The 57,671-nt window shown below is 44.1% G+C and carries 40 protein-coding genes (1 of these 40 running past the window's edge); 19 read left to right on the forward strand and 21 right to left on the reverse strand.

Annotated elements, in window-relative coordinates:
• Positions 1-322, forward strand: partial view of a hypothetical protein gene (locus HYN49_RS01080; protein ID WP_108902393.1) — the 3' portion only. 44 nt of this gene lie to the left of the window's left edge; only the last 322 of its 366 coding nucleotides appear in the window; its start codon lies off the left edge, out of view; its stop codon occupies positions 320-322.
• 76 nt (positions 323-398) lie between these two features.
• Here HYN49_RS01080 and HYN49_RS01085 read toward each other — a convergent pair whose 3' ends face one another.
• Positions 399-857: a hypothetical protein gene (locus HYN49_RS01085; RefSeq protein WP_245892233.1), complete on the reverse strand. Its 459-nt coding sequence runs from the start codon at positions 855-857 to the stop codon at positions 399-401.
• Positions 858-1,818: 961 nt separating this feature from the next.
• The gene (locus HYN49_RS01090) at positions 1,819-18,138 is read right to left on the reverse strand and encodes an Ig-like domain-containing protein (RefSeq protein WP_108902394.1); all 16,320 of its coding nucleotides are present in this window, start codon (positions 18,136-18,138) and stop codon (positions 1,819-1,821) included.
• A 332-nt stretch (positions 18,139-18,470) separates the two neighbouring features.
• Between HYN49_RS01090 and HYN49_RS01095 the strand changes: the two genes are divergently transcribed.
• Together HYN49_RS01095 and HYN49_RS01100 are read left to right on the forward strand one after the other, a co-directional pair.
• Positions 18,471-18,992: a DUF1761 domain-containing protein gene (locus HYN49_RS01095; protein ID WP_108902395.1), complete on the forward strand. Its 522-nt coding sequence runs from the start codon at positions 18,471-18,473 to the stop codon at positions 18,990-18,992.
• Between the two features lie 97 nt (positions 18,993-19,089).
• A complete protein-coding gene (locus HYN49_RS01100; protein WP_108904904.1) occupies positions 19,090-20,232 on the forward strand; it encodes an 8-amino-7-oxononanoate synthase in 1,143 nt (380 codons plus the stop codon).
• Positions 20,233-20,234: 2 nt separating this feature from the next.
• On the opposite strand, the gene HYN49_RS01105 is transcribed toward HYN49_RS01100, so the two are convergent.
• On the reverse strand, positions 20,235-21,125 hold the full coding sequence (locus tag HYN49_RS01105) for a diacylglycerol/lipid kinase family protein (RefSeq protein ID WP_108902396.1): 891 nt from the start codon (positions 21,123-21,125) through the stop codon (positions 20,235-20,237).
• Positions 21,126-21,185: 60 nt separating this feature from the next.
• On the opposite strand from HYN49_RS01105, the gene HYN49_RS01110 reads away from it, so the two are divergent.
• Entirely contained in the window at positions 21,186-22,154 is a 969-nt protein-coding gene (locus tag HYN49_RS01110; protein ID WP_108902397.1) for an App1 family protein, read from the forward strand.
• 98 nt (positions 22,155-22,252) lie between these two features.
• Here HYN49_RS01110 and HYN49_RS01115 read toward each other — a convergent pair whose 3' ends face one another.
• Complete coding sequence (locus tag HYN49_RS01115) at positions 22,253-24,160, reverse strand: ABC-F family ATP-binding cassette domain-containing protein (protein WP_108902398.1); 1,908 nt, start codon at positions 24,158-24,160, stop codon at positions 22,253-22,255.
• Positions 24,161-24,311: 151 nt separating this feature from the next.
• Between HYN49_RS01115 and HYN49_RS01120 the strand changes: the two genes are divergently transcribed.
• Complete coding sequence (locus tag HYN49_RS01120) at positions 24,312-24,620, forward strand: DUF983 domain-containing protein (protein WP_317045857.1); 309 nt, start codon at positions 24,312-24,314, stop codon at positions 24,618-24,620.
• On the opposite strand, the gene HYN49_RS01125 is transcribed toward HYN49_RS01120, so the two are convergent.
• The 7 genes from HYN49_RS01125 to topA form a co-directional block, all read right to left on the reverse strand.
• Entirely contained in the window at positions 24,617-25,666 is a 1,050-nt protein-coding gene (locus tag HYN49_RS01125; RefSeq protein ID WP_108902400.1) for an NAD(P)/FAD-dependent oxidoreductase, read from the reverse strand. The genes HYN49_RS01120 and HYN49_RS01125 overlap by 4 nt on opposite strands.
• A 64-nt stretch (positions 25,667-25,730) precedes the next feature.
• Positions 25,731-26,726 carry a type IX secretion system ring subunit PorN/GldN gene (gene porN, locus HYN49_RS01130; RefSeq protein WP_108902401.1) on the reverse strand — a complete coding sequence of 332 codons (996 nt, stop codon included), beginning with the start codon at positions 26,724-26,726 and terminating at the stop codon, positions 25,731-25,733.
• A 48-nt stretch (positions 26,727-26,774) separates the two neighbouring features.
• A complete protein-coding gene (porM, locus tag HYN49_RS01135) occupies positions 26,775-28,307 on the reverse strand; it encodes a type IX secretion system motor protein PorM/GldM (protein WP_108902402.1) in 1,533 nt (510 codons plus the stop codon).
• A gap of 54 nt (positions 28,308-28,361) precedes the next feature.
• On the reverse strand, positions 28,362-29,006 hold the full coding sequence (porL, locus tag HYN49_RS01140) for a type IX secretion system motor protein PorL/GldL (protein WP_108902403.1): 645 nt from the start codon (positions 29,004-29,006) through the stop codon (positions 28,362-28,364).
• Positions 29,007-29,057: 51 nt separating this feature from the next.
• Entirely contained in the window at positions 29,058-30,473 is a 1,416-nt protein-coding gene (gene porK, locus HYN49_RS01145; protein ID WP_108902404.1) for a T9SS ring complex lipoprotein PorK/GldK, read from the reverse strand.
• 146 nt (positions 30,474-30,619) lie between these two features.
• Positions 30,620-31,771 carry a formimidoylglutamase gene (locus HYN49_RS01150; protein WP_108902405.1) on the reverse strand — a complete coding sequence of 384 codons (1,152 nt, stop codon included), beginning with the start codon at positions 31,769-31,771 and terminating at the stop codon, positions 30,620-30,622.
• Between the two features lie 3 nt (positions 31,772-31,774).
• Complete coding sequence (gene topA / locus HYN49_RS01155; RefSeq protein ID WP_108902406.1) at positions 31,775-34,297, reverse strand: type I DNA topoisomerase; 2,523 nt, start codon at positions 34,295-34,297, stop codon at positions 31,775-31,777.
• Positions 34,298-34,516: 219 nt separating this feature from the next.
• On the opposite strand from topA, the gene HYN49_RS01160 reads away from it, so the two are divergent.
• The 9 genes from HYN49_RS01160 (at position 34,517) to HYN49_RS01200 (ending at position 44,079) form a co-directional block, all read left to right on the forward strand.
• The gene (locus tag HYN49_RS01160; protein ID WP_108902407.1) at positions 34,517-34,822 is read left to right on the forward strand and encodes a hypothetical protein; all 306 of its coding nucleotides are present in this window, start codon (positions 34,517-34,519) and stop codon (positions 34,820-34,822) included.
• Positions 34,823-34,944: 122 nt separating this feature from the next.
• On the forward strand, positions 34,945-36,408 hold the full coding sequence (miaB, locus tag HYN49_RS01165) for a tRNA (N6-isopentenyl adenosine(37)-C2)-methylthiotransferase MiaB (protein WP_108902408.1): 1,464 nt from the start codon (positions 34,945-34,947) through the stop codon (positions 36,406-36,408).
• Positions 36,409-36,479: 71 nt separating this feature from the next.
• The gene (locus HYN49_RS01170) at positions 36,480-37,751 is read left to right on the forward strand and encodes a sigma-54 interaction domain-containing protein (protein WP_108902409.1); all 1,272 of its coding nucleotides are present in this window, start codon (positions 36,480-36,482) and stop codon (positions 37,749-37,751) included.
• A 41-nt stretch (positions 37,752-37,792) separates the two neighbouring features.
• Positions 37,793-38,299: an LptE family protein gene (locus tag HYN49_RS01175; protein ID WP_108904905.1), complete on the forward strand. Its 507-nt coding sequence runs from the start codon at positions 37,793-37,795 to the stop codon at positions 38,297-38,299.
• Positions 38,300-38,311: 12 nt separating this feature from the next.
• The gene (locus tag HYN49_RS01180; protein WP_108902410.1) at positions 38,312-39,151 is read left to right on the forward strand and encodes a tetratricopeptide repeat protein; all 840 of its coding nucleotides are present in this window, start codon (positions 38,312-38,314) and stop codon (positions 39,149-39,151) included.
• An 11-nt stretch (positions 39,152-39,162) separates the two neighbouring features.
• Positions 39,163-39,534: a preprotein translocase subunit SecG gene (secG, locus tag HYN49_RS01185; RefSeq protein ID WP_108902411.1), complete on the forward strand. Its 372-nt coding sequence runs from the start codon at positions 39,163-39,165 to the stop codon at positions 39,532-39,534.
• Positions 39,535-39,672: 138 nt separating this feature from the next.
• The gene (locus tag HYN49_RS01190; protein ID WP_108369400.1) at positions 39,673-39,948 is read left to right on the forward strand and encodes a co-chaperone GroES; all 276 of its coding nucleotides are present in this window, start codon (positions 39,673-39,675) and stop codon (positions 39,946-39,948) included.
• Between the two features lie 21 nt (positions 39,949-39,969).
• Complete coding sequence (groL, locus tag HYN49_RS01195) at positions 39,970-41,601, forward strand: chaperonin GroEL (protein WP_108902412.1); 1,632 nt, start codon at positions 39,970-39,972, stop codon at positions 41,599-41,601.
• Positions 41,602-41,721: 120 nt separating this feature from the next.
• Positions 41,722-44,079, forward strand: a complete 2,358-nt coding sequence (locus HYN49_RS01200; protein ID WP_108902413.1) for a hypothetical protein — start codon at positions 41,722-41,724, stop codon at positions 44,077-44,079.
• A 28-nt stretch (positions 44,080-44,107) separates the two neighbouring features.
• Here the strand turns inward: HYN49_RS01200 and HYN49_RS01205 are convergent, their stop codons facing one another.
• The 6 genes from HYN49_RS01205 to xrtF form a co-directional block, all read right to left on the reverse strand.
• Positions 44,108-44,824: a DedA family protein gene (locus HYN49_RS01205; protein WP_108902414.1), complete on the reverse strand. Its 717-nt coding sequence runs from the start codon at positions 44,822-44,824 to the stop codon at positions 44,108-44,110.
• 109 nt (positions 44,825-44,933) lie between these two features.
• Positions 44,934-45,272, reverse strand: a complete 339-nt coding sequence (locus HYN49_RS01210) for a heavy-metal-associated domain-containing protein (RefSeq protein ID WP_108902415.1) — start codon at positions 45,270-45,272, stop codon at positions 44,934-44,936.
• A gap of 11 nt (positions 45,273-45,283) precedes the next feature.
• Positions 45,284-47,257: a TonB-dependent receptor plug domain-containing protein gene (locus HYN49_RS01215; RefSeq protein WP_394336410.1), complete on the reverse strand. Its 1,974-nt coding sequence runs from the start codon at positions 47,255-47,257 to the stop codon at positions 45,284-45,286.
• A 106-nt stretch (positions 47,258-47,363) separates the two neighbouring features.
• Positions 47,364-47,822, reverse strand: coding sequence for an HYC_CC_PP family protein (locus HYN49_RS01220; RefSeq protein ID WP_449404173.1), 459 nt, complete (start codon positions 47,820-47,822; stop codon positions 47,364-47,366).
• 15 nt (positions 47,823-47,837) lie between these two features.
• Complete coding sequence (locus tag HYN49_RS01225; RefSeq protein ID WP_108902418.1) at positions 47,838-48,287, reverse strand: exosortase F system-associated membrane protein; 450 nt, start codon at positions 48,285-48,287, stop codon at positions 47,838-47,840.
• Entirely contained in the window at positions 48,262-48,819 is a 558-nt protein-coding gene (gene xrtF / locus HYN49_RS01230; protein ID WP_108902419.1) for an exosortase family protein XrtF, read from the reverse strand. Before xrtF ends, HYN49_RS01225 begins: the two co-directional genes overlap by 26 nt.
• A 67-nt stretch (positions 48,820-48,886) precedes the next feature.
• Here xrtF and HYN49_RS01235 point away from each other — a divergent pair, with 67 nt between their 5' ends.
• From HYN49_RS01235 to HYN49_RS01245, 3 genes are all read left to right on the forward strand, one after another.
• On the forward strand, positions 48,887-49,348 hold the full coding sequence (locus HYN49_RS01235; RefSeq protein WP_108902420.1) for a GAF domain-containing protein: 462 nt from the start codon (positions 48,887-48,889) through the stop codon (positions 49,346-49,348).
• Between the two features lie 185 nt (positions 49,349-49,533).
• Positions 49,534-49,803, forward strand: coding sequence for a 30S ribosomal protein S15 (rpsO, locus tag HYN49_RS01240; RefSeq protein ID WP_108902421.1), 270 nt, complete (start codon positions 49,534-49,536; stop codon positions 49,801-49,803).
• A 186-nt stretch (positions 49,804-49,989) separates the two neighbouring features.
• A complete protein-coding gene (locus HYN49_RS01245; protein ID WP_108902422.1) occupies positions 49,990-52,293 on the forward strand; it encodes a polyribonucleotide nucleotidyltransferase in 2,304 nt (767 codons plus the stop codon).
• Positions 52,294-52,390: 97 nt separating this feature from the next.
• On the opposite strand, the gene HYN49_RS01250 is transcribed toward HYN49_RS01245, so the two are convergent.
• From HYN49_RS01250 to HYN49_RS01270, 4 genes are all read right to left on the reverse strand, one after another.
• Positions 52,391-52,996 (reverse strand): HAD family hydrolase, encoded by a 606-nt coding sequence (locus HYN49_RS01250; RefSeq protein WP_108902423.1) that lies wholly within the window; start codon positions 52,994-52,996, stop codon positions 52,391-52,393.
• 67 nt (positions 52,997-53,063) lie between these two features.
• On the reverse strand, positions 53,064-53,558 hold the full coding sequence (locus HYN49_RS01255) for a hypothetical protein (protein ID WP_108902424.1): 495 nt from the start codon (positions 53,556-53,558) through the stop codon (positions 53,064-53,066).
• A gap of 196 nt (positions 53,559-53,754) precedes the next feature.
• Positions 53,755-54,801 (reverse strand): AAA family ATPase, encoded by a 1,047-nt coding sequence (locus tag HYN49_RS01260; RefSeq protein WP_108902425.1) that lies wholly within the window; start codon positions 54,799-54,801, stop codon positions 53,755-53,757.
• Positions 54,802-55,218: 417 nt separating this feature from the next.
• On the reverse strand, positions 55,219-55,590 hold the full coding sequence (locus HYN49_RS01270; RefSeq protein WP_108902427.1) for a helix-turn-helix domain-containing protein: 372 nt from the start codon (positions 55,588-55,590) through the stop codon (positions 55,219-55,221).
• A gap of 472 nt (positions 55,591-56,062) precedes the next feature.
• On the opposite strand from HYN49_RS01270, the gene HYN49_RS01275 reads away from it, so the two are divergent.
• Positions 56,063-56,998 carry a hypothetical protein gene (locus tag HYN49_RS01275; RefSeq protein WP_108902428.1) on the forward strand — a complete coding sequence of 312 codons (936 nt, stop codon included), beginning with the start codon at positions 56,063-56,065 and terminating at the stop codon, positions 56,996-56,998.
• Between the two features lie 37 nt (positions 56,999-57,035).
• On the forward strand, positions 57,036-57,635 hold the full coding sequence (locus HYN49_RS01280; protein ID WP_108902429.1) for a hypothetical protein: 600 nt from the start codon (positions 57,036-57,038) through the stop codon (positions 57,633-57,635).
• Positions 57,636-57,671: the final 36 nt, after the last annotated feature.

Below are 57,671 nucleotides of genomic sequence, written 5' to 3' on the forward strand. Positions count from 1 at the left end.
ACAAAAAAATCAGTCACATCAATACGATGAAAATGATGATTTCAAATACACCTCACCCGACAAATACCTTGCTATGGAACAGCCAGGTGTAAGTTATACAAATGAAAAATCCCATACGAGCAATTCTGATTATCTTGAATTTGATAATGATGAGCAACGGTCGGATAAATTCAGGACGCACCATCAAAACAGCCGCAATTCAGATGCTTTTAGCCAGGATGATTATATTTTGCGGGATAATATCGATTTGGATGAAGATCAGTCCAATTCGGTTTCATCAGATGACGCACCGGATACAAATACTACCGATGAAACCTTATGAAAACTTTGTGCTGATTTAAGAAGCCCTTTTTAAGGGCTTTTTTACGAAAAAACCGGCTGTTACGCCGGTTTATTTTTTAAGTGTTTTTTTCAAAAGTTAGGTAATCAATGCTTCCATCGCCGCCGCTGACATGCTTCATCCTTATTTTCGTGGAAGTCCTTTCCAGGATTTCCCAATCTTCTGTCAGGTCTACAAAATTATCCGGCGAATTGAAAATAATATCAAAGTCGATATCCTCAAGATTCGGGTGGTCATCGCCGGGATTTTCTGTACTTACCATCCATACGCCGGTATAAGTATTGGTACCATTCGTTGCGGTGAGTACGTTGTTTGAGCCAAACGTAAAATTATAACCCGCAAAATGATTTGTTTCATCATTGTCATCATCCATAAAATACGTTACACGCCAAGCACCGGAACTTACGGTATTTGAAATTTCTGTTGTTGATGTTGCAGCACTGTCATCGTCAGAACTGCAGGACATGTTGCCGAGCATCATTGCTGCCGTTACCATGGAATACATTACTTTTTTCATAAATAAATTTTTAGGTATTGTTTACCTTAATAAAACGGCTTAAAAATGGCTGTCGTATCAAAAGAACGAGAGCAACAATGCCTTTAACATGTTTTAAATTTTTAAGAAACTGGATATTAGCGCTTTAAATTTAAGCCTATGATTGTATTTTAACATACTTCATAAAACCAAAATAATCTTAGCCTGAGAATTTTCTTCTTAAAGCAGCGGAAGAATCAACAAAAATTGGAGACACTGGTAATTGTGGCGAAAGGAAGTTCACCTTAACGCAATAAAAAAACAGGTATAAACCGAAGTTAAATACCTGTCTTGATGAGGCCCAAAAACATCAGGAATTTCCCGACATTGGTTTCTTTAAAAATGAATTCTTTAAACATTGGCGTTGTATTTACAGATTAGGGGAATTTATAATAACGCAAATCAAGTAGTTTGATATTTATAATAACGCAAAATAACTACTACTATTATACAATAATACGAAGTATAACTCTTAAAAGTTACAGTTTAAAAATTTATCACAAAAACCATCCTAATTGTAATAAAACTAAAAAACATCCGGGGAAAGGATGTTTTTCGTTGGAAAATATGGATCAATCGTTTTTGGAGAATCTTTCCATTCCAATTATAAAAAAGTCTAAAATCTCAACGTTATTTTCGAAAAGAGGGTTTTCTTTTCTTTTGTACAAATCCGAAAACTGCAACGAGTTTCATGATATTTGTTTCTTTAAAAATAAATTCTTTTAGCATGGTGTTGTTTATTTACATGACAAATGTAGGTTGCCAATCCGTCGCAAAAAAAAAATAAAGGTAAATGGGAAAATTCCTGCGGTAAAAATTTTAGCAGCCCCAATTTGCTGCGGTGTAATGTTTTTTTTCTGCGGTAAATGGAAATTCGAAGCGCTATAAACAAAAAACCTCCTGATTGCTCAGGAGGTTTCTTTTATTGATGTTTCAGTGAAACTTAGTAAGCGACCTTCCTGGTCACCACCTCATTGTCAACCGAAGTGATCTGAACAAGCAATACCTGCTCCTCTGCCCTAAGGTCGTTCAACACGGCCTCTGAAGCATTGATCGCACCACGCTCATAAATCAGCCTGCCGCGGATGTCGAAGATCTTAACCCCTGACATCACGACTTTACCGGAATTGATGTGAAGCATGCCCTGGTCTTTGTAAACCACTACGCTGTTCGCATCAAATGTTGGCGTGTCAACCCCAAGCGGTGAAGACTGGTACACCACTTCGAACCTGTTGGCGAATGAGCCTTCAGCTGAAGCGAAGCTGTAAGCCCCCTGCTTGATGTTGTGTGTTACCCCGAGAAGGTTATCCTTCAGGTAAACATTCTGGTCTCCTGAGAACAAGCCGTCCATGTGATCCAGCTCGATGATGTAAGTTCCGGCCGTAGCCGCATTGAAGCCTAATGGCACCACGTCGGTATCCACGAATGGAAGCGGACGGGCCTGGATGACATAATTGTCATTACCGATCAAACTCGAGATCGACGAACCGCCTTCGATAGACCTACCGTCCATAGCGACATCCTCACCCATCGTAGCGCCTTCGGCGTAACCTACAAGGATCTGGTTCATCGCGTGTGCCGGTGTGTTCAGGTTGAACCACATACGGTGTTTCTCAGCCGTTTGTGCACTTCTGTAGAAAGCACCACCTTCAGCAGTCCTCATCGCATTGGTGAACCTGGCCGTACTTGCTGAAGATTTCAGCAGGATGAAACCTTGTCCTCCGCGGATGGCGCCTGTAGGCGCAGTACCTCCTGATTGTGCAGCAGTTCCTCCCAAAGTGTTGTAGGTAGCATAGTTCGCTCCTGAAGCAGCAGCCTGGCTGATGTGCGTCCAGAAGTAAAGCGTACCTGCGTTTCCTGGCTCGGCAAGGAAAAGGTCAGCATCAACAGTAGACGGGTAAGGGTTACCGATCATGTTGTAGCCCTGGCCACTCACCGTTACCGGGATCGTGTACTCACCGTTGCGGGGCACTCCGGTGAACGTTCCTGTCCATGGGGTAAGTGTCGTTGGATGGTTGTTCGCAGAACGGATCATGTAACCTTTGGCAGCATCAAACGAAGTGGTTGATGGCGAAGCGATCTGAACAAAAGCGTTCGTTGGCTCGTCAAGGTTGTAGAAACGCGTGTTAAGCGTGTTCGGTGAGAACGGTTGCAACAACTGTCCTGATACAGGTGAAGACCAGTAAACATAATCCTGACGGATCAGGTTCGCCGTCCTCTTGTATTTGATGTTACCTGTGTTGGCGATGTCCTGCGACTGCACCAGGTCAGAACCGTCCTCGAAAGTAAGGCTTCCGCCGCTGACGGTCACTTTACCGTTTACGTAGAAATCAAAACCACCTGAAACCGTTACGGTTCCGCTCTGGATCGTCAGTGTACAGGCGTTAAGATCGGCTACAGCGGTGAAGTTACCGTTGATGATTGCAGCGCTTAGAGAGTTAGGCGTACCATTGCTCCATGCTCCTGCACTCCATGTTGTTGTATTACCTCCTACCGTAACAATTGTTTCAGAAGAAGTGGCCGAAGCACATGGACCGCTTTGTACAACCGCACGGAAATGCGTCTCTACAGTAATTGGCCCTGTCATATATGTCGTGCCTGTATGGGCAATCGGGCTCCAAGTCGTGAATGGGGAAACTGAACTTTCCCATCTTACTACAGCACCCGTGTGACCTGACAATGTCAATACGCTGCTTGAACCATTACATGTAGTTGAACCGCCGCTTACCGAACCGCCGACAGAAGCAGGCGAAACAGTTACGGTAGCCGCTGCAGCGTTAGCCTCGCCGCAAGCACCGTTCTGTACCACAGCCCTGAATTGGGTAGTCTGGGTAAGTGCGCCTGAAGTGTAAGTATTGGTAGTATTTGCAATCGGGCTCCAGGTTGTAAATGGAGAAACCGAGCTTTCCCATCTTACGACAGTGCCAGTGTTTCCTGTCAATGTCAATTGTCCGCTCATCGAACCTGAACAGATTGTTGTACCGCCTGAGACAGTTCCTCCATTAGATGCAGGATCAACCGTTACGGTAGTTGACGTCGAATTTGCTTCTGCGCAAGCGCCGCTTTGAACCACAGCCCTGAATTGGGTGGTTTGTGTAAGCGCACCTGAAGTGTAAGTACTCGTAGTATTAGCAATCGGGCTCCAGGTTGTGAATGGAGAAACTGAGCTTTCCCATCTTACGATAGTGCCAGTGTTTCCAGTCAATGTCAATTGTCCGCTCATCGAACCTGAACAGATGGTCGTGCCACCTGTTACACTTCCGCCGTTAGATACAGGATCAACTGTCACTGTCGTTGAAGCCGAATTCGCTTCTGGACAGGTACCGCTTTGTACCACCGCCCTGAATTGGGTAGTTTGTGTAAGCGTACCTGAAGTGTAAGTACTCGTAGTATTAGCAATCGGGCTCCATGTTGTGAATGGAGAAACCGAGCTTTCCCATCTTACGATAGTACCTGTATGAGTTCCTAAAGTCAATAATCCACTGGCAGAACCTGAACAGATCGTTGTGCCGCCTGTTACGCTTCCGCCATTAGATACAGGATCAACAGTCACCGCAACACTTGTAGAAGTTGCAGCAGTACAAAGCCCGCTGGTCACTACGGCCCTGTAATAAGTCGTAGCAGTTAGGTTTTGCGCAGTGTAAGTAGATCCTGTAGCACCGCTGATGTTTGCAAAAGTAGTGTTATCAGAAGATGACTGCCACTGGATTGTTCCTGTATTGCCATTTAATGTAAGTGTAGTGCTGTTAGTTCCTGAGCAAACTGTAGCGGCTCCACTAATGGTTCCGGCAACACTTGGCGGGTTAACAGTCACAGTCACACCGTTAGACACAACCGGACAGCTATTCACTGTTGTTGTGAGGGTATAAGTTGTAGTTGTAGTAGGGTTTACTGTCAAAGATTTCGTAGTGCCTACTACAGTTGAGCCGTCAGACCAGGAATAGGCGACGCTTGGCTGCAGGTTAACCATATATTCTTCGTATTCGCCCCATCCTACTGTCATTGTTGGGCCGGTAATTCCTCCAGCACCTTCAGTGACAATAATCCTCATCCTGGCATTACCAGGGCTTACACCGGCAGGAACGACGAACGATCCTGTTTCAGTGTGTGCACCCAAAGTAGTTGCCGCTGAAGTATAAACCGCTTCTCCTGCATCACCGAATGATCCATTTCTGTTGTAATCAATATAAATGGCCATCGAGTGTGCAAACGCAGAAGCATCCTGTACGCTCGTCATAGAGAAATTATAAGATCCACCACCGTTCAGTACATAAGGACCGAATGCAGTATAGTTTGCATAGCTTCCCGCAGTACCTGTAGCTGTTCCTATCGTTCCAACCAGAGAGTTTCTTGCTGAAGCATTGTTAAGGATTGTAGTAGCACCCTGCGTGATGGTTACATTGCCCATATCTTCATCAGTTGTAGGGTTTGTAACTGCAGGTGGTGCAGTATACGTCGGTGCAATACCATTAAACGAAGCGTTTAAGATAGTTCCGGTGCCGCTGCATACGGTAGTCAATGATGCCGAAGCAACCAGGCTAACACCCGTATTCAAAGCGTCCTGGTATGAAGTACCAGTATATCCGGTGCTCAGCGACGAAGAATTCGTAGCCGTAACGCTCCAGGTCACTACACTATTTGCAGGTGAAGCCGCAGGGATAGTATAAGACCATGTATTGCCAGATGTATTTGTCATTGCAACAGGCCCTGTAGCAGTTCCGTTGTTGTAAGTAATCGTAACACCTGTTATTGTTCCTGTAGGCGTTGTAACATCAACAGAAACCGTTCTTGCCGTAGCAGTACAAAGTGTAGTGAATGCAGGCGAAACTGAATTGAAAGTCACTGTCGGTGCCGGTGAAGAACCAGCAAATTCCCATGCTCCCATATCATATTGCGTTCCTCTTGTAACACCATTATAATCAACAGTAAAGAATGCAGATAAGTTTGCACCACCACTTTCAGCCAGGGTATTGATACCATCGTTTGGCTTAAGGTAAGTTGCTGAACCTCCTGTTGTACTGTTGAAGAATGACGCTGCAGAGAATGCCGTATCAACAAATGAATTCGCCTCACGTGAAGTTCCTACCGCAGCGTAGTAAGTGCTGTAATCCTGATAAGCATTGGTTCCATCATAAAGGATGGCCTTGTTTGCAGCAGGCGTACCGGCAAAATACATGTTGCGGTTAGAAGTCGTAGCGAAGTTACCCAGCGTAGCTACAGCGCTTCTTCTCAAAGCAGTAACAACACCAGTAGTACCAGGCGTAGACGTATTGATTACGATGTTATTCATCAAATCAAGTTTCGCCGTAGTAGCAGTCGAGCTTGCAGCGTGGTAGATACCTGATGTTCCGAAAGCCGCTCCCGTAGAAGAAGCATTCAGGTACACAGTATTGTTATACACGTTGAAGTTAGCCGTAGCAGCCGTAGCTGATACCGAGATTCCCCTGATCGCATCAGCATTGGATGCGGCAGGTGTCCTCAGATCACCGATAAGGTTGTCATAAGCATTGGTATTTGCAGAAGCCGTTGTTGAGGCCATTGCAAGACCGATGATTTGCGCAGCACCTGTATTTCCTGTGGAAAGATCGTAAATCTTGTTCCTGAAAATATTTGCTGTACCAGCAATCGACGGAGCCGAATAGATACCAAACTGCGTAAGACCACCCGCGAATCCGTAAATCGTGTTACGGCTAATGGTCACGTTCGCACCATATCCGTTACGGATTCCATACATTACAACAGCACTGCTCGCAGGAGCCGTAAAGTTGTAGAAGTTGTTTCCGGTACAAACTTTGGTACCTGTATTCGAAGTAAGCTGGTACCAGCCCACCATAGTCTGGGCACCGGTAGCTGTAGTGCTTAAGCCGAATACATTATTATTCGTAATCGTCTCATTTTGCGGTGTTCCTACTGAATATATTCCGTAGAATCCTGAAGTACTTCCCGCAGCATTGTTTGCCAGGTTAGAAACTGTGTTGCCGTCGATAGTAACCGTTGTTGGGGTACCATACTGGATACCGTAGAAAGTAGCTGCAGCAGTCCTGCTAAGGTTGTTGATGGTATTCGAAGTGACATTTACAGTCGTTGGGGAACCCACCGTCATACCTGTAAAGGCACCTGTACCTGCGTTGGCTATATCAGTAATGGTGTTTGAACCTACAGTAAGCAAAGTGGCAGCACCAGTGTTATCAACACCATTTACAATAGAAGCTCCTGTTCCATATGCTGTTGCATTTCTCACAGTGTTACTACTGATGGTAGTACTTGTTCCTGTAGCAGCCGACCTAATACCTTCAATCAGTGTAGCGCCTGAAGTAGTGAACGTCAATGCACCTGAATTGGTAAGGTTGGTTCCATTAAAGAAAGCACCTCCACGCAGGTTGTTTGCTGTAGTGTTACCAACAATATTATTGCTGACAGTCATTACACCCGAACCGGCAACGTCAATACCTGTAACAGACCCGGTAAGCGAAGCTGTTGTACCTGAAGCATCAATGGCTCCAATAGTATTGTTCTGGATGGCTACAGTGTTTGCAGAAGTAGCGTAAATACCTACAACTGCAGCCTGCGAGGTAGTTGAAGCTGCGTAAAGCGAACCCATTCCCGTCGTAGCACCGATAGTGTTTCCGGTAGCTGTACCGATGTTGGCATTACCACTCGTTACGTTGATTCCGCAAAGGACACCGTTTGTAGTCGTAGCGCCACTTGAAGTGTAAAGCGCAATTCCCGCAACTGTGTTATTTTGGATTGATGAAACCGTACCAGCTGCAGTAAATCCTGCATTGATACCGATGAAACGCGTAGCATTGGCAGTTCCCGTAGTCGTGTAAGCACTTGGGAAGGTCCCTGTAAGTGCTACAGTATTACCTACAAGATTCATGGTACCGGTTCCCGCTGCATTAGCAAAACCGATCGTGTTTCCTGTAATCGTGTAACCCGCACCAGAAGCTACGTTAATACCATTGTGCGTATTCGCGGTGGTATAAATCCTTGTAGCAGTTTGGTACAGTTTATTGCCTGAAATCGTCCAGGCTTCACTGTTCGAAGCAACAGCTATACCTTTCGTTGCTAACGTAGCGCTGAAGAAGTTGAAAATGTTGTTATTCGAAATCGTGTTATTGTCATTCGTTTTGGCAGCAGTACCCGCAGAATAGATTCCATTCACCGGAGTAGTTGCGCCATCCCTGATGTCACAATTTGCAATCGTGTTATTGTCGTTACCCGTAGTAGCAGTTGTTGTAGAGAACAACACCACTCCAGATGTAGCAGAAGTGTTCACACCACGTACATCAGCATAACGCACGATGTTGTTAGAAGCATCATTGATGAACTGGATTACAGCACCGGTTGTGTTAGTGTTGCTGATCTGCAGGTCTTTGTTGCTTCCCGTACCACCTGAACGTCCGTCGATAGTCCAGTAATTACCTCCGTTAAGGGAGAAAGTAGCTACAGGGTTTGCAGAGCTGATTACTTTTCCTGTAACGCCATTCGCCTCACGGATTGTAATAGTATTGGTAGCGCTTGCCCCTGTAATTGCAGGCATCGAGATCGGATAAGTTTCCGTAGAAGCATCATAGCCGCTGTTCAGTTCAAGGAATGTTGGCTGGGTGATACCACAAGTTACCAAAGCCGCGATGGCCGAAGTAAGGTTGTTGTAAGTACCTGACGGTCCTACAGCAATAGTTCCACCACTTACCACATACAGGCTCACCGTATTAGAAGTCAACGGAGCACATGGTGCCGTTCCGGTAACCTGTACACGGAAAGTGTATCCTGAAAGTGAAGAAGCCGATGCGATGGACAACGCGTTTGTTGTCGCTCCTGAAATGGTTGCTCCTGAAAGCGTACCATCGGTCAGGATGATGTCACTTCCATTGTTTGCAATCCATTGGTAAGTCAATCCTGCGCCAGTAGCGGTAACGCTGAAGTTGGCTGTAGCCGAAGCACAGATGGCCTGGTTTGCAGGTTGCGCTGTAATAGCCACCGCCTGGATCACCGTCAATGTGGCAGCAGTAGATGTCTGGGCGCTACAAGGAGCCAAGCCAGAAACAACGGCACGGTATTGATTTCCGGTAAGGGAAACCGCAGGCGTGTTGATAGTATATGATGCAGTTGTCGCAGCTGAAATCGGAGACCAGTTGCCACCGTTATCAGTGCTCAGTTCCCACTGGTAAGTAAGACCTGTTCCTGTGGCACCTACTGTGAAAGTCACAGAAGCCGCGCTTGAACATACCGTTTGCGTAGCAGGATTGGTATTGATTGCCACCACATCATTAACCGTAAGGGTTGCCACGTTAGAAACAAGGCTTCCTCCGTTGATCACCACCTGATACTGGTTTCCTGTATTAGCGGAAGTCAGTCCTGATGGAATGCTGTAAGAAGAAGACGTTGCAGATGGAATATCGGCAAAAGTTCCTGCACTGTTCACCCTGTATTGCCACTGGTAAGATGAAGGCGTACCTCCAGAAGTGGTTACAAAGAATGTCACACCCGAATTGCTGCAGATGGTCTGAGACTGCGGCTGTGCATTGATCGAGATTGACGTTACAGTCAATACCGCAGGATCGCTGGTTACGGCAGCACAAGGCGCTGTTCCCGAAACCGTTACACGATACTGGTATTGGTTCATTCCTGAAGTAACATTCGTCAATGAAAGCGTGTTTGTAGTAGCACCTGAATAAACGCCACCATCAGCAACTGTTGCCCAACCTGATCCGTCGTTCACTTCCCATACATAAGAAGAGATTCCAGTTCCTGTTGCAGTCACTGAGAATGAAGTATTATCAGCAGGCAATATCGAAACGCCCTGTGGCTGTGCAGTGATTGCGACAGCTTTATTTACGGTAACTGTAGCGTTGGTCGTACTTGGAGTACATCCAGCTCCTGTAACGGTATTGGTTACGGTATAAGTTCCTTCAGTACTGGCCACAAGATCAATAACACCCGTTGAAGCGTTGATTGCCAAGCCTGCAGGTGTAGCCGTAAATGTTCCGGCTGTTCCTGTAATGGCTGGCGTAGCAGTCAATGAGCTTGAACAGTAAACCGAAGAACCATATGTAAATCCTGAATTTGGATTCTGACCGATAGTAATAAACGTAGTCGCTGTCTGGATACCACAACTTCCTCCATCCATAGTATAAGTTACCTGGTAAAGACCTGGCGTACTTAAAGATGGATTAACCTCACCCGTCGCAGTATTAAGGCTCAAAGCAAGATCCGCGGTATAAGAACCACCAGCTGTTCCTGTTCTTGTTACCGTAGCACTGGTTAAAGTGTTACAATAAGGACTGTTGTCATAATGAATTGTAGCCGACGGCATCGTATCGATTGTCAGTACAATCATCGAGCGCGCACTTTCACATCCTGATGTTGGGTTAACAACACTTACGTAGAAAGTAGTCGTCGTAGCGATGGAAGTCGTATAGTTTGTCGCAGTGGAAGATTGCAATGCAGTCCCTCCTGTTGAAGCGCTATACCACTTGTAAGTTGGTGTCGTAAATCCGTTGGTGTTTGATACCGTTGCTGCAGTAACCACACCCGCTCCGCAATGACCTCCATTTACAACTGAAGGTGCGTTAGGTGCCGGGTTGACGTTAACGGTGACGTTCTGTACTTTGGCACATCCTGTAGCAGGATCTGTAGCTGTTACAGTATACACTGTCGTTGCAGATGGTGATGCGCTGAAAGTATTTGAAGAACTGACGGTTGAAGCACCATCAGACCATGAATAAGACAATGATCCAGCAGCCTGTCCGACTACCTGACCACCGAAAATCATATTCGGCCTGTTCGTAAATGTAGTGATGGCAGTTCCGTTAGTAGTGCCACATAACGAATTATTATCAGCATATTTCCCGTAAACGGAATTGTATGCCGTTGTAGAATAAGCTACAGTAGAATTTCCACTAAAACATGAAGCACAAGTATCGGCAACAGAGTCGTTGTCATGGCAAATATCGATTACGATGTTTGAAACCCCATCCCAATTAAATGGCGTAGTAAATGTCAAAGTGTGTAAACCTACAGCAGGAGCAGGTTTCGAAACCGGACCATATACCGTAGTAAAGCTTCCTGAAGGAGTAGCGAAATTTCCTGAAAAAGCAGTATCAGCAGTATTCGCAATTTTAACGGTATAACCACTTTGCGCATAAGTACCTACACCTGAAGCCGTAACATTAAAGGCAAGGGATGTAAGGTTACCAGCGTTTAATCCGCTTGCAGTTAGCTCACTTGCCCTTACGATGTATTGGATATGCTGTCCTTCGTAGTTAGAAGTGAATGGCGTAATTCCTGTTGTAACCGTTGTAGTTGTATCTGCACCTATTGATGTAGCTGTACCGGCAGTGATTGTTGTTGTTGTAGCCAAAAGCGTCGTAGCACTTCCCGCACAAATCGTAGCCGGAGTAGCTGAAACAGTCAAAGCAGGCAAAGCATTTACCGTGATTGATTTAGTCTGTACAGAAGTACAGTTTGTGTTAGGATCGTATGCTGAAATGGTATACACATACGTTCCGGCAGCGGTTGGTGTAACCAGGTAAGCATTGCTTCCGGTAGCATTTGCAGTCAATGCCACATTTCCTGTAACACCACTTCCTGTTGCAGGAGTTGCTGACAGGGTAAACTGTGTAAAGTTGTTGAAGCTTGGCGTGTAGCTGCTTGAAATATTGAAACTGCCACCTGCACAAAGGCTTGACGGCGCAGTAATACTTAGGCTATCCGGCGTAGAAACCGTAATGGTTAACGGTGTCCTGGCACTTTCGCAACCTGTAGTCGGGTTAACAACAGCAACATAGAAAGTAGTAGTTACTGAAATCGCACTGTTATAGCTCGTACTTGTAGTCGCCTGAAGTGGTGAACCACCTGTTGCGACGTTGTACCATCTGATCACTGGCGTTGTGAATCCGTTCGGGTCTGATACCGAAGCGGCAGGCACTTGTGTTCCACATTGGGATGCACTTGTAACTACAGTCGGCGCAGTCGGAGCCGGGTTTACATTTACCGTAACGTTTTGTTCGCTGAAACATCCCGTAGCAGCATTTGTCGCCCTAACGGTATAAACCGTAGTAGTTGTCGGAGAAGCTGAAACTGAAGCTCCTGACAAGTTACCCGGATTCCATGTCCATGTGTAAGAAGATGTCATATCGGAACCAACCTGGCCTGCAAATGTCGCTAGTGGCCTGTTGGCATAAGTGGTTGCACCTGTCGTTGCAGCACAAGCACCTGTCGATCCCAATAAGTTATTATTGCTGATGGCTGATGGTGTAGTCGCTGCAAGAGTTGAAGAAGTACCTATTGTGGAAATGTTGTAACAGATATCAACCAGTACATTTGATGTTCCGTCCCAGTTGAACGGCGTGGTGAATGTGTGTGTATTTACACCCGCAACAGCAGTATAAGTAGCCGCAGTATAACATGTAGTATAACCTGCAGGAGCAAGGAATGAAGTAGTCGAAGGTGGTGTTGAAGCCACATTTGCCATCCTGATCGTGTAGTTGTTTGCGCTTCCTGATCCAGCGGAAGTAACATTAAAGCTAACCGCTGTAATATTACCTGCCTGTAAACCTGCTGCACTCAATTCGGCCGCAGTATATATGAGCTGGTGCTTGAAATCGCCTGTTCCAAAACCATTCCTGTAAACACCACCACCAAATTCTGTAGTAGTTTGCGTTCCTATGGCTGCCGTTCCCGGAGCCGCAGCAATACTTTTAGCAGAAAGTGCCACTGCCGTACCAGGGCACGACGCAGTTGCAGGAGCAGTTACCGAAGTAATCGCCGGAAGTGCACCAACAGTAACCGTAACTGTATTTGTAGCAGTACAAACACCGTCAGTTCCCGTAACAGTATAAACATAAGTTCCGGCAGCAGTAGGTGTCACAGTTTGTGATGCACCACTTGGCGTTCCGCTCATACCGCTTCCCAATGACGGGCTAACACTCCATGTGTAGCTGTATAAACCAGCGCTGCTGGCTCCTAAAGTAATAGGATTACCTAAACATATTGTTGCCGTTGCACCCGGCGTTACCGTGATAGCATTTGGCGTAGTCACTGTAACGGTTACCGCAGTACGGTTGCTCTCACAACCCGTAGCAGGATTCACAACCGAAACATAGAAAGTCGTAGTCGTTGAAATCGCAGTATCATAAGTCATCGAAGTGCTTGATTGTAACGCTGTAGTTGTTACATTATCAGCATACCATTTAATGGTAGGCGTAGTAAATCCGTTTGGATCAGCAACTGAAGCAGTTGGCACCTGAAGTCCGCACTGGCTTGAGTTTGTAGCCGTAAGGGCTGTTGGCTTAGGATTAACCGTTACATTAACAACCTGTTCGTTATAACATCCTGTAGTCGTATTTGTAGCCCTTACAGTATAAGCAGTAGTTGTAGTCGGTGATACTGAAACTGAAGCTCCGCTTAAATTACCAGGATTCCATGTCCAGGTGTAAGAAGAAGTGATATCGGTAGTTTTCTGACCTCCCAAGGTAACGATTGGCCTATTGGCTACCGCAGTTCCTGTTGTAGCACTACAGGCTGTTGTAGAAGAAGCCGTATGCGTATTACCCGCAAATGCCGGTGTAGAACAAGCGACGGTTGTCGTTCCTGTCACATTATTGGTTTGGCATGTCTCTACAATGATGTTAGAGGTACCGTCCCATACAAAAGGCGTAGAGAAGGTATGTGTATTGACACCAACCGCAGGCGTGAATGAAGCCTGTGTAAATACAGTAGTAAACGTTGGCGTTTCATAAGTCGTAGTCAATGCAGTAGCACTGCTGTTAGCCATTTTGATCGTAAAGTTCGATACGACACCCGTATCAGCACCTGTTACCGTAAAACCTAAACTTGTAATATTTCCGGCAGCATATCCAGCAGCAGTAAGTTCTGAAGCTTTATACAACAACTGGGTCTTGATCTGGTTTCCTGTACCGTTTCCTGAACGGTAAGGATTACCATTATCACCACCAATCGTAGTGGTCTGTGTACCAATTGTACCTGTACCGGCACCGATACCGATGCTTGTGGCAGTCAATGCTGTCGAACCGCCTGCACAGATTGTACCGCTGGCAGCAGCAGCCGTTGTGATTGCAGGCAATGCACCTGCAGTAACCGTTACGGTATTTGTAGTAGCACAGATACCATCGTCACCTAGTACCGTATAAACATACGTTCCTGGCATGGTAGGCGTGATTGTCTGAGAAGCGCCACTGAGTGTACCACTTACACCGCTTCCCGTAGTTGGATTTGCCGTCCACGAATACACGTAACCTGCATTTGTGCTTGACGCTCCAAGTGATATTGATTGTCCCGAACACACTGTGGCAGTAGCACCCGGAGTCACCGTAATTGAAGCCGGAGTGGAAACCGTAACTGTAACCGGGATTCTTGCACTTTCGCAACCCGATGTAGGGTTTACTACCGATACATAGAATGTAGTTGTAGTCGAAATAGCAGTTCCGTAAGTATGTGAAGTGGTTGCCTGCAGCGGTGTTGTCGCAACATTTGTAGCATACCATTTGATGATTGGAGTTGCAAATCCATTAGGATCAGAAACTGATGCCGTTGGAATATCCAGACCACATTGTGATGAGTTGGTTCCTGTAAGCGATGTTGGCGCAGGATTAACCGTTACCGGAGTTGACGCCGAAACCGGGCATCCTGAATAATTTGCCGTAAAAGTATAGGTGTGACCTGTTGTAGGACTGACAGAAAGGTTGTTTCCTGTACCTACTGTAGAAGCACCATCAGACCATGAAATACCTGACAAAGCTACTTTTGCAACTCCGACGAAAGTCATATCAGGAAGTTTGGTGCTGTTGGTTACATTCGTATACGTTGCACCACATAAATTCGCATTATCCTGGTTGTAACCGTAAGTTGCGGTGTAAGACTTCGTTGTTGCCGTAACCAAATCCGTGTTCGAGAATAACGCTCCGGTTGAAGCTGGATCATTTGCAAAACAAATATCGACAAGGATATTCGAAGTACCGTCCCAGTTAAATGAAGACGAAGTTCCCGCTCCCGTACCAAAATTAAAGTTATTGGTCCCGGCAGTAGTACTCATACCTGTACCCACAGTTGAAGATGACGCATAAACCGTTGTAAATGTAGCGGCGTTATTTCCACTGGTCAGCGTAGTCAACGCCGTAGTAGCAAGCTTGATAGTATAGCTTGTAAAAGGCAGCGTACTGTTTTTCGTAGCCACGTTGAACCTTAAACCAGTAATATTACCGGCAGCCAATCCGGCAGCCTGTAAATCTGAAGCCATTACAAGATATTGTGTATGCTGAGATTCATAATACTGTGAAAACGGAGACAAGGCCTCACTCGTACTTGTTGTTCCGATTGTTGTCAGTCCAGTACCGTTGGTTGCCGTTCCGCCAGATTTTACAAACGAAGCTGTCAATACTGTAGGGGTACCTGCACAAGTTGTCGTTACTGATGCTGAAGCTGAAGCCGTACCTCCTGCCAACGGATCATCCGCATAGCTGGTTCCGGTGTACGTCGCACTCAACGGTACAGAATTTACTGCTGTAATAGACCATGCAACGGTAGCTGTTGTCGGCGATCCTACCGGGATAGTTGCCGTATAGGAACTGCCACCGCCTGCCGTCATAGTGATTGGGCTTTGCGCAACACCATTGAAGCTGTAGTTCAAAGTGGCTGAAGTGATGGTTCCGCTGGCAGTGGTGATACTTGCATTTACTGCCCTGCCCGAAGCCGTACATTGTGACGTAGCAGGAGGCGTAACTGAAGTAATCGAAATCGCCGGAGCCGGAGAAACACCTGCAAATTCATCAGCACCCACATCAGGGTTAGAAGCATTCCTCGTGTTTCCGTCGTAATCATCCGTGATTCCTGAAATTGCAATACCACCGCTTTCAGCCTGAGTGTTCAGACCGTTAACCAGGTGAAGGAACGTTGCAGATGATCCTGAAGCCGGACCTGTCAGACTCTGGAAGAATGTTCCGGCAGTTGACGATACTGCTTCAGAAAATGACAAAGCTTCCCTTGGCGATACCAATGTCTTGTAAGCAGACATGGTTTGTACTGAGTTCGTTCCGTCGTAGAATAACAACTTTGTTGCCGAAGGTGTACCGGCATAGAACAGGTTATTATTCGATGCTGAGTTGTATTGAGTCAACGTTGTCGAAGTCCTCCTGAAACAAGAACTGATTCCTGTACCTGTCGGTGTAGAAAGATTCACAAGGATGTTGTTGTTCATCAAAACCGTAGGCGTGGTTGAAGACTGGTAAACCGCAGCACTTGCAAAACCAGTTCCTGAACTTGTTCCGTTCAGGTAAACCGTGTTATAATACAGGTTGATGTTTGATCCGACAGTACCGCAAAATATACCAAACAGGCTCAAACCTGTACTTTGCGGCGTACTTAAATTACCAATAATGTTATTAGAAACATTGTATGTCGTAGCACTGCTGCTTCCCAGATAAAGACCCGCAACTGTCGGGCCCGTACCAGTAGAGCTTAAAGTATGGATAACGTTTTTGGAAATCGTCGCCACCGTATTGTAGGCATTCCTGATACCTGCAACCGTTGCATAACCTGAGTTGCTCGAACTCGTAAAGGACAGGTTATTGATGTTATTACCGGTAAGGACTTTTGCACCTACCGCAGTAAGGTTATAAATTCCGTATATCACATGTCCGGTAGCCGTACTGCTTCCGTTGATGGAAAAGTTATTAATGTTGTTGTTCGTCACCGTCTCGTTCGGCGGGGATGAACCATCATAATAGCCATACATTACAGAAGAAGTTGCTCCTGTACTGTTTGGCATGGAAATATTGGAAATCGTATTTCCGTCAACATTGATTACCGAAGTGCTTCCGCGGATTCCGTAGAATGTACCGAAACTGTTATTCAATGTAATGTTGTTGATGGTATTTGAATTCACAGTATAATTCGTAGAACCAGCGGAATTATAAATCGCCTGGAAAACACAGGTGTTTGCTGTAGCCGAAGTACCTATACTGCTATTTATAATCTGGTTCGAATTGATATTCACATTCGCCGCGGTAGCAGAGGACAGGATTCCTGTAAATGTTCCCGTAGTTGAAGTAGTGTATGCATTATTTGTAATAATGTTACCGGTAATGGTAATGGTATTCGAAGCAGCAGTACTTCCGATACCATTATCTATTGCAGTCAAAGCCGAAGTGGTCGCACCACTTTTCACTGTTACCGTGTTGTTCGAAATCGTGGCATTGGCACTTGTTCCTGCCTGCGCATAAATACCTCTTAAAGTTGTAACGTGGTTTGCACCTGAACCGTTATTGTTGTTAATGGTATTGTTCGAAATATTGACACTCCATTGGTTGTTCGCACGGATACCAGCTGCAGGGTTGGCAGCGGCAGCGGCACCACCAAAATTCAGGATCGTATTTCCTGTTCCTGATGTTGATCCTCCAATGTCGTTTGATAAGTCTCCTAAAAACGTAGAAGCTGTCGGTGTCGGGCCTACACCCGCCGTAGCAGCAAAACCACTTAAGGCGATACCAATGTTACCACCATTGATGGTATTGGTATAAAATTTATTGTTGCTGTTTGATCCGGCAGCCACCGTAGGCGTCAGCGCTGTAGTAGCCGCAGCAGCCGTAGCGTTGATCACAAGGATACCAACAGCGCCGTCAACCATAGGGGAGGTTGCGGCAGTGTTGTTCACACGCTGCATGTTAAAAATACAATTCCTGATCGTGTTGTTGTTACAACCGTCCGAAGCACTGAGTTTGAATAACCCGACACCATATTCCATCGCAACGGTGGCACTCGCAGAGTTTCCGTCGGTAAATGTAATACCGTCGAGGGTTACATAATCAGCCCCAACCAGTTTCAGCATACCGTCCGGCGCTGCACTTGCTGGTGTCGCCGTACCTGTCCCTGCGTTGATTGTTACAGTTCCGGAGGCCACCAACGTAATCGTGTTGGTCGAACTCAAAACTGCATTCAACGAGGCACTACCGAGGGTAAACCCGGTGGCCGGCGCCGTTTCACTTCCGGTTAACGTCAACGTAACCGGACCCGTCATCGCAGTAACAGCATTCAGATCTGTTAATGCGGACGACAAATTCACATAACTGGCAGCAAGACTTGGGGAAGTGTTACCTGGATTGGTAACCGAAACCGAAATCTGCGCCTGAGACGTGAAAATGCTGAACAAAAGAAATAACAATCCGAAGACCGTTTTCTTTTCCAAAGCATTTCTGAAAAAAGAACTTGTACTTCTCTCAGGGGATTTGTAGAATTTATACATAAAGTTGATTTTTATAAGCGGCTAAAAGTATAAAAAAAAGTTAATTCTGTATTTTTTTTCCATAAAAAAGAGGTGAAATCGAAAAAAACACGGTGAAATGCAATTTTTTAAAGGTAAAACTCAAAATATTTCAAAATAACAATTTTTTATATTTTCAACAAAAACAACGATAAATAAACAGTTTATAACAAAAACGAAAGTTTTATTTAAATAATAATTAATAATTTTATAACAATTCAATAATGATGAGTTAAAAAAATGTAAGGATATAAATAAAGATGGAACACTTCATTCAAATACTTATCTTTGATTATTAACCAAAACCAAATTATATGGACTTTATTAATTTTACAGCCATTTTTGTGGCTGCACTTTCTTCTCTGTTAGTGGGTTTTATATGGTATAGCCCAAAAGTTTTCGGAAACATCTGGATGCGCGAAACCGGTGTCAATATGGAAGACGGCAAAAAACCCAATATGGCGATGATTTTCACGCTCGTTTACATCTACAGTGTTTTCATCGCATTTATCCTGACGGCCCTGACCATACACCAGTCCGGCGCTTTGGGCATGATTGGCGGGCCGGCTTTTATCGATAAGGCACTTCCCTCTTACGCGGCTTTCATGGCTGATTATGGCGGAACATTCCGTTCCTTCCAGCACGGTGCGCTTCATGGTTTCATGACAGGCTTATTACTGATCATGCCTGTAGTGGCAATTAATTCTCTTTTCGAAAAAAGAAGCTGGAAGTATATTCTCGTCACCGGATTTTACTGGGTGGTCACCTGCACGATCATGGGCGGCATCGTCTGCGGATGGACTAAAGATGGCTTTCATTTTTCTTCCATACACTGATCCAATCCCGCATTTATAAAAATCAACCGTCTTCATTGGCGGTTTTTTTATGCCTTTAAAATTATTCGCTATTTTTACAGAAAATCCACAGCCACCAATGGCATTCACTTTTGAAATTTTCAGCGATGTAAATCAATTGCCTCCGGACTGGGATGGGCTAGCCAAAGAAAACATTTTCCTCTCGCGTGATTATCTCGAAGTATTGCAGCTTTCGGCACCGGATAACATGGAATGCCATTTTATCGTATTGCTGGAATCAGGAAAAACCATCGGGATTGCCTTATCACAATTTCTCGATGTGAACCAATTGGAATCTTTCGGTGACCGTGATAAATGCCTCAGGGCATCGGCACGCAAGCTGGTTTTCAGGAATTTTTCCTCGCGCGTCCTTTTCATAGGAAACAACATGCTTACAGGGCAGAATGCTTTTGTTTTTGCAAAAGATACTGATCGCGTGAAAACCATACTGGCGCTTAAAGCCGCAGCCATTTCAATCAGGGATTCTTTCACCAAAAAAGGAAAGAAAATCCACCTGACAACCTTCAAGGATTTTGATGATAATGAAGCGGAAGATTTCCGGAAAGCCGGTTTCAAAGACCATCTCGAATTTTCAACGCAACCGAATATGGTATTTACGATGCGTGCCGACTGGCATTCAGAACAGGATTATATTGGGTCTCTTTCCAAAAAATACCGCGACCAATACAAACGTGCACGCAAAAAATCAGACGGGGTCCACAAACGCAAAATGCCTTTGGAGGACATCATCAAATATGAGGATGCGATTTATGACCTTTATTTCCATGTGGCTAAGAATGCACCTTTCAATACTTTTTTCCTAAGCAAAAACCACTTCCGTATCTTTAAGGAAAAACTGCGCGACAAATTCCTTTTTTATGGCTATTTCCTGGAAGAAAAACTCATCGGCTTCAATACCCTGATTAAAAACGGAAAGTCGATGGACACTTATTTCCTGGGTTATGACGACAATATCCAACGCGACAAAATGCTATACCTGAATATGCTTTACGACATGATTGCCTATTCCATTAATAAGGGATTCTGCGAAATTGTCTTCGGGCGGACGGCTTTGGAAATCAAAAGTTCCGTAGGTGCCCAACCCGTACCAATGTATGGCTTCATGCAACATGGAAACGGACTTGTGAACAAGAACATGGACTGGATTTTCAAGCGCCTCGAACCTGTTGCCGAATGGCAGCAGCGCAATCCTTTCAAGTAATTTCAGCTTTCGGGAACAGGCGCTGGGACAGCCACTTTCATCTGTCCGGGAAGGATGTGTATGTCGAGTTTATCCATCATCCCGCAGAATTCTCCATCAATCTGGAAACTGACTTTAGTATTTGTCGATATCGAAGCCTTATCAGTAGAAATAATCTGCACGTCGCCCGTATCCAAAGGCATATTTCCCGTAATGATTTTCCCGAAAACAATCAGGTCAAGATTTTTCAGGATAACGATTTCAAATTTGCCGTCATCCATAATCCCTGACGGATTTATGGTTACGCCTGTACCATATTTCTGTGTATTGGCAATTACAATCATCCGCGCCGTGGTTTCAATGGTCTCTCCATCGGCTTCAATCTTTGCTTCAAACGGTCCTTCCGATTCACTCAGCGTTTGTATCGCCTGCAGCGCATAACCCAACATGCCACGGGTATTTCCCTGCTCATAATTGCGGACCAACTGGGCATTAAGCCCAAGGTCACTGAGGTGCATGCTGCGAATCCCGTTGATTGAAATCATATCCATATCGATATGATCACCGTGGAAAGCAATCTCCAGGTTTTCCTGTAACGCCGCAGGCAGGTTTAGATCAGTAGAGAGCCCATTGGCCGAACCGGCCGGAATGATTCCCAAAATAACATCATGCTTTTCTACAGCTTCGGCAACCAGCTTTATAGTGCCGTCACCCCCTGCAACAAGGATGCGCTCGGGTTTGTGTTTTATATAAAGCTCGTGGATTTGGCTTAAATCGGTATCATCTCCCTGGGTTTCATAAGTGACGAGACTGAAGTTTTTGCTCTCAGCGAAATCGTTCACTGCTGCGATTAATTCCGTTTTATCGATGTCGCCCGCTATGGGGTTGACAACAAAAATGATTTTCTTTTTCAATGTTTTGCTTCTTTTATCCCCTAAATTTAAGTAATTTAACTTATAATAAAATGCTAAAGAATGAAGCCTGTCCTAAAATTATACCGCGGCTATGCCAATGAACAGGAATTAATTGTAATGGGTCATGTTTTTAAACCAACGACAAAAGAAGATTACGATTTCCAGAAAAGAAAATTCCAGAACGCCAGATCGGTGATACGCATGTTCCGGATCAAGACCCAGAAAAATGCCGATGTCTACCTGGAACTCCATGACAGTAAAATACATACAAAAACCTTAGATGACGGTTATTTCAAATTCTGCATCCCGCTCACGAAGGAATTCGGCTACGGGTGGATGGATTATTTTGTAACGATGAATTACGGCGGGGAGGAGATCCGTATGAAAGGCAGTTTCATCAGGCCTTATGAGGGAAATTTAGGTTTCATTTCAGATATTGATGATACTTTCCTGATTTCACACACAAGGAATATGTTTAAGAAACTTTACATATTGCTTTTCAGGAATGTAAATGACCGTAAGATTTTTGATAATGTTGTGGCGCATTACCAGGCGTTGAGTTCTTCCGGAAGGAACAACAAGGAGGAACAGAATGCTTTTTTTTATGTATCGAGCAGCGAATGGAACCTGTATCGTTTCATTGTCCAGTTTACCGAATTGCACCAGTTGCCGCGCGCCGTTTTACTACTGAAAGACATTAAGACGAGCCTGATGGATTTCTTCATCACAGGGCGGGGCGACCACAACCACAAGTTTGAAAAAATCAAGCACATATTGGAATTCTACCCGAATTTACGCTATACGCTTTTGGGAGACGATTCCCAGGATGATCCATATTTATACGAACAAATCTGCAAAATATTTCCGGTGAATGTACAGGCGGTATACATCCGGCAAACGGGAAGCCACAAGAAGCAAAAAGCCGTCGATGCCTTGAAAAACCTTGAAAGCCTGAATGTGGCCGTTTGTTATTTCAGCGAAAGTTCTGAAGCGATCGAGCATTCAAAAAGAATCGGGCTCATCAGTTGACGGCAAAACACCAGCCCCGATTGAAATGAAAATCCTTTTTGTCCTTTCTTTAAGGACAAAAAGATTGTAATGGAAAGCGGGACCCGTGCTCCAAAAAATTACGCGTTATCAATCTCTTCCTGCACCAAAGCCCATTCGTCGAGCAGTTTTTCCAGGTCCGATTTCTTTTTGTTGTAAGCCATGAAGAAATTGGCATCTTCCGAATGCTTGTCATAATTCGAGGCCAATGCTTTGTCATCGCGCTGGATGTCGTTTTCGAGATCCTTGATCTGGCTTTCGATTTTGCTGAGGCGGTTTTGCAGCGTCTTGTTTTTCTTTTGGTCTTCGTAGGAAAGTTTGCTGACTTCCTTCGGCGCTTCCTTCTTCACCACGTCCTTTTTCTCGACATCGCGCATGTTTTCCATATTGCGCTGTTCGAGGAAAAAGTTAATGTCGCCCAGGTATTCGCGGATTTTCGTGTCCTTGAATTCGTAAACGATATTCGACATGCCCTGAAGGAAATCACGGTCGTGGGAAACGAGCAGGAGCGTGCCTTCAAACTTCTGCAAGGCTGCTTTCAGCACGTTTTTGGATTTGATATCGAGGTGGTTCGTGGGTTCATCCATCACCAAAACGTTGATGGGCTGCAATAGTAACTTGCACAAAGCCAGCCTGTTTCTTTCGCCACCGGAAAGCACTTTCACTTTCTTTTCGACATCATCGCCGCGGAAAAGGAAAGATCCAAGCATGTCGCGCACTTTAGAGCGGTTGGTATCCGTCGCGGCTTCTTCCATGGTTTGCAGCAAAGTGATTTCACCATCAAGGTATTCCGCCTGGTTTTGCGCAAAATAGCCGACCTGTACATTGTGGCCGAGCTTGATTTCGCCCTCAAATGGAAATTCGTGTACGATGGCTTTGATGAACGTCGATTTCCCTTGTCCGTTTTGCCCGACGAAAGCAATCTTGCTGCCACGTTCAACCAATAAGGAAATGTCCTTTAAGATGGTTTTATCACCGTAGCTTTTGGTAACATGGTCCGCTTCAACAACCACTCTTCCGGGAACTTTTGACACGGGGAAAGAAATGTTCATCACAGAATTGTCGTCCTCATCGACTTCAATGCGTTCCACTTTATCGAGCTTCTTGATCAGCGACTGGGCCATCGATGATTTTGTGGCACTGTAACGGAAACGCTCGATGAGTTTTTGGGTCTCTTCTATCTTTTTCTGTTGGTTTTTCTGGGTTGCCAGTTGTTTTTCGCGTATTTCATGGCGCAGTTCAAGGTACTGTGTATACGGTTTGTTGAAGTCGTAGGCTTTTCCTAATGAAATCTCGATCGTCCTGTTGGTAACGTTATCCAAAAACATCTTATCGTGTGATACGATGACGACGACACCAGGAAAATTACGCAGGAAATTCTCCAGCCAGATGATACTTTCAATATCAAGGTGGTTTGTAGGTTCATCGAGAAGCAGGATGTCATTGGATTGCAGCAACAATTTCGCCAATTCGATACGCATTCGCCATCCTCCGGAGAAAGTCTCTGTAGGATTATTGAATTCTTCGCGCTTGAATCCAAGTCCGAGCAGGATTTTTTCGGTATCACCAACATAATTATAACCTCCTAAAAGTTCAAAGCGGTGGGTATAATCTGAAAGGTCCTCAATGATTTTTGAATATTCCTCACTTTCATAATCAGTGCGTGTGACCAATTGGTGGTTGATGGATTCGAGTTTTTTCTCAGCTTCCTTGATTTCGGCAAATGCCTGGTACGCTTCTTCCAGGACGGTCCTGCCCTGCTCGAAATCGATGTCCTGGCGGAGGAAGCCGATTTTCACCTCTTTCTCAGTAGCAATGCTTCCTGAATCCGGAGCGAAATCACGTGCGAGGATTTTAAGCATGGTCGACTTTCCTGCGCCATTTTTGCCGACAAGGCCTACCCGGTCTCCGGCACCAAGACGGAAAGTTACTTCTTCAAACAAATAAGAGCCTCCGAAAGAAACGGAAAGGTTGTGTATATTGAGCATTTCGCGATATTAACTGTGAATGTATTCGTAACTTTGCCATCCGTAAAACGCAAAGAAACCCAATCATTTAAATTTTGTGCAAATGTTAAAAAAAGGATCCAAATTAAATAGCATTTTAACAGGAAGTTGTCCGAGATGCCAACAAGATAGCATGTATGTGAACCCAAATCCATTTAATTTGCGGGAAGTCCTGAAAATGAAAGACAAATGCGCGCACTGCGGCCTGAAATATATGATTGAGCCATCATTTTTTTATGGTGCTATGTATGTGAGCTATGGACTGAATGTACTTATAGGGATTGGCGTATTCGCAGTTTGCTTTTTTGCTTTCAAGGCGGATGTAACCGTCACTTTTATAAGCATCATCATGAGCTTGATCGTATTGATGCCTTTGGTCCTGAGATGGTCCAGGAATATTTACATCAACATGTTTGTTTCGCCAGAAAGAAAACAGGATTAAGCCGGCGCAAACCGTTTAATGCTTATTGATGGCTCCAAAAGGATTTGATTCTCAATATGATCAAATAGCTTTTGCGCCATAAATGGGCCAAGCATGACGCCACGTGTCCCCAATCCGTTCAGGATGTGCATTCGTGGATAATCAGGATGTGTACCTAACAACGGTTTTCTGTCTCTTACTGTAGGGCGGATTCCGGCGAGGTGCTCTATGATTTCGAAATCACATTGCAGGATTTCTTTGGTTCTTTGGATGAGTTCTTCTCTGCCGGCGGGAGTAGGAATTGGTGTTTTATCATCCCAGTTATAAGTCGCCCCAACTTTAAATAAATTATTGCCGAGCGGCAGTATAAACACATTCGTATTGAGGATGACATCAAGTTCGAGATCAGGCGCTTTGATAATAAGCAATTCGCCTTTCGTACCATCTAAAGGAAGGTAATTGAAGTATGGATTCGAATGGATTCCGAAACCTTCCGCAAAAACGATATGCTTTGCTTCAAGGTTGTGATATGAAATCCGATCATAATTGATGCTTAGGCTGCCATAGTCGAACGTTTCAAAACGGATTGAGTTGATGTCGTTAAGATAATCCCGGTAAACTGCTATCAGCATTTGTGTATCTACATATCCTGTATGCAATACCTGCCCATAATCGAAAGGCGATTGAATACCGTTGAAACTTTTTGTAAATAGTGTTGTGGAAAGGAACTCGGTCAGGCCAGGTTTATCAGATGCCATAAACCAATTGTTTTGTTCTTCAATTGAAAAGAACTTTCTCAGCACAGGCAAATCGAAAACAATTTTGTCTTTGACACACAGCTTATTTTCTATGCTGCAATAAAAGACTTGCAGCAACTTTACCTGTTCCATCGCATCCTGCAACCGGCTGTAACGCTTCAGTATGACAGGATTGAAAAGGCCTCCGGCAACTTTAGAGGAGTTTTGCGAATCATTGTCGTAAACAATAACGGATTTCCCCTTCTCTATCGCTGTTTCAGCAAAAGCGATACCGGCAAGTCCGCAACCAACAATTAAATAATCAACCATAATGAAAATAAAAAACTCCTATCCGAAGATAAGAGTTTCTTGTATGTTTAAAATATAAACCGAATTAATAATTCCACATATCCTGTTCGAAGTTGCGAATCTTTTCCTTAAGCCTTTCCGACTCGAGCAATTGCAATTGCGCGTTATCCTTCATATAATCCTCAATCAGCCTATCTCCATAAACGTTTTCTTCTTCATAAATTACAGAATTGAAACGTCTTGAGTTCAACAGGTGGTCAAAAGAGATTGGCATCGCAGAATTCTTATCATTGAATGCATTTGAAGCGTGCAGGACATCTCTGGCTGCCGGGAAATATACCCAGAACAATTCAATTACATCCGGATCTTCTTTGCCAACTTCTTTAGCCTCAGGAGCTACTGGACAAATGCCTAGCAACCTGTACTTCATCTCACCTTGCCTTTTATCAAAATACCAATAGCCTTTGATTTTGTAAGCCGAGATATCCTGAGAAGTCAAAAATCTTTCGTCGATGAACTCTGCAGAAAGTACTTTAGCAGCCGGAAGATCCTGTGCCGGAGTTGCAGGAGAAATTACCTTACCCTTTTTGTTCCTTTTTTCAGGTTGTGCTTCAACGTGCCTTCCTTTGTAAGCTTCAGGATCATTGTTTATTTCGTCCCTACCAGCATTGGTAGTATCGCGAAACTTAAATGTATTCTCCAAATCCCCCAAAGGGCGTTTTGTATTGAAATATGGATCTGCATATACCTCAGTAATTTTTCCTGATTTGATACCCTTGATAATGACATCAAACAAAGACCTTCTGTCTTTACCAATATTGTTGGTATCGATTGGGAAGTACATTGGGAAATTGATTCTTTCATCAAGGTCAATAATTTCCATAACCGTTTTACCCATCATTACATCCCTGTCGTGAACGTAACCGTAAGGAAGCGGCTTGTCATTATCAGAATTCAATTGGGCTTCTGTTTTCTTGCCAATCTCATCCGGTGTCTTTGCATTCAACAGATTAGACTGAGCAAAAGAAGTAAGGCCTCCTGCAAGCAAAATTGCTATTGATAAAAGATTTTTGCAATTCATAGTTTTAGTATTCAAAGTGTCTGGCTAAAAAACGCCGAACTAAATTTATTATTGTATTTCGTAAATAACTGGGGCAGTTTGCTTCAGGATAATGTCTGAACCTTCCAATTTAGTCTTGATTTCAGAAAACGTTACCTGGTCACCTCTGCTTGTTCTTGCCAAAGCAGCCTTAGCTTGCGAATTCAGTTTATTGCCATTCACAACCACTGTAGGTTGTCCCGGAACTTTCATGCTAAACTGCACTACGTTAATCTTAACCTCAAAATCAAAATCAGGTAGCTCTGCAGTTACGGTTGAAGCCTCAAGCCTTGATTTCTGCCCTTTTACAACACCCATCATTTTTCCGATGGCACCTTGTGGAGCAGGAATGTTCTTAATCCTGAAAACCCTTGTATCAGTAACCGATTTACCATCAGGTAATTTCGCATTTACATTGATTTTTACCTCAGTTCCAGAACCTGGATTCATCATGTACTTTCCTTTTCCAAGATCTCTTAGTCCAGGCGCGCTCGCTTTAACATCATTTTGAGCAACTCCTGCAAACGAAATAGTCATTGGATTGGAAACACCACGGTAAACCACATTCATTTTATCAGCTGAAATAGTTGCTTCGTTAGGACGAGGTACGACAACATAGTTGCCTTCGAATTTCAAAGGAATATTTTTACCATCCTCAAGGAAAGTAAACTGTCCGTTAATTTTCTGCTCTCCAACACTACCAGCTGTCAAAGAAATCACGGCTTGACCGTTCTCCAATTTACCAGGACCCTGGAAAGAAGTAGGTTTCGTATTTTCGTCATAACGACCCAATACAACTTTACCTTTTACATTCTCTCCTTGGAAATAAGCATTTTTTTCCAAAACTACGATTGCCTGATAATTGCTGTAAGATGCCGCCTGAACAGCCGCTTTTCCTAAAGCCGCGCTGATTACATCAGACTCAGCTTTCTTAACATCACTTTGCCATGCTGATAATGTTGACAAAGACGCGATTGCAGGAAAACCTTTAAAATGATAATTCAAGAATTTATCCTTAAGCCCTTCTTTATTTGTAACATCAGAGACATCAAAAGCTTTATTTACTTCGGCTAAAATTGCAGCGTACTTTTTATCTGTAAGAGCCGCTTTCATTTCATTTTTGTAAGCGTTGATTGCAGCAATTACTTCATTACCTCTTTTAGTGTAATCATCACCTATAAACCAGCTTTCGTCAAGATTCTGACCTTTGTCCATTTGCTCATATGGCAACTTACCATTCTCTTCGATTTGTACACCTTTTTTGGTTTCTTCTTTACAGGTTTCAATAAAATCATAAAACTTCTTAGAAGCAGCTTCTACTTTATGAGCGGTCGCAGCAGCTCCAGCAAATTCACCGGCAGCTTCGGAAGCTTTCAGATCCAAAGCAGCAAGCATTTGCTGATTGGTTGCTTTAGATGCCGTATTTGCTGATTCAAATTTTTCGTTCATCAAGCCAAAAGCCGATAAAACTTCTTTGGACATATTTAGTGCTAACATCGCGATGAAAACCAGATACATCAGGTTAATCATCTTCTGTCTAGGGGTTAATTTTCCTCCTGCCATTTTTGTATAATTAGTCTATGCGTTAATAAATGTTTTTAGTGTTTAAACTAATTATTATCCTTTATTGCTCATTGCAGAAAGCATACCACCGTATACATTGTTCAATGATGCGATGTTTGCCGTCATAGACTGCATTTGTTCTTTCAGTTTGCTGGCGTTGTCAGCAATTTCTTTGTTAGCTTCAGCATTTCTTGAAGCGCTCTCCAATTGTACTTTGTAAAGGCTGTTCAAAGATTCCATTTGTGCAGCAGCCATAGAAAGCTCTTCGCTGTATTTCTTAGTAGCAGCAATTCCATCAGCGGCAGGAGAAATTCCTTTAGCAGCAGATTCGAAATTTTTGATACTGTTTCCTAAACTTGCCATCAATTCACCGTCAACTTTTGCTTCTTTAAGCATAGCATCCAATTTTTGAGACAACATGCCCTGAGCATCTTTCGGATCCTCTTTTTTACCTTTTTCTTTAGCTTGACCACCAGCCAATTCAGGATATACCAATGACCAGTCAAGTTCATTATCTACAGGTTCGAATGCTGATAATGCAAAGATTAAAGCTTCAGTTACAAGACCAATAGTAAGCATCACGTTACCTGTCAAAGGACCAAGCTCAAAGTGGATGATTTTGAATAACGCTCCTACGATTACTACCGCCGCTCCCATACCGTAAGCGAAGTTCATTGCTTTTTTGCTTAAAATTGCCATAATAAATAAATTTTTTTGTTAATTAGAATATAGTTTATAAAAGTTGGTTAATTAATTTTTAGGCGCATTGCCTGTTACTTGCAAGCCCATATAGTCCTGTACTGTCCTGAATCCGATGTAGCTTCTAGCAGTATCAGCATATTCGAAATCACGGGTACTTACCTGAAGGTAGTAAGAAACATCTTTCCACGAACCACCACGCACTACCTTACGTTGGTTTTTCGTATCAGGAACATTCGGGTTCATGGTAGAAACATATTCGTAAGCTCCTGGATCATACGAAGAATCAGTCCACTCAGAAACGTTACCCGCCATATTGTAAAGATTATATCCGTTTGGATCGTAAGACTTAGCTTCTACTGTATACAAAGCACCGTCAGCAGCATAATCCCCTCGGTTAGGCTTGAAGTTAGCCAAGAAACAACCTCTGTCACTCTTAGCATAAGGACCTCCCCACGGATAAGTAGCAGACTCCAGACCACCTCTTGCAGCATACTCCCATTCTGCTTCTGTAGGAAGACGGAATGAATTTACAAGATCGTTGTGTTTCTTTTTAGATTTGATGTATGTATTTTTATTTAATGTCCTCCAGGCGCAAAATGCTTTTGCCTGTTTCCAGCTTACTCCAACAACAGGATATTCGCTGTAAGCCTGGTGCCAGAAATAGTCATTGTGCATTGGCTCATTATAAGAATACGCAAAATCCTTGATCCATGCAGTAGTATCCGGATAAATAGGCTCTTGTTCTGTTTTGATGAACTTACTTCTCTTTCCTTTTTTAGCTTTAGCAGCAGCCTGGATATCCATCCAAGAGTAACGGAATTTCAATTTAGAAACATCAATAGTCCTCAAACCATTATAAGACTCAGCAACAGGTATATACATAGAATCCATAACCTCACTGTAATATTCATCAGGGTATTTGGCAGTATTGGTCTGAAGTTTGACTTTGTGGTTCAGCTTCCTTCCCGCATACATATCCTCACCATCACTAACGCTGTAATAATTTTCGTACATATATTTGTCGTAAGGCGTCATTTTAGCGGGATCAGCATCATTAAAAGCATAATCATTGATGCTTCCTCCAGCTTTACCGCTTTTGCCTTTACCAGCAGCAGTCCCGCCTCCGGCACCACCACCCACTTCGTCAGCAAGAATCGCCAAACGAACCCTGATCGTAGAGTCTTTTACCCACTCCACAAACTGACGGTATTCGCTATTTGTAATTTCCGTTTCATCCATGTAAAATGAACGTACCGTTACTGTCTTTGTAGGAGCATCACCTATATTAGCCAAATCATCATCTGATTTACCCATGATAAAAGCGCCTCCAGGGACTAACGACATTCCATAAGGTTTCTCAGGATGCCATTTTTTTCCTTTTACTCCAACAAGTTCTCCTTTATCGCTTGAACCACAGCTGAACAATAATGATGATAATGCTGCAAATGCAATGAACTTCTTCATATAAATTTGGGTTAAAATGTATTCATAATTTTAAGGGCGTAAACCTATCTATTATTTTTTTAAAAAACAATTTTTTTACTAACAAAAACTTAAAAAACTGTGAAATATGAGGTAAATATCACGAATTTTACAGCGAGTCCTCTGATTTACAGTATGTTTTTTCTTTGTGCTTTCCACCACCTCGCTGGCAGCTCCTGATGGCACGCTTCTTCGTAATCTTTATACGAACACGGTAATAACGTGTTTCTTTTTAATTTATTATTACCCGTCGATACAAACGGGATTTCTATCCACCAGCGATCAGTTTTATTGCTCTTGTAAAATACCAGAAATTCATCTTCTGTCGGAACAGTATATTTAAGGTAATGCTCCTTGCTGCCAAAAGGATATTCATTGGAACGGTAATGGAAGCCTTCTATGAAATACCACAATATCTGGGCCACTAAAACGGATTCCTGTTTTGAATTATTGTGATTGAAAATCCCAAATAAAGATACTTTATCACTAATTCCCGCGTAACGTGCCAAAGAACAGATTTCCTTTCCATTGAAACCATTCGGAGTAAAAGTAACAAAATTACCTGAATCACAAGACTTTACAGATGTTAAATCTAAACTCACCACGTCAGCATCGCGAAAAACCGGCTCCGCAATGGCGATATTTGCAGACACTTCGCCAAGCCTATATGCTTCAAAAAAAAGCTTTTCTATTAAATCAATCTCTTCCTGTGAATTATAATAGGTCTGGTATCCTATATTACTATAATTGAACAGGTTCGTCGGCTCGTCCATCAGGATTTTTGTCAGGTAAGAATCTGCACTGACAGGACTGTCGTGTTTCCCAAAGTCAAACTTATTGTCGATAGACACCAGGTTTACCATTTGTTCCAGATGATCGTAAGCACGATACAGAGGATACGTTAAATCCTGCGTCCCTCCTATTATTACAGGTATAATCCTTCTCTTGATCAAATTAGCGATCACCGCCTGGACTGCAAAATATGTATCATGCAGTGAATTGCCTGATTGTATATCGCCCAAATCTGCAATCGAACCCTCCCAATTCCCGGGAAAAAGGCTGTAAAATTCCTTACGGATCGCCGTCAGATCAGCATCTTCAAAGCGATCCGGATTCCCCCGGTTCTCCAACACCCCAACAATAGCGACACGAATCCGGTCCAGATCCGGAAAATCCTTATCAGTATGCATGGCCACCTTACTGCCCAAATGCTGGGACGAAAGCTGATCAACAAAACCAATAATATCATTACTTACAGGAGTCAGAAAATCCAGTTCCATATTTTATTTCTTTTTCGCGGCTGTTTTTTTAGCCGCCGGTTTCTTTACAATAGTCTTCGCGACAGTCTTTTTCACTGCTTTTTTCGGGGTTTTCTTCTCGATCATTTCCTGGACCTGCGCCAATGTCAGACTTGCAGCATCGACATCCTTACTCAGTTCGATCTTGATTTTTCCTTTCGTGATCACCGATCTCCCCCAACGTGCTTTTTCAATCACAATACCTTCTTCAGGCCAGTTTTGCAGCACTTTATCAATATCCTTCTGCAGCTTTTCCTCTATCAGTGTTTCAATATCGGATTGCGACAGGTTGTCGAAGTTGTATTTCTTACTCACATTGATGAACAACCCGTTCCATTTAATAAACGGCCCGAAGCGCCCCACGCCTTTTTGAACACCTTCATTCTTATAATGCGCAATCGGCGCATCAGCTTTCAGCTTTTCGTCGACGAGTTCCTTCGCACGGTCCATAGTGACATCCAGCGGATCTTCACCTTTAGGCAATGAAATGAACACTTTCCCGAAACGGACATAAGGCCCGAAACGGCCGTTGTTCACTTCTACTTCTTCACCTTTATATATACCAAGGTTCTTCGGCAACAAAAACAAATTCAATGCTTCTTCCAAAGTAATACTCCCGATATTCTGCTCTGTCCTTAAACTCGCAAACAGCTTATCATCATCTTCCGGCTCTCCGATTTGTGCCATCGGACCAAATTTCCCAAGGCGCACACTAACCTGCCTGCCGGTTTTCGGGTCTTTTCCAAGGATTCTTTCCCCGCTTTCACGCTCGGCATTGGCTTCCACTTCCTTCACATTCGGATGAAAATGGCTGTAAAACTCCTGCATCATCTTGGCCCAGTTGACATTGCCTTCTGCAATCTCGTCAAAATCCTGTTCCACTTTAGCAGTAAAATTGTAATCTAAAATATTCCCGAAGTTCTTCACCAAAAAATCCGTTACAATGATCCCGATATCGGTCGGGACAAGCTTGCCTTTATCAGAACCTGTGTTTTCCTTCAATTGTTTTTCCGAAACCTTACCCGAAACCAATGTCAGTTGCGTATAATTACGCTCCTGCCCTTCCAGGTTGCCTTTCTCTACATAATTTCTGTTGATGATGGTAGAAATCGTCGGTGCATACGTGGATGGCCTCCCGATGCCAAGCTCCTCGAGTTTCTTTACCAATGACGCTTCGGTATATCTTGCGGATGGCCTCGAATACCTTTCCGTTGCGGTGATGTAGGAATTCTGCAGCCTCTCGCCTACTTTCATCGCCGGCAGCATGCCCTCCTGCTCTTCTTCATCGTCATCATGCCCTTCGAGGTATACTTTCAGGAAGCCTTCAAAAAGCAATACTTCACCTGTTGCACTAAACAATTCGCTATGGTTATTGGCTTCAATCTTAACGTTGGTGCGCTCCAGTTCCGCGTCACTCATTTGCGAGGCAAGCGTCCGTTTCCAGATCAGTTCATAAAGCCTGGCCTGGTCGCGGTCAATATTCACGGTATGCCTTGACATGTCCGTCGGGCGAATGGCTTCGTGTGCTTCCTGCGCGCCTTTGCTTTTGTTCGCGAACGTACGCGGTTTCGAAAACTGCTCACCATACGAAGTAATGATTTCTGCTTTGGCAGCGCCCATGGCTTCCTGTGAAAGGTTCACGCTATCCGTTCTCATATAAGTAATCAATCCCGCTTCATACAGCCGTTGCGCCAACTGCATTGTGATGCCTACCGGAAGGTACAGCTTTCGTGCCGCTTCCTGCTGCAATGTCGATGTGGTAAATGGTGCCGCAGGTGATTTCCTTGTCGGTTTGGTTTCAAGATCCGATACCTTATATATAGAGCCTGCATTTTTATTTAAGAAATCTTCAGCTTCTTTTTTAGTGCCGAAGTTTTTAGGAAGCTTTGCCTTAAACGATTTTCCGGCTTCGTTGATGAATTCTGCGGTGATGGAATACGTTGCCACAGATTTGAAGTCCTGTATCTCGCGTTCCCTTTCCACAATCAAACGAACCGCTACAGATTGCACACGTCCTGCTGATAATCCGCCTTTGACTTTACGCCACAACACCGGCGACAGTTCATATCCTACGAGGCGGTCCAAAACACGCCGCGCCTGTTGTGCATTGACAAGGTTATAGTCTATTTCACGTGGATTGTCGATGGCTTTCAGGATGGCCGACTTTGTGATTTCATGGAAAACAATCCTTTTTGTCTTCTTGCTGTCGAGTTTTAGTTCTTCGGCCAGGTGCCACGAAATGGCTTCTCCTTCACGGTCCTCATCGGAAGCGAGCCAGACCATCTCGGCATTCTTTGAAAGTGTTTTGAGTTTGCTTACCAAAGCCTTCTTATCGGGCGAAACCTCATATCTCGGTTTGAAACCGTTCTCAACATCAACCCCGATTTCTTTGGAAGGAAGATCGGCAATATGGCCGTAACTCGACTCCACCTGGAAGTCGGCACCAAGGAATTTCTCTATTGTTTTTGCCTTAGCAGGCGACTCCACGATCACTAAATTCTTTGCCATAATCCACTTTTTGTTGTTCGCAAAAGTATAGGTTTTTTTTAAATAACAATGGGATGGGGGAAATTCATCGTGATACCTATATATATTATCATCTCAAAAGTCCGGGGGAAAGCACGTCATGTGAAGCGATATTGTTTTATGGTAATCACGTAGTTTCCCGCACTTAAGACATCAATAATTTACATAGATTTGAATTTCAAAAACACTTAAAATAATTTTATGGAAATCGCTAAAACACATCAGCCGTTCCGAAAGATGATTAGAATCTTCATGATTACGATTATCTTCGCCCACCTGCTGCTGCAAATGATGCATATCAAAATCCCTGTAGACCACGATTATCTTAATATCATCGTACTGTCATTGGTTGTGCTCTGCGCCACATATGAATCAATTTGTCAGCGGCAGGACGACAAGATTAACAAAACGCACAACTTCAGGAACAGTATGTACTTTTTAATTTTTGTAGTATTACTTGCAGCTTTATTTTTTGGATTAGAGGCTGTCATGGTGCCAAGTCGCTAATCCGTTTCGCTCGAAGACTTAATACAAAATAAAGAATTGTTAAACTCCGCCTGCCAACTTGTCACATTAAAATCATTTCCTGTATCTTTGAGGCCCTAAAAAAAGGGATGCGACAACGACTTATGGAAAAGATCATCGAAGAAAGCAAGCAGGGTGAAAGCCTTGTATTGGAACAAAAATCAGGAAATACAAAAAAACTGTTCATCGAAAGCTACGGCTGTGCGATGAACTTTTCGGACAGTGAGGTCGTCGCATCCATCCTTTTGGAAAACGGCTTCAACACGACACAGATACTCGAAGAAGCCGACCTGGTGCTCGTCAATACCTGCTCCATCCGCGACAAGGCAGAACAGACCGTCCGCAAGCGCCTCGAAAAATACAATGCCGTCAAGAAACGCCAGAACCCAAAGATGAAAGTCGGCGTACTGGGCTGTATGGCCGAACGGCTCAAAGCGCAGTTCCTCGAGGAAGAGAAAATCGTCGACCTGGTCGTAGGACCCGATGCCTACAAGGATTTGCCTAATCTATTAAAGGAAGTCGAAGACGGGAATGACGCCATAAACGTGATCCTTTCAAAAGAAGAAACCTACGGAGACATTTCCCCGGTAAGGCTGATGAGCAATGGCGTAACGGCTTTTGTGTCCATCACCAGGGGATGCGACAACATGTGTACGTTCTGCGTGGTGCCTTTTACAAGAGGGCGTGAACGCAGCCGTGAGCCGCAGAGCATCATGGCCGAGATCGAAGACCTTTGGCAAAAAGGCTATAAGGAAATTACCCTTTTGGGGCAGAATGTCGACAGTTATTTATGGTATGGCGGCGGACTGAAAAAAGATTTCGACAAAGTCACCGACATGCAGAAGGCCACTGCCACAGGTTTCGACCAGCTGCTTGAAATGGTTGCCGTGGCTTACCCGAAACTACGCATCCGCTTTTCGACCTCGAACCCTCAGGACATGCATGAAAGCGTTTTGCATGTCATTGCGAAATACCCGAACATCTGCAAGCACATCCACCTGCCGGTACAATCGGGCAGCGACAGGATCCTGAAGGAAATGAACCGTTTGCACACGCGTGCTGAATATTTAGACTTAATCAGCAACATCAAAAGGATTATTCCGGATTGCAGCATCACCCAGGACATGATCGCAGGCTTCCCTACGGAAACCGAAGCGGACCACCAGGACACTTTAGACCTGATGGAAGCGGTAAAATATGGTTTCGGCTATATGTATTCATATTCTGAAAGGCCGGGAACTTTGGCCGGGAGGAAAATGGAAGATGATGTGCCGGAGGAGGTGAAGCTGCGTCGTTTGCAGGAAATCGTCGCGTTGCAACGCGAGCACAGTGCCATCCGTACCAACGAATTTGTCGGCCAAATTGTAGAAGTCTTGATTGAAAAAGAGTCGAAGAAATCTCCTGAAGACTGGTCGGGAAGGAATTCGCAAAGCATCATGACGGTATTCCCGAAGGAGCATTACAAAATGGGTGACTTTGTAAACGTGCTGATTACAGATTGTACCAGCGGGACATTAATCGGCAAGGCCACTGGCTACAGCGACATGAACCGAAACGAAGAAATATAAGCTTTTGTGATTTAACTGTAAGAAAAATTTTATCTGATTCTGTTAAATTGCATCCACTAAAACCAATACGTATGGAATCCGTACAAGCCATAAAACAAAAATTCGAAATTATCGGGAACGACCCGAAACTGAACCGCGCCATCGAAAAAGCGATTCAGGTCGCCCCTACTGATATCACGGTACTGGTAGTCGGGGAAAGCGGTGTCGGGAAAGAAAGCATCCCGAAGATTATCCATTCGCTCTCACACCGCAAACACGGGAAATACATCGCGGTAAACTGCGGTGCGATTCCGGAAGGCACGATCGACAGTGAACTGTTCGGGCACGAAAAAGGGGCATTTACAGGAGCGACAGGAACCCGTGAAGGGTATTTTGAAGTCGCAAATGGCGGTACGATCTTCCTTGATGAAGTGGGCGAATTGCCGCTGACGACGCAGGTGCGCTTACTGCGTGTACTGGAAAACGGGGAATTCATCAAGGTAGGTTCGTCGCAGGTACAAAAAACCAATGTGCGTATCGTAGCGGCCACCAATGTCAATCTTTTTGATGCCATCGAAAAGGGAAAATTCCGCGAGGACCTTTATTACAGGTTAAGTACCGTCGACATTATGCTGCCGGCATTGCGGGAACGCAAGGATGACATTCATTTGCTATTCCGGAAATTCGCTTCCGATTTTGCGCACAAATACAAAATGCCACCTTTGAAACTCGATGATAATGCGGTGGAATTGCTGCAAAAGTTCCGCTGGAGCGGTAACATCAGGCAGTTGCGCAATGTGGCGGAGCAGATTTCCGTTTTGGAAACCAACCGCGATATTTCAGCGATGACACTGCAATCGTATCTCCCGTTGGAAGGCAGTAATCTACCTTCGGTCATCAAGGCCGGAAAACCGGAAAGTGATTTCAGTACCGAAAGGGAAATATTATATAAGGTGCTTTTTGACATGAAAAGCGACCTGAACGATTTGAAAAAACTCACGATGGAGCTGATGAAAAACGGCAGTTCCAAAGTACAGGAAACCAATCCGAACCTGATCCGGAAAATTTATGGTACGGACGGCAGCGAAAACGAATTCGATTTTGACGAGCCGCAGCAGCGCAGCCTGTCGGTGATGCCTGTGGTTGCAAAGCCGCAGCAGGAGCATTTTAAAAACGACCGTGATGACAATTACCTTTTTGCTGAAACGGTCGAAGAAGAAGAAACCCTCCGCCTGGAACAAAAGGAAATCGAGATGATTAAAAAATCTTTGGAAAAAAATAAGGGCAAAAGGAAAGCCGCCGCAGATGAGCTCGGCATTTCAGAAAGGACGCTGTACCGCAAAATCAAACAGTTTGATTTATAGGATTGCCGCTGAAATTGAATATCTTTGACCTTTATGTCCGTATGAAAAAAATACTTTTACTTACCGCACTCGTTTTAACCGCATTCACTTTTAATGGTTGCGGGGCGTATAATTTCACCGGCGCGAAACCTATCGATGCCAAAACGTTCCAGGTCAGTTATTTCCAGAACAACGCCGACCTGGTACAGCCGGGAATTGAACGTACGTTTACACAACAATTGCAGGAACTGATCCAGAACCAGACCAACCTGAGTTTAACCAATTCCGGTGCCGACCTGGTATATGAAGGCGAGATTACAGATTTCCGCATCTCGCCGATGCAGGCCACCGCCGATCAGCGTGCCGCCCAGAACAGGCTAACGATCACGGTCAATGTGCGTTTTACGAATAAGAAAAAGGAGGATGAGAGTTTTGAAAAGCCATTTTCGTTCTTTGTTGACTATAGTGGTTCGGAGCAATTGGTCGGTGCACAGCTGACTGAGGCAGTGAATACCATTTATGAGCGTATTACGCAGGATGTATTCAATGCGTCGCTGGCAAAATGGTAAAAGAATAGTGACATGAACGTTTCCGACTATACTTATATATTAAACAAACCCGATGCCGTCAATGACAGGCATACTTTTGTTTTGGAAAGGATCAGCCAGGAATTCCCGTTTTTCCAAAGCGCGCGTGCTTTACACCTCAAAGGGCTGTACAATCAGGATAGTTTCAAATACAACCACGAACTGAAAGTGACGGCCGCCTACACTACCGACAGGAGCGTCCTTTTCGACTTCATCACTTCAGGGGATTTCAAAGCGCTGCAGCAGCAATTCTTTGCTGAAAAGGAAGCGATGATCCATGAAATCATTGTCAATGAAAGCGAATGGGTCCAGCCCGAAGCGAAGGCAGGAGCGCCCGACAAGTTGGAGCGTTCCATTTTGGACTCCATAAAAGAAGCGGCTCCCGAACCATTGGAAGCTGATGAAACTACCGCCACGATTGAAGAAAAGCTGGAAATCGGCAGGCCGTTGGATTTTTCCGGGGAAAAGCATTCTTTCAGCGAATGGCTGCAGCTTGCATCGTTCCATCCGATTGAAAGGGAAGCTACGCAGGAAGAAATTCCAACCGATGCGGAAAAGAAGAAAAAACTCGAACTCATTGACCGTTTTATAGAAACCAATCCTAAGATCGCTCCAGTACGTGACAGCAATCCTGTTACATTGTCAGCGGCCCGCGGAACTGAGGATACCGGCTACCTGATGACGGAAACTTTGGCGAAGGTATACCTAGAACAAAAGAAATACAACAAGGCCATTCAGGCATATGAAATTTTAATTTTGAAATATCCGGAAAAAAGTAGTTTATTTGCAGACCGAATTTCGGACATCAGGATTTTACAACAGAATAACAATTAAATACAGAAAATATGCTTATAGTTTTTTTAGCGCTCATCGCAATAGTTTGCTTCCTATTGATCATCGTGATTATGGTACAGAATCCTAAAGGAGGCGGTCTTTCATCTTCATTAGGCGGATCACAACAAATGGGCGGTGTCCAGAAAACAACCGATTTCCTTGATAAAAGCACATGGACTTTGGCTGGGATTTTAGTTGCCCTTATATTATTTTCGAGTGTAAAATTCAGCGGCGATGATACAATTGCACCGGCTGCCGCTCCTGTTGAAGCTGCAAAACCTGCAACTCCGGCTGCTACACCGGCAAAATCAACTGATGCAACCACTACTACTGACAAACCAGTTTCAGTTCCTGTGGAAGCTCCTGCAACAGAAAAGAAATAATACTTTTAAAGTAATATGGAAATGCCGGCATATCTGCTGGCATTTTTTTTAGCTGAAATTTTGTCAGAATGGCCGCCGCTGGCATGGTTTATGAAAAAGGGCGGACAAACAATTATTATATATAAAATTATCAATATTATGGCTTTAAACATTAAACCACTATCGGATCGCGTGCTGATTGAGCCTGTAGCCGCAGAAACACAAACGGCATCAGGGATTTTCATTCCGGACACTGCAAAGGAAAAACCACAAAAAGGAACAGTCGTAGCTGTAGGCAACGGCACTTTGGAACACGCCATGACCGTGAAGGTTGGAGACACGGTATTGTACGGTAAATATGCCGGCACCGAATTGAAATTCGAAGGAAAAGATTATCTCATCATGCGTGAAGACGACATTCTGGCAATTATCTAATAAAATAAACTAAAACAAAAAATGGCAAAAGATATAAAATTCGACATTGAAGCCCGTGACGGACTGAAGCGCGGGGTTGACGCATTGGCTAATGCAGTAAAAGTAACATTGGGGCCTAAAGGACGCAACGTGATCATCGGGAAGTCATTCGGTGCCCCGAATGTGACTAAAGACGGTGTGACGGTAGCCAAAGAAATAGAATTGAAGGACCCGTTGGAAAATATGGGTGCGCAAATGGTGAAAGAAGTGGCTTCAAAAACCAACGACCTTGCCGGCGACGGTACAACTACTGCTACCGTATTGGCACAGGCGATTGTGAAAGAAGGACTGAAGAACGTTGCCGCCGGAGCCAACCCAATGGATTTGAAAAGAGGTATTGACAAAGCGGTGGAAGCCATCGTCGGCGATCTTGCCAAACAGGCTAAAGTGGTGGGAAGCGATTCTGAGAAAATCAAGCAGATCGCATCGATCTCTGCCAATAATGACGAAGTGATTGGTGAGCTGATTGCTACGGCTTTCGCCAAAGTGGGAAAAGAAGGCGTCATTACCGTGGAAGAAGCCAAAGGAACCGATACTTACGTTGATGTTGTCGAAGGCATGCAGTTCGACAGGGGATACCTTTCCCCATATTTCGTTACCAATCCTGAAAAGATGGAAGCCGAGCTTGAGAATCCTTACATCCTTTTATACGATAAGAAAGTATCTTCCTTAAAAGAACTGCTTCCTGTTTTAGAACCGGTAGCACAATCAGGAAAGCCTTTACTGATCATAGCTGAAGATGTTGATGGCGAAGCGCTGTCGACATTGGTGGTAAATAAATTGCGTGGCGCACTGAAAATTGCGGCTGTAAAAGCACCAGGATTCGGTGACAGGAGAAAAGCGATGCTCGACGACATTGCGATCCTGACAGGTGGAACCGTGATTTCTGAAGAAAAAGGATACACGCTTGAGAATGCGACCCTTGATATGCTTGGAACAGCAAAACGTGTAAGTATCGACAAAGACAATACTACCATCGTAAGTGGTGCCGGTGAAGCGGATCTGATTAAAAACCGCGTAAACCAGATCAAGATCCAGATGGAAACCACAACATCGGATTATGACCGTGAAAAACTGCAGGAACGTTTGGCTAAATTGGCCGGTGGCGTTGCAGTACTTTATGTGGGCGCCGCTTCAGAAGTGGAAATGAAAGAAAAGAAAGACCGTGTGGATGATGCATTGCATGCTACACGCGCTGCGGTGGAAGAAGGTATTGTTGCCGGTGGTGGCGTAGCCTTGTTAAGGGCAAAAAATGCGCTTAAGGATGTCAAGCCTGACAATGCTGATGAAGCCACCGGAATCCAGATCGTATCTCGCGCTGTGGAAGCGCCGTTAAGGACTATCGTTGAAAATGCAGGACTGGAAGGATCTGTTGTTGTGGCTAAAGTCGCAGATGGTTCAGGAGATTTTGGTTACAATGCCAAAACAGACGAATACGTAGATATGCTTAAGGCGGGCATTATCGATCCTAAGAAAGTGACCCGCGTGGCACTTGAAAATGCAGCTTCAGTAGCGGGAATGATCCTGACAACAGAATGTGCATTGGTGGACATTAAAGAAGAAAATGCCGGAGGCGGAATGCCGATGGGTGGTGGAATGCCGGGAATGATGTAATTCTCGTCTTCATTTTATATAAAAGAGCGCCTGATTTGGGCGCTCTTTTTTTTTGTGCTTTTTTGTAAAATATTTCACTTTATCTGTTAAATTTATCGGTATAAATATTAAACCAATACCATGAAAAAATTTATCCGCCAATCCATCCTGACCTTTATTTGCCTCATTTCGCTCCTATCCTTTTCGCAAACCGATTCTACAAAGCAGGAAATCTCCTCGCGTTTCACGGATTACTTCAGGCTTTACAGGGAAAGCATTCACGTGCAACTCGACAAGGATCTGTTCCTGTCTGACGAACAAATCTGGTTTAAGGGCTATGTCATGAACCGGAAAACAAAAACCCCATTCTTACTGACAACTAATGTTTTCGCAGTTTTGACAGACCAACAAGGCAACAAGATGGAGGAACAGCTGGTTTTTGCGAGTGGCGGTTCTTTTTCTGGGAATATAAAATTGGGTAAACAGTATGCTTCAGGGAATTATTACCTGCAGTTTTATACGAACTGGATGAACAATTTCAATGAAGATGAATCGTCGGTTTACAAAATTACGATCGTCAATACGCAACAACCGCTGCTCCCTTCTGACAAACCGGATTATTCCAAAATCAACATCGACCTTACTCCTCAGGGAGGCGAGAATATGATCATGGGCGTAAAAAATGTCGTCGGCATCAGGCTAACCGATTGTTACGGAGCACCTGTTCCCGTGACCGAAGGGTATATTACAGATGCAAACGGGAACCAAATCATGAGAATTTCAGTCAACAGGTTCGGTTATGGAAAGTTTGACATTATCCCCGAAACCGGGACATACAAAGCCGTCTTTACCATAAACAACCAAACATTCAGCGCGCCACTCCCGGCAGCCCAGCAAAACGGCATCGCAATTGACGTAAATAATTATGCCGCACCCGACAGAACATATCTTACGATCAATGCAAATGCAGGGTATGTTAATGCACTTCCTGGCAAAAAACTCTTTGTCAGCGTAAACCAGGACGAAAAAGCGGTGGTTTTTGAGATGGATTTTAAAAATGGCCTGTCGGAACAAAAGCTTGTTTTCATGAATGACAACCTGTCGGATGGTGTAAATACCGTCACTGTTTTCGATGCTAATAAAAATGCACTTGCCCAACGGTTGGTTTTTAAAAAACCTTCAGACATATTTACATCCATCATCACGCCTTCAGGCAAATCCAACCATTTCATCGGTAAGACAGATTTTGCGAAAGCGAACCTGAGCATTTCTGTGTTGCCGGAAAATTCCCTTGCAGATAAAGGGCATTCCGATTTATATGCTTCGCTTTTAATCAATCCCTACCTGGCTGAAAATGTAACTAACGCGCATTATTATCTCGACCAGAACTCAAAAACGCGGCTTTATGAATTGGACCTATTGCTTCTGAATCAAAAAAAAATGAAATACCCGTGGAAATCGATCGAAGGCGGTTCACCCACGCGCAATTATGACTTTGACTACGGGCTGACCATCAAGGGTACTTTAAACCAAAAACAGGGCAACATCAACAAATATATGATGAAGCTGTTTTCACTTTTTGCAGGTATCAGGGAAATGGCTGAAATCGACAGCAACAATGAGTTTTACTTTAAAAACCTTGTCGCTCCTGATGGCGCTCAGGCGAGCATTTCATTTGTAAAAGCCCCGGAGCTGAGCAATGCGCTGCCGGCAAAAATGACCTTAAAAGTGATCAATGCCACCCGCAGTTTCCGTTTTCCATATCACGCCACAGCGGAATGCACCCCCATACTGGAACCTATTGACCTGATTTTTCCAGATTTTAATGAAAAGGACATCATCCATCTTGATGAGGTGAAAGTGGACAACAAAAACAAGCTTACAAGGCAAATGGGTTATGGAAACGGATTGCTCACAGGTTACAAAATCACGGCAGAAAACAATGGTCTTGACGTGCTGAATTTTATCCGCAACCATGGTTTCGACGTGGAAAAGCGTTTGAATAGGGTCAATATTTACGGACGATCACGGACTACTATCAACGGACAAAGGAACCAGCCTGTCGTATACCTTGACAATTTCAGGATGATGGATTTTGACGAACTTGACGGAATGCGGATGGACGATATCGATGAAATTTACATCAATGCGCAGGCCATTGTTTCTTCTGTCAACAATAACATCGGGGTAATTAAAATTTATCGGAAGAAAATCAGCCAATACCCAAGCAAAGACCCCAAAACCAACGTCGTAGATTTCAGGATGGAAGGCTACCAGATGATACGGCCATTTGTGAATGCGGATTATTCGGACAAATCAGATGCCGGATTCGATAATTTCGGGATTGTGCATTGGATGCCAAATATTGTAGCTGATGATTTCGGCGGATTTACATTCCAATTGCCACCCACAGGAAAACGCAATGTAAAATTACTGATTGAAGGCATGACGCCGGAAGGCATGCTGATTTCGGAAATAAAAGTAATATCGGTCAATTAAAAAAGCCGGCTTAGAAACCGGCTTTTTGTTATTCCTCTGAAGGGGTAACTGTTTTTTTTCCAAATTTGTAAATGACCGGAATGATTGTAATCCCAACCAGACCGATGATGATCAATTCGATGTGGTCCTTGAGGTCAATCTGGTAGCTTTCCTTTAAAAACTTATACAGGTAATTTCCTGCAAAGATTAAGGTATAAGACCATAAGAAAGAACTTATGATATTATAAAACATGAATTTCTTTTTATCCATGGCGACGATTCCTGCCACAATAGGCGCGAATGTCCTGAAAATCGGAAGGAAACGTGAAAAGATAATCGCGCGCCCGCCATGTTTTTCAAAGAAATCTTTGGACTGGATCAGGTATTTTTTCTTAAACCAAAAACTGTCCTGCTTGTTATATAAGTAGCTTCCGCTTTTGGAACCAAACCAGTACCCGACAATATTCCCTAAAATCCCAGCGATGGCAACGAATGTGGAAAGTGCCATGACATTCAAAAATGCACTATCGGCATGAAACATCTGGTCAACCAATCCAGGTATATATACCCCATCCTGGTAATATCCGGTGGCGTAAATCCCAGCCAAAAACAACAGGCTGTCACCCGGAAGGAAGAAACCCGCAAACAAACCCGTTTCAGCAAAAATGATGAACAAAACTACCCATAAACCTACATGCACCCCCCCCACTTCCAGATTGATATAAAATTCGGGGTTGATTAAATTCTTCCAGTCAAAATCAGCCATGTTTTGTATGTTTTAAGGTAAAATTTGCGTGCGTGAAAGTACGTATTATTTAACGGACGTACAATTTTACGCTTCTTTTTTTGGTTTAATTAACGGTTAAACTGCGTTGTTATTTCCGGTCGTATTTACAGCAGGAATGCAGTTTTTCATAAACTTCGTCCGGCGCTTTTTGGGTTTGCGTGTCGTGGCCGATTTTGGCAACCGCCTTTTCCACATCAGTAACTGAAGCCTTTTCTTCATTCAATATGACGTTCAATTGATGGCTTTCTATATCCCACACTGCCGATTTTACTCCAGACACACTGAATGCGGCTTTTTCAATGCGCTTTTTACACTGGTCGCAATTGCCGTTCACTTCGATATTGTACTTTGCATTTTTGTTTTTCTTCTCCTGGGCATGGGCATTTAAGCCGATGGCAAATAATAAGACGATGATGATATTTTTCATAATTGATAAATTTAAGATTTGATTTTAAAACGAAGTCCGGCGTAAAACATCCTGCCAAACACCGGCGCATAAACAATTGATGTGTCAAAATTCGGGCCAAAAGGCTCCTCACTCCCCAATATGGCTTTCTGCTGCCTGTAATTGCCAAGGTTTTCCCCGCCGATGTAAATTTCAAGAGCCTGCGAAAACACTTTCGTAACCTGGGCATTCATCAGCGAAAAGGCCGGTGAGAAATCCGGAAGCTGTTCTGAAACAGGATTTGTCCCGGTAAACGGAAGGCGTTGTTTACCCATCCAGTTGTAAGTGTAATCAAATTTCCACAACCCGCCTTTTGCTGTTTTTTTGGTTTCATAAGCGCCGTTCCCGAAAAAACGATGCCTTGCCTGCAATGGCCGTTCCGCATTGCCAGAAAGATAATTGGCATTGATGTCATAAAACTTATAAGCGGTCCTGAAATGCAGGTTTTCAATGACACCGAAATTGAATTCGACCTGAAGGCTGTTCGCAGTGGATTTTCCGCCATAAAACGAAACCTGCTGCGGACTACCATACAAATCCACGATCGCCTGGTTGCTGAAATCGGTGCGGAAGAAATCAAAGCCTGCATCGGCGGCATGCCCGAAAAGAAAGAATTGCTGTGAAAAACTCAGCCCGTAATTCCATGCGATTTCCGGATCCAGACCATAAATTCTCCCAGCCGTATTCAAAATATTGAATGACCTCGAACTCGCAAAAAGCTGTTGGTTTTCTGCAAAAATATTAGCGGCGCGTTTTCCCCTTCCTCCGGAAATCCTGAAAACGCCTTTCTCCCAAGGGTTGTAACGCACATGGATCCTCGGGGTAAAGAAAGCGCCCAAACGGTTGTGTTTGTCGAATCTTGCTCCGGCCACTACACTGAAATCATCCGTATTGTCATAACTATATTCAAAGAAAGCCCCGGCTGAATTGTCAATCCGGTCAAAATCCCCATTGAGGTCCGGAACCAAAACATCTTCGCGGTAACGGTCGTAAGTGAAGTTAAGCCCGGTAGCAAATTTGTGTTTTGTATTGTTGATGATCGAATTGAAAATCAGGTTCGAATAATAACTGTCCTGCCGGATGTTGTATTGGTTTAAACCGAAATAAGATTCCTGGTCATGGCTGTTAAATGCATTCTGGAAACCGATGCTTTGAAACGGCATCTCCGGAAAAACATACCCGACTTTCGCGGACAAATCTAACCTGCGGGTATTGATTTCAGAGCCCCAGAAATTTGTCGTTCCGCGGTCCCGACTTTTGTCAAATCCCGTTTCGCCGGTCTGCTTTTCATCATCCATAAACCTGAAATTGATGAAACTGACCCAGCCTTTTTCAGCATTATTATATTGCCAGCGGTTTAAAATGTTGACTTGCTGCCCGACCGGATTGTCAAGAAAACCGTCATCGTTCATGTCATTCTTTGACACGCGCGCATTGCCATGGATGAAAAGGCTTGACGACCATTTATCGGAAATTTTCCGGTTGAAATGCGTGTTGACTTCAAAACGGCTGTCGGTCGAGCCATACCCATTTAAGAAAAAAGGGATGTCGCTCAGCGGCTTTATCAATTCGGTATTGATTTGTCCAGAAATGCTTTCATAACCGTTCACGACGGAGCCGGCACCTTTTGTAATCTGTATGCTTTCCACCCAGGTCCCCGGTGTAAATGACAAGCCGTAAGCCTGTGAAGCGCCGCGTACGGAAGGGATATTTTCCTCAGTAATCATCAGGTAAGGACTGGTAAGCCCGAGCATGCGGATTTGTTTGGTCCCGGTGAGCGCATCCGGGAAATTCACGTCAATCGACGGATTGGTTTCGAAACTCTCGGCGAGATTGCAGCAGGCAGCCTTCAAAAGTTCCTTTCCTGTGAGCGTAATGACGTTGGCAGTAGTACGCTGTGATTTTTTTAAGCCTTTGTCTCTGACCTCAATTTTTACCTCTTGTAGCGTATCGGCTTCCTGGGCCATGGTAAAAACAGGAATCAGCAGCAAAAGCAATCTGACTATTTTATGCATAAAATGAGTTTTAATGTTCGTAAATAACTATCGTAAAACGATCAATCGAACATTAAAATCAGGCGTAAAGGATATAGTGGGAATACAGCCGGTAAAGCGGCGGGGAATGGGCATCGCAATAATAGCGGATGGTCTCTTTATTGCTGCGGAAGGCGATTCGTTTTTCAAAAAAAGCATCCGGATTGTACCGTTCCGGAAGTGCCGCTGTAAATTGGAAAGAGGCATTTTTTACGATACCGTTATCCGATTTGGACTTTAAGGTTACTTTCTTGTCTGAACAGCATTTTTTATGTTTTTCAGCCAGTTTTTGGGCACAGCAGGCTTTGCCTACCACCTTTTTTTCCATCTCACAAACCTTTCCGGAATGAAATACTGATGAAACGGCTGCTACTTTCCCTTCACAAAAATGTACACTGAAAGCCAGCCCTGCGTTGGAAAACAACACCAAGATGGCAAGCATTAAACAGGTACACTTTTTAAACTTCATTTTGCAAAAGTATTTAAAAACCCATGACATTTCCCCAACAGAATGTTATTTTTTGGCAACATGCTCCTGGTAATAAAAAGCCGGAATGAATAAGATCACGAAAATCGGCTGGATTAAAAAACGCCTTACGTAAAACAATTCGAGTGTGCTGTTTGTGCCGAAACCATACACGATGACAAAAAAAGTCATCATCAGCACGAGGAAGAAAATGAGGTACAACAGCGCAGAAAATTTCACCAATCCCTTTTCTTTAAAAGCGACATAAATCAGTGCCAATGAAATTATCGTATTGAGCAGGTATCGAAAAAAAAGGCTGAAAGAAAGCCTGGCCACATCAAATCCAGGCAACGGTTTTCCCGTAAACTCACTTTTGAAAAAACGAAGGAACGGATCGTAAAACAATTTCGTTTCAAATATTCTGACCAGCGCCAACAGGCAAACCAACCCGATGAATGCAAGCGCCCTTAATTTATGTGCGAGGAGTTTTTTTAGCATAAAATGAATATTTATTGATCCAAAGCACCCAAAGCCCAAACACGACACCATATATAAACAAAGGAAAAATCACATCGTGCAGCAATCCTTTATACTGCGGGTATTTCTCCATCGCGACGGAAATCAGCCCCACACGGATGACATTCAGCACATGGATCAGCAATATACCTGAAATGATAAAAAGGGATGTCCGCAGCCATTTCGAACTGAAAGCGATGATAAAAGCCGCAAACAGAATCATCACGCTCACCGCATTGCACCCTTCCACGATCCTGGCAATTGAGTGGCCGTCCAGGAATAATTTATACGAAGACTCCCGGGGGTGCGGGTAAATCTCGGCATCGTGCCCGGTCACCCTTAAAAACCAGACAGTGTTTTCGGAAACCAGTTTAGTAGCGCCATCCGGTTCAAAGCGCGAAGCGTCAAAACTATTGAGGTACAATTGATAAAGGAACAGCAGCAGGAAATAACTGAACAGGAATTTCCCCAGGAAAATCAAAAAAGGCTTGTACTGCTGCAGGTAGGATTTCATAAAAATTTTTAACAAATTTATAAAAATTAAGTTCTGGCTATGGATTACTTTTGTAAAAAACTACAAGATGACTTTCGAGGAATTAAAACCCAAGGTGGCCGATATTTTACATCATACTAATGTGTTGCTGGAGGACAAACTGCTGCAGGTTTGTCACCTGTTGCGCGACAATATTGATTATTATGACTGGGTCGGGTTTTATTTCCGCAATGGCGATAAGGAAGAATTGAAGCTTGGCCCTTATGCCGGCGAACCTACAGACCACACTATTATCCCTTTCGGGAAAGGCATCTGCGGGCAGGTAGCGGTCTCGAACCAGAATTTCGTTGTACCCGATGTCACCGCTCAGGACAATTACATTGCCTGCTCGTTTACGGTAAAGTCAGAAATTGTAATCCCTTTGTTTGTAAAAGGTGAAAATGTCGGGCAGATCGATATCGATTCCGAAGATTTTGATGCCTTTACAGATGCCGACGAACGATTTTTGGAATATGTCAATCAGGAAGTCGCGAAGTTATTGGAGAAGTAATCAAATTTCAAAAAATCAAATTCCAAATTATATCTTGACAGAAAACTGACATGTCCCGTTTGGGTTTTGGAATTTAAAAAGCTGAAATTTATATTTCAAGATTGGAATTTAAAAAATAAACACTACTTTTGCACCCGTATCCGAAAGACGGGTATATACATAAGAATCATTTAAATAATATTGGCATGTACTTAACTAAAGAAGTTAAAGAAGAAATCTTCGCTAAACACGGAGGAGCAGCAACAAACACAGGAAGCGCTGAAGGTCAGATCGCATTGTTCACACACAGGATTTCACATCTTACGGAGCACCTGAAAAAAAATCGCCACGATTTCAACACAGAGCGTTCGCTTGTGTTACTGGTAGGTAAAAGAAGGGCGTTACTTGATTATCTGAAGAAAAAAGACATCAACAGATATCGTGAGATCATCAAAGTATTGAATATCAGAAAATAATTCGACGAAAAAGAGGTGCCCACGCGCCTCTTTTTTTTTCATAAAAACGGCAGTTAGCCGATACAGCATGTCTTAAGCCGCGGGCTAAGATTTAAAAAAAGTTTAGTTTTTCATTGGGTTCTTTAAACAACTACACACAACAACACAACTAAGAACCCATTGTTTAACTTTTGAGAATTAAATTTTATGATTCCACAATTATTTGTAGAAAGCATCGATTTAGGTGATGGAAGAAGCATCACAATCGAGACAGGGCGCCTGGCGAAACAAGCCGACGGATCTGTAGTAGTAAGAATTGGAAAAACTGTCATTTTAGGCACAGTTGTTTCCGCAAGAAAAGCGACTCCGGGAGTTGACTTTTTACCTTTAACGGTAGATTACCGTGAGAAATTTGCAGCAGCCGGCCGTTTCCCGGGAGGTTTCTTCAAAAGGGAAGCGCGTCCAAGCGACAGCGAAGTATTGACCATGAGACTGGTAGACCGCGTTTTGCGTCCACTGTTTCCAAGTGATTACCATGCTGAAGTACAGGTGATGATCCAGTTGATGTCACATGACGAAGACGTGATGCCGGATGCATTGGCAGGTTTGGCCGCATCGGCAGCGTTGGCATTGTCTGACATCCCGTTTGAAACCTTGATTTCTGAAGCCAGGGTTGGCCGCATCAACGGTGAATTCATCATCAATCCAAGCCGCGCACAATTGGAAGAATCTGACATCGACATGATGATCGGTGCTTCAACCGATTCCATCGCGATGGTAGAAGGTGAAATGAAAGAGATTTCAGAAAAAGAAATGGTGGAAGCCATTAAATTCGCCCACGAACACATCAAAAACCAAATCGCGGCGCAGGAGCGTCTGCAGGCTGCTTTCGGTAAAAAAGAAGTACGCGAGTACGATCAGGAAAAATCCGATGAGGCCATCCATGCGAAAGTAAGGGAAGCCGCTTACGATAAAATCTACGCCATTGCAAGCAAAGGGTCGGCAAAACAAGAGCGTTCTGCTGCGTTTGACGCTGTAAAGGAAGAAGTAAAGGCTTTGTTCACCGAAGAAGAATTGCTTGAAAACGGGGACCTGGTTTCGAAATACTTTAAGGAAGTCAACAAAGAAGCCGTCCGTAACGTAACCTTAGATTTAGGCACACGCCTCGACGGAAGGAAAACGACTGAAATCCGCCCAATCTGGTGCGAAGTGGACTATCTGCCATCAGTACACGGATCGGCATTGTTCACCCGTGGAGAAACCCAGGCGCTGGCTACGGCAACATTGGGGACTTCAAGAGAAGCAAACCAAATCGATTCGCCATCAGAGCAAGGAGAAGAAAAATTCTACTTACACTATAATTTCCCGCCATTTTCTACCGGTGAAGCGCGTCCGTTAAGGGGTACTTCACGTCGTGAAGTGGGTCACGGAAACCTGGCACAACGCGCCCTGAAAAACATGATCCCTGCTGAGAATCCATACACGATCCGTGTGGTTTCCGAAGTATTGGAGTCTAACGGTTCCTCTTCTATGGCGACCGTTTGCGCCGGAACTCTGGCTTTGATGGATGCCGGTGTCCAGATGATCCGTCCGGTTTCAGGAATTGCTATGGGTTTGATTACAGATGGCGAGCGTTTCGCGGTATTGTCCGATATCCTGGGTGATGAAGATCACTTAGGCGATATGGATTTCAAGGTAACGGGAACTGAAAAAGGAATCACTGCCTGTCAGATGGACATCAAGATCGACGGTTTGAAATACGAAATCATGGAGCAGGCATTAGCGCAGGCACGTGACGGACGTTTGCATATCCTTGGAAAACTGGTTGAAACATTAGACACGCCACGTGCAGATGTTAAGGACCACGCTCCGAAAATCATCATGCGTACCATCCCTGGTGCGTTTATCGGCGCGCTTATCGGTCCTGGAGGAAAAGTAATCCAGGAATTGCAGAAAGCTACCGGAACAACCATCGTGATCAACGAGGTGAACGAAGAAGGCATCGTGGAAATCCTTGGTACCGATCCAGCGGGTATCGCTGCGGTACTGGCGAAAATCGATTCGATTATCTTCAAGCCTACTGTTGGTGAATCATACGAAGTGAAAGTCATTAAGATGCTTGACTTCGGTGCTGTCGTAGAATATACGGAAGCTCCGGGCAACGAGGTATTGCTGCACGTTTCAGAATTGGACTGGGCACGTACTGAAAATGTATCTGACGTGGTGAATATGGGCGATGTGTTTATGGTGAAATACATCGGCATCGATCCTAAGACCCGGAAAGAAAAAGTGTCAAGGAAAGCCCTGATGCCAAGACCTCCAAGGGACGAAAACGCCCCAAGGGAAGACCGTGGACCGCGTCCGGAGAGACGTGACGACCGTGGCCCGAGAAGGGATGACCGCAGGGACGACAGGAACCGTGACAACCGCGGGCCACGTCCTGAAAGAAGAGATGACAACGCCGACAAAGGATCGAACAACGATCAGGCGGAGCAGGCTCCTCAGGAATAATTTACAGTTATTAATTCATAAAGAACCCCGAAGTTTAGGCTTCGGGGTTCTTTGATTTAAGTTGGATCGGGAATTCGGAAGAGATGGCCGTTGCTGCTTACGCTGGTATCACTTCGGAAAGCGCCGCTTCCAATTGTGCCGGGTTTTGAAAATGTATCGCATAAAAACCCATTTCCCTTGCAGCATTGACATTGTGGATGTTGTCGTCTATAAAGATGCTTTCTTCCGCTTTCAGATGGTACCTGTCGAGCAGCAATTGGTAAATCCCTGGGTCGGGTTTAATAAGCTTTTCGGTTCCTGATACTACGATGCCGTCAAATACCTTAAAAAACGGAAACCTGCGGTAAGCAATATCAATCGTCTCTGCAGACCAGTTGGTCAGGCCATACAACGGATATTTTTTTTCCTTCAGCTTATACAGCAGCGCCACCGTTTCCGGGATGTCGCCTTTGAGCATGACTTCCCATTGCCCGTAGAACAGCGCGATCATGTCGCTATGTCCGGGAAATTCCCGCTGCAAGCCCATTGTGGCTTCCGAAAGCGGACGCCCGCGGTCCTGCTCGATGTTCCATTCGTCGGTACAGATGTTTTTCAGGAACCATTCCATTTCCTCCGGATCCTTGAAATGGTCTTTGTACAAATGCCTTGGGTTCCAGTCCACCAATACGCCTCCGAAGTCGAAGATGATGTTTTTGTATACCATGTTGTTTATATTGTTAAAGGTGGGGATTTTAAAGGTAAAAAGCCTATGGCAGTTTTAAAATCTGATGCTATTTCCTCTCTTTCCTGTCGAGCGTCAGGTTCACCGCAAGGTTCACGAATCCCGGAATGGGCAGCAAATCCTTATGCATCAGCGTAAGCTGCGGGTTGAAGGTCAGCCTGAATTTATCACCGCCAATCCCGAAGACCGGAACGAACCGTAATGAATATTTGTCAAAATCGGTATACGATATCACTTCCGCACCAAAAGCCAGGAACTGGAAATAAACGATGCCGCTGACTTTTGGACCAACGACCAGTTTATGCGTATTAAGCCCCACTTCCGTACCGGTGCCGTATTGAAACCCGCCGCCGTGCATGCCGCCATACACCGACCTGTTGACACCCAGATCCAGGAAATGATACGCTTTCTCACCGTCCTGTGCCCCGACGTAGTTGTAGCCGACCCCCAGGTTCAGCGCTTTGTATATGCCAAGATCCCTTTTCTTCTGCCCAAATAAAAAAGCTGTACAGCACAGCAATGCAATGGTAATTTTGGTTTTCATGTTTGTGGTTTGGAGTAGAACGGTGGATTGGGGGATTTATTGGTTGTGATGTACTTGCAAAATGGTGTGTGCGGATGGATTGCAAATCCGCGCTGTCGTGTCAACATGTCCATATTAGATGGCACAAGTTGGAGGTTCACATTGGCAGGGGGATGAGCGTGTGGGCACAGATCACAAAGCCGGGACAGCATGGCGCTCATTTTCTACGTCCAAACCCATTCATGTACAACATTAAAATGATTAATATTCCTGAAAGACTAATAGTCAGACTAATTATCTTTTCTGGATTTCCGTGTGAAATAAGATAATATGCTTCTGCAAAATCACTATATAAAAAACCTGCTATAGTAAAAATTATTCCAAAAATGAACATTACTCGCTCATGCAATGTAAATACACCTAATTTTTTTTCAATAGATTTGTTCAACAATGGACTCCTTCTAAAGAAATTCAGTTTTGGTTCTAATTCCATTTTTTGAGCTATTCTATTCCAAATTTCGGATAATGATTCTTTATAGAGCGATTTAGAAATGTCATCCCAAAAACTATTTTCTCCGAAACTATTCATAACATCCATATCAAATGGTATGCGTCCAATATATGTTGAACCATTACCCATTTTATCAAATGAGTGAATATTTCTTGCTTTATTAATAATTCTAAAAATAGGTTTTTGTGAGTTATCTTTTTCAAGCTGCTTTATCAAAGTATTTGCAGTAACATCTGATATGTAGTCATCTTCCTGAACACAAATTGAAAAATCTGAAATAGAATGTATTTTTGAAACTAAAACATCATAACCTGCCCTACAATCTAGTATTACGTAATCATATTTTTTTAACGGTATGAGATTTATTAATGTATCTAGAGATTCACTAAAAAATTTATTTTCATCAAGCATAGGATTATCAAGATTTAAAGCTTGATCAATTCTATTTACTGCTGGAAGAATATCAAAAGAGCGATGCCTTCGAATACCCAATTCGGATTTATCAAACAAAAGTGATTGGTTATTATATAAAACATCAAAAACACTAATTTCTTGAGCATTTAAAATATTTAAAACTTCTCCTTTATGAAAATATAGTAGTGCAGTCAGGCCTCTAACGTAAACATCTAAATCAACAACAAGAACCTGCGTTCCCTGATTGCCTAACAATTCTGCTAAAATTGAACAAAATAGAGTTTTACCTGTACCTCCTTTTCCACTAACAACATTGATGATCTTTCCTGATTCGCTCATTGTTTAATCAATTTAAGTATTAAAATAGTAATAATGCCTTGTAAAAAAAGGCTAATCAGTAGTGTTTGCCAAACAATATTAAATACGTTCTCCAAAGTAACATCAGTCATGCCGTATTTTAAGCAATGCAATGGGTACATTATGATTGAAAACCAAATTATACCTAAAGATATTTTAGAATAATATGTATCAAGATGTTTCACAGCTTTAGTTGTGTTTTTAGTAAGATAAGATAGTATTATAAATATCCATAGATTCCCACTAATAAATGAAAAAAACATTAAAGCCAATGCCTTTGGGGAACTAAGAATATATTTTGTAATAGCGTTTTCTACTTCCTTCATCTTTTTTTATTTATAATCAAATATATAATATTTTTTATGCCTTTGATATTTGCCTCTTATTTTCAGTACCCCCCTACCTCCCCAACAACCTCCTCACCTCCTCCACGCTCTTCTTACTCAAAAACTCCTCCACGCTCATCATGTCCGGGACCGGCCTATGCTGTGGGAGGTTCATCAGCGGGTGGTCCTTGTCGAGGTGCAGGTCGCGCCGTGCAAACAGGTGGTTGGGCTCGCAGCGCAGTGCGGTACAGATCTTCGTAAGCTGTATCAGGTTGATCTGGCAGGCTTCCCCTTTAAGCAGCTTGCTCACCGAGTTGGGATTGATGCCTAACTTTTGTAAAAATGCCGTAGGGTGCGTGATGCCCCGGCTCAGGATAGCGGGCCTGATGTCCAGTACCAGACTGCTCTGGCCGGGATTTAGCGTCCCGCGCTTGACTTTTCTCATGCGTGGATGGTGTTAACTGTTTGGCGGGGGACCGATTACTCCAAATCTATAAAAAAATACCATAACCTGTAGCCGTAGTACGTGTTTTCCCGACATTTTTCAAGCACAAATACATATAACGCTCATCCATAATGATTTAGCATCGCAGCATACGGGCTGAAATGTATATTAAATATACATTTATATATATTATAAGTACAATATTATACATTAGAAGTACACCGTTGTCCATTAGAAATACACCGTTGTCCATTAGAAGTACAGCATTATTGATTAGAAGTACACCCATTGTCCATTAGAAGTATACTGTTATCCATTAGAAGTACACCATTGTATATTAGATATAGCTGCAGGTTATAACCGGTCTAAATTAGGCGCCTGAATGATGCTTTTCATGCTTTCCATCACCTTTTTATCCTACTTTCGGCCTATCAATGGTCCCCACCTGAAGTGTAACTTTAAAACTATTGATATGACCAGAGACCAGGAAGCTTTCTTCGCGATGGCGCTGAAAGTAAAAAACTACGGAACCAAGAATGCGGCTTCGATGACGGCCATTCCCGCCGTCGCCGCGTTGTACACCCAGCTCGGTACCCACATTACCCAGCTTATCGCCGCCGACACCGGCAGCCGCGCCGACCTTACAGGCTATGCCGTGGGCAAGGAAACCAAACGGCAGGCGCTAATCGCGCTCGGGATCAAGGTCACCAACGCCGTCACATCCTATGCCGTGATGAACAGCGACCCGGTGTTGCGCAACCGTGCCGACTTTACGATGAGCAGTTGGGAAAAGATCTCTGAGGACGCGCTCATTTCGCAGGCCTCCATCGTAAAGAACCTCGCCACGCCATTGGGTGCCGCACTGGTACCGTTTGGCGCCGCCGTAGCCGACATTACCGCTTTGGGCACCGCCCTGACGGCATTCATCGATTCGGTTTCGGATCCTTCGCTTGCCATAGACCAGCGCAAGATCGACAACAGGCAGGTTGCAGCCCTCATCGGCAACATCAGGGACTTGTTTGATGACAAGCTCGATGTGCTGATGCGCAGCTTTGCCGTGAACAACCCGACGGTGTATAACCTGTACCAGTCGGCCCGTGCCATCGATCTCAACGGGGCCGTGCAAAGTCCCACATCCACCGTCACCGTGCCGCCCGCGACGGTCATGACGGTGCATACCGCGGCGTCATATGACCCGGACACCTTCTACACCTTGCAGAACCAGGGGCCTGATGCCCTGCAGTGCAGCCTTTCGACAGCCAGTGACCACGAAGGCCCGGAACCGGTGTTGCTCCTGCCCGGCGAGACCCGTGCCAGGCTGGCGGCCAACCTCGCTCCTTCAGGAACCTTCCTGGTGGCCAACAATCCGGGGAATGTGGCGGTGGTGTTGAAGATTTGGGTGGAGTGAGGATTGAACTTGTGCAAAAATCCATTTCTTTTGCAGAATGAACACGTTTAATAAACTCATCCTCCTCTGTTTGCTGGCGATTTCAAATTCGGGCAATGCACAGCAATCTGTTGCCGTCACCTTCACTTTGCAGGATGTGGCATCGTTGGAACGGTACCTGTCAGAGCAAGGCGTTGCGTTCCGGGCGACTGATCTCGTTACGCTGAAGAATTTTAATGCCTTCGCCAATTACAATAAGCAGGATAAGCTTTCCGTGCCCGAGATATATTTCTTCAACCGCGAGGGCTTCATGGTCCGCAACCGTTTCAATAAGAATGAATGCACCGAGGTGATTGGTGACATCGATAAGATCAACGCAATGAAAGCCATACGCACAGAAAAGCTGTCTGCCTGGCTTTCGCAGATTGCGGTATCGGAAGGGAACGATACCCAAACCAGCCCGGATTGCACGATAATTATCGATTGGGCGGTATTTGCCGGAAAGGAAATGAATGCGCAGGCGTTCGAATGGTATCGTGAAATCAATAAACAAAAGGCAAACGGCCGGAAAATAAAATGCTACCTGCTGAATCTTGACCTGCAGCAATCCTGGAATCTTACTGATAACCAGAAGAAAGCGCTGGGAATCGGGGAATAGCATTTTAGATTTGAAAGAAACCCCGAAGTACATTTC

This window comes from Flavobacterium pallidum (genome assembly GCF_003097535.1).
GTDB lineage: Bacteria > Bacteroidota > Bacteroidia > Flavobacteriales > Flavobacteriaceae > Flavobacterium > Flavobacterium pallidum.

Bases quoted from the DNA above. Each gene is read 5' to 3' on its own strand.
- HYN49_RS01085 (WP_245892233.1), bottom strand. From the start codon at position 857: ATGAAAAAAGTAATGTATTCCATGGTAACGGCAGCAATGATGCTCGGC.
- HYN49_RS01090 (WP_108902394.1), bottom strand. From the start codon at position 18,138: ATGTATAAATTCTACAAATCCCCTGAGAGAAGTACAAGTTCTTTTTTC.
- HYN49_RS01095 (WP_108902395.1), top strand. From the start codon at position 18,471: ATGGACTTTATTAATTTTACAGCCATTTTTGTGGCTGCACTTTCTTCT.
- HYN49_RS01100 (WP_108904904.1), top strand. From the start codon at position 19,090: ATGGCATTCACTTTTGAAATTTTCAGCGATGTAAATCAATTGCCTCCG.
- HYN49_RS01110 (WP_108902397.1), top strand. From the start codon at position 21,186: ATGAAGCCTGTCCTAAAATTATACCGCGGCTATGCCAATGAACAGGAA.
- HYN49_RS01115 (WP_108902398.1), bottom strand. From the start codon at position 24,160: ATGCTCAATATACACAACCTTTCCGTTTCTTTCGGAGGCTCTTATTTG.
- HYN49_RS01120 (WP_317045857.1), top strand. From the start codon at position 24,312: ATGTATGTGAACCCAAATCCATTTAATTTGCGGGAAGTCCTGAAAATG.
- HYN49_RS01125 (WP_108902400.1), bottom strand. From the start codon at position 25,666: ATGGTTGATTATTTAATTGTTGGTTGCGGACTTGCCGGTATCGCTTTT.
- porN (WP_108902401.1), bottom strand. From the start codon at position 26,726: ATGAATTGCAAAAATCTTTTATCAATAGCAATTTTGCTTGCAGGAGGC.
- porM (WP_108902402.1), bottom strand. From the start codon at position 28,307: ATGGCAGGAGGAAAATTAACCCCTAGACAGAAGATGATTAACCTGATG.
- porL (WP_108902403.1), bottom strand. From the start codon at position 29,006: ATGGCAATTTTAAGCAAAAAAGCAATGAACTTCGCTTACGGTATGGGA.
- porK (WP_108902404.1), bottom strand. From the start codon at position 30,473: ATGAAGAAGTTCATTGCATTTGCAGCATTATCATCATTATTGTTCAGC.
- HYN49_RS01150 (WP_108902405.1), bottom strand. From the start codon at position 31,771: ATGGAACTGGATTTTCTGACTCCTGTAAGTAATGATATTATTGGTTTT.
- topA (WP_108902406.1), bottom strand. From the start codon at position 34,297: ATGGCAAAGAATTTAGTGATCGTGGAGTCGCCTGCTAAGGCAAAAACA.
- HYN49_RS01160 (WP_108902407.1), top strand. From the start codon at position 34,517: ATGGAAATCGCTAAAACACATCAGCCGTTCCGAAAGATGATTAGAATC.
- miaB (WP_108902408.1), top strand. From the start codon at position 34,945: ATGGAAAAGATCATCGAAGAAAGCAAGCAGGGTGAAAGCCTTGTATTG.
- HYN49_RS01170 (WP_108902409.1), top strand. From the start codon at position 36,480: ATGGAATCCGTACAAGCCATAAAACAAAAATTCGAAATTATCGGGAAC.
- HYN49_RS01175 (WP_108904905.1), top strand. From the start codon at position 37,793: ATGAAAAAAATACTTTTACTTACCGCACTCGTTTTAACCGCATTCACT.
- HYN49_RS01180 (WP_108902410.1), top strand. From the start codon at position 38,312: ATGAACGTTTCCGACTATACTTATATATTAAACAAACCCGATGCCGTC.
- secG (WP_108902411.1), top strand. From the start codon at position 39,163: ATGCTTATAGTTTTTTTAGCGCTCATCGCAATAGTTTGCTTCCTATTG.
- HYN49_RS01190 (WP_108369400.1), top strand. From the start codon at position 39,673: ATGGCTTTAAACATTAAACCACTATCGGATCGCGTGCTGATTGAGCCT.
- groL (WP_108902412.1), top strand. From the start codon at position 39,970: ATGGCAAAAGATATAAAATTCGACATTGAAGCCCGTGACGGACTGAAG.
- HYN49_RS01200 (WP_108902413.1), top strand. From the start codon at position 41,722: ATGAAAAAATTTATCCGCCAATCCATCCTGACCTTTATTTGCCTCATT.
- HYN49_RS01205 (WP_108902414.1), bottom strand. From the start codon at position 44,824: ATGGCTGATTTTGACTGGAAGAATTTAATCAACCCCGAATTTTATATC.
- HYN49_RS01210 (WP_108902415.1), bottom strand. From the start codon at position 45,272: ATGAAAAATATCATCATCGTCTTATTATTTGCCATCGGCTTAAATGCC.
- HYN49_RS01215 (WP_394336410.1), bottom strand. From the start codon at position 47,257: ATGGCCCAGGAAGCCGATACGCTACAAGAGGTAAAAATTGAGGTCAGA.
- HYN49_RS01220 (WP_449404173.1), bottom strand. From the start codon at position 47,822: ATGTCATGGGTTTTTAAATACTTTTGCAAAATGAAGTTTAAAAAGTGT.
- HYN49_RS01225 (WP_108902418.1), bottom strand. From the start codon at position 48,287: ATGCTAAAAAAACTCCTCGCACATAAATTAAGGGCGCTTGCATTCATC.
- xrtF (WP_108902419.1), bottom strand. From the start codon at position 48,819: ATGAAATCCTACCTGCAGCAGTACAAGCCTTTTTTGATTTTCCTGGGG.
- HYN49_RS01235 (WP_108902420.1), top strand. From the start codon at position 48,887: ATGACTTTCGAGGAATTAAAACCCAAGGTGGCCGATATTTTACATCAT.
- rpsO (WP_108902421.1), top strand. From the start codon at position 49,534: ATGTACTTAACTAAAGAAGTTAAAGAAGAAATCTTCGCTAAACACGGA.
- HYN49_RS01245 (WP_108902422.1), top strand. From the start codon at position 49,990: ATGATTCCACAATTATTTGTAGAAAGCATCGATTTAGGTGATGGAAGA.
- HYN49_RS01250 (WP_108902423.1), bottom strand. From the start codon at position 52,996: ATGGTATACAAAAACATCATCTTCGACTTCGGAGGCGTATTGGTGGAC.
- HYN49_RS01255 (WP_108902424.1), bottom strand. From the start codon at position 53,558: ATGAAAACCAAAATTACCATTGCATTGCTGTGCTGTACAGCTTTTTTA.
- HYN49_RS01260 (WP_108902425.1), bottom strand. From the start codon at position 54,801: ATGAGCGAATCAGGAAAGATCATCAATGTTGTTAGTGGAAAAGGAGGT.
- HYN49_RS01270 (WP_108902427.1), bottom strand. From the start codon at position 55,590: ATGAGAAAAGTCAAGCGCGGGACGCTAAATCCCGGCCAGAGCAGTCTG.
- HYN49_RS01275 (WP_108902428.1), top strand. From the start codon at position 56,063: ATGACCAGAGACCAGGAAGCTTTCTTCGCGATGGCGCTGAAAGTAAAA.
- HYN49_RS01280 (WP_108902429.1), top strand. From the start codon at position 57,036: ATGAACACGTTTAATAAACTCATCCTCCTCTGTTTGCTGGCGATTTCA.